This is a genomic window from Vagococcus entomophilus (genome assembly GCF_003987595.1).
Taxonomy (GTDB): domain Bacteria; phylum Bacillota; class Bacilli; order Lactobacillales; family Vagococcaceae; genus Vagococcus_E; species Vagococcus_E entomophilus.
This window is the reverse complement of the sequence record NZ_NGJZ01000003.1, coordinates 1-57,671: the sequence shown is the minus strand read 5'-3', so window position 1 is coordinate 57,671 and position 57,671 is coordinate 1. Positions and strand designations below refer to the sequence as shown.

The 57,671-nt window shown below is 36.5% G+C and carries 46 protein-coding genes (1 of these 46 running past the window's edge); 37 read left to right on the top strand and 9 right to left on the bottom strand.

Annotated features, from left to right (window positions below; all coding sequences use genetic code 11):
- Positions 1-3,480, top strand: partial view of a mucin-binding protein gene (locus CBF30_RS09290; protein WP_170169001.1) — the 3' portion only. 231 nt of this gene lie to the left of the window's left edge; 3,480 of the gene's 3,711 nt are visible here — the last part of the coding sequence; its start codon lies off the left edge, out of view; its stop codon occupies positions 3,478-3,480.
- 86 nt (positions 3,481-3,566) lie between these two features.
- On the opposite strand, the gene CBF30_RS09285 is transcribed toward CBF30_RS09290, so the two are convergent.
- The gene (locus tag CBF30_RS09285; RefSeq protein WP_126825714.1) at positions 3,567-4,943 is read right to left on the bottom strand and encodes a helix-turn-helix domain-containing protein; all 1,377 of its coding nucleotides are present in this window, start codon (positions 4,941-4,943) and stop codon (positions 3,567-3,569) included.
- A 187-nt stretch (positions 4,944-5,130) separates the two neighbouring features.
- Between CBF30_RS09285 and CBF30_RS12180 the strand changes: the two genes are divergently transcribed.
- Together CBF30_RS12180 and truA are read left to right on the top strand one after the other, a co-directional pair.
- Positions 5,131-5,331: a S26 family signal peptidase gene (locus CBF30_RS12180; protein WP_390221168.1), complete on the top strand. Its 201-nt coding sequence runs from the start codon at positions 5,131-5,133 to the stop codon at positions 5,329-5,331.
- A gap of 205 nt (positions 5,332-5,536) precedes the next feature.
- A complete protein-coding gene (gene truA / locus CBF30_RS09280) occupies positions 5,537-6,277 on the top strand; it encodes a tRNA pseudouridine(38-40) synthase TruA (RefSeq protein WP_126825711.1) in 741 nt (246 codons plus the stop codon).
- A gap of 89 nt (positions 6,278-6,366) precedes the next feature.
- On the opposite strand, the gene CBF30_RS09275 is transcribed toward truA, so the two are convergent.
- The gene (locus CBF30_RS09275; RefSeq protein WP_126825708.1) at positions 6,367-7,266 is read right to left on the bottom strand and encodes an SDR family oxidoreductase; all 900 of its coding nucleotides are present in this window, start codon (positions 7,264-7,266) and stop codon (positions 6,367-6,369) included.
- 226 nt (positions 7,267-7,492) lie between these two features.
- Between CBF30_RS09275 and CBF30_RS09270 the strand changes: the two genes are divergently transcribed.
- From CBF30_RS09270 to CBF30_RS09255, 4 genes are all read left to right on the top strand, one after another.
- A complete protein-coding gene (locus CBF30_RS09270) occupies positions 7,493-8,719 on the top strand; it encodes an agmatine deiminase family protein (protein WP_126825705.1) in 1,227 nt (408 codons plus the stop codon).
- Between the two features lie 35 nt (positions 8,720-8,754).
- On the top strand, positions 8,755-9,270 hold the full coding sequence (locus CBF30_RS09265; protein WP_126825702.1) for a GNAT family N-acetyltransferase: 516 nt from the start codon (positions 8,755-8,757) through the stop codon (positions 9,268-9,270).
- A gap of 211 nt (positions 9,271-9,481) precedes the next feature.
- Positions 9,482-10,642, top strand: a complete 1,161-nt coding sequence (locus tag CBF30_RS09260; RefSeq protein ID WP_126825699.1) for a serine hydrolase domain-containing protein — start codon at positions 9,482-9,484, stop codon at positions 10,640-10,642.
- Positions 10,643-10,757: 115 nt separating this feature from the next.
- Positions 10,758-11,207, top strand: coding sequence for a MarR family transcriptional regulator (locus CBF30_RS09255; RefSeq protein ID WP_126825695.1), 450 nt, complete (start codon positions 10,758-10,760; stop codon positions 11,205-11,207).
- 10 nt (positions 11,208-11,217) lie between these two features.
- On the opposite strand, the gene CBF30_RS09250 is transcribed toward CBF30_RS09255, so the two are convergent.
- Entirely contained in the window at positions 11,218-11,649 is a 432-nt protein-coding gene (locus CBF30_RS09250; protein WP_126825691.1) for a MarR family winged helix-turn-helix transcriptional regulator, read from the bottom strand.
- Positions 11,650-11,778: 129 nt separating this feature from the next.
- On the opposite strand from CBF30_RS09250, the gene CBF30_RS09245 reads away from it, so the two are divergent.
- Positions 11,779-12,078 (top strand): DUF2316 family protein, encoded by a 300-nt coding sequence (locus tag CBF30_RS09245; protein WP_126825688.1) that lies wholly within the window; start codon positions 11,779-11,781, stop codon positions 12,076-12,078.
- 28 nt (positions 12,079-12,106) lie between these two features.
- Positions 12,107-13,075 (top strand): aldo/keto reductase, encoded by a 969-nt coding sequence (locus CBF30_RS09240; protein WP_126825684.1) that lies wholly within the window; start codon positions 12,107-12,109, stop codon positions 13,073-13,075.
- Positions 13,076-13,104: 29 nt separating this feature from the next.
- Here CBF30_RS09240 and CBF30_RS09235 read toward each other — a convergent pair whose 3' ends face one another.
- On the bottom strand, positions 13,105-13,674 hold the full coding sequence (locus tag CBF30_RS09235; protein WP_126825681.1) for a TetR/AcrR family transcriptional regulator: 570 nt from the start codon (positions 13,672-13,674) through the stop codon (positions 13,105-13,107).
- Positions 13,675-13,875: 201 nt separating this feature from the next.
- Here CBF30_RS09235 and CBF30_RS09230 point away from each other — a divergent pair, with 201 nt between their 5' ends.
- From CBF30_RS09230 to CBF30_RS09195, 8 genes are all read left to right on the top strand, one after another.
- The gene (locus CBF30_RS09230; RefSeq protein ID WP_126825678.1) at positions 13,876-16,854 is read left to right on the top strand and encodes an MMPL family transporter; all 2,979 of its coding nucleotides are present in this window, start codon (positions 13,876-13,878) and stop codon (positions 16,852-16,854) included.
- Between the two features lie 417 nt (positions 16,855-17,271).
- A complete protein-coding gene (locus CBF30_RS09225; RefSeq protein ID WP_126825675.1) occupies positions 17,272-18,177 on the top strand; it encodes a cation transporter in 906 nt (301 codons plus the stop codon).
- A gap of 19 nt (positions 18,178-18,196) precedes the next feature.
- Entirely contained in the window at positions 18,197-19,150 is a 954-nt protein-coding gene (locus tag CBF30_RS09220; protein ID WP_126825672.1) for a dimethylarginine dimethylaminohydrolase family protein, read from the top strand.
- A gap of 78 nt (positions 19,151-19,228) precedes the next feature.
- Positions 19,229-21,673, top strand: coding sequence for a cation-translocating P-type ATPase (locus tag CBF30_RS09215; RefSeq protein WP_126825669.1), 2,445 nt, complete (start codon positions 19,229-19,231; stop codon positions 21,671-21,673).
- Between the two features lie 223 nt (positions 21,674-21,896).
- Positions 21,897-22,541, top strand: coding sequence for a TetR/AcrR family transcriptional regulator (locus CBF30_RS09210; protein WP_126825666.1), 645 nt, complete (start codon positions 21,897-21,899; stop codon positions 22,539-22,541).
- Between the two features lie 113 nt (positions 22,542-22,654).
- A complete protein-coding gene (locus CBF30_RS09205; RefSeq protein ID WP_126825663.1) occupies positions 22,655-24,403 on the top strand; it encodes an ABC transporter ATP-binding protein in 1,749 nt (582 codons plus the stop codon).
- On the top strand, positions 24,400-26,142 hold the full coding sequence (locus CBF30_RS09200; protein ID WP_126825660.1) for an ABC transporter ATP-binding protein: 1,743 nt from the start codon (positions 24,400-24,402) through the stop codon (positions 26,140-26,142). Before CBF30_RS09205 ends, CBF30_RS09200 begins: the two co-directional genes overlap by 4 nt.
- Positions 26,143-26,887: 745 nt before the next feature.
- Positions 26,888-27,787 (top strand): alpha/beta hydrolase, encoded by a 900-nt coding sequence (locus tag CBF30_RS09195; RefSeq protein ID WP_245975061.1) that lies wholly within the window; start codon positions 26,888-26,890, stop codon positions 27,785-27,787.
- Positions 27,788-27,907: 120 nt separating this feature from the next.
- Here the strand turns inward: CBF30_RS09195 and CBF30_RS09190 are convergent, their stop codons facing one another.
- Together CBF30_RS09190 and CBF30_RS09185 are read right to left on the bottom strand one after the other, a co-directional pair.
- Positions 27,908-29,206: a 2-hydroxycarboxylate transporter family protein gene (locus CBF30_RS09190; RefSeq protein WP_126825652.1), complete on the bottom strand. Its 1,299-nt coding sequence runs from the start codon at positions 29,204-29,206 to the stop codon at positions 27,908-27,910.
- A gap of 118 nt (positions 29,207-29,324) precedes the next feature.
- Complete coding sequence (locus CBF30_RS09185) at positions 29,325-30,959, bottom strand: malolactic enzyme (RefSeq protein WP_126825649.1); 1,635 nt, start codon at positions 30,957-30,959, stop codon at positions 29,325-29,327.
- A gap of 119 nt (positions 30,960-31,078) precedes the next feature.
- On the opposite strand from CBF30_RS09185, the gene CBF30_RS09180 reads away from it, so the two are divergent.
- The 5 genes from CBF30_RS09180 to CBF30_RS09160 all read left to right on the top strand — a co-directional run bounded on the left by CBF30_RS09180 (position 31,079) and on the right by CBF30_RS09160 (position 36,418).
- On the top strand, positions 31,079-31,960 hold the full coding sequence (locus CBF30_RS09180; RefSeq protein WP_126825647.1) for a LysR family transcriptional regulator: 882 nt from the start codon (positions 31,079-31,081) through the stop codon (positions 31,958-31,960).
- A 290-nt stretch (positions 31,961-32,250) separates the two neighbouring features.
- Positions 32,251-33,441, top strand: coding sequence for an MFS transporter (locus CBF30_RS09175; RefSeq protein ID WP_126825644.1), 1,191 nt, complete (start codon positions 32,251-32,253; stop codon positions 33,439-33,441).
- A 110-nt stretch (positions 33,442-33,551) separates the two neighbouring features.
- Positions 33,552-34,370: an alpha/beta fold hydrolase gene (locus tag CBF30_RS09170; RefSeq protein ID WP_170169000.1), complete on the top strand. Its 819-nt coding sequence runs from the start codon at positions 33,552-33,554 to the stop codon at positions 34,368-34,370.
- A 213-nt stretch (positions 34,371-34,583) separates the two neighbouring features.
- The gene (locus CBF30_RS09165; RefSeq protein WP_126825637.1) at positions 34,584-36,107 is read left to right on the top strand and encodes an ABC-F family ATP-binding cassette domain-containing protein; all 1,524 of its coding nucleotides are present in this window, start codon (positions 34,584-34,586) and stop codon (positions 36,105-36,107) included.
- A 14-nt stretch (positions 36,108-36,121) separates the two neighbouring features.
- Positions 36,122-36,418 carry a hypothetical protein gene (locus tag CBF30_RS09160; protein WP_126825634.1) on the top strand — a complete coding sequence of 99 codons (297 nt, stop codon included), beginning with the start codon at positions 36,122-36,124 and terminating at the stop codon, positions 36,416-36,418.
- A gap of 37 nt (positions 36,419-36,455) precedes the next feature.
- Here CBF30_RS09160 and CBF30_RS09155 read toward each other — a convergent pair whose 3' ends face one another.
- On the bottom strand, positions 36,456-37,229 hold the full coding sequence (locus tag CBF30_RS09155; RefSeq protein ID WP_170168999.1) for an alpha/beta fold hydrolase: 774 nt from the start codon (positions 37,227-37,229) through the stop codon (positions 36,456-36,458).
- Between the two features lie 87 nt (positions 37,230-37,316).
- On the opposite strand from CBF30_RS09155, the gene CBF30_RS09150 reads away from it, so the two are divergent.
- The 8 genes from CBF30_RS09150 (at position 37,317) to CBF30_RS09115 (ending at position 46,914) form a co-directional block, all read left to right on the top strand.
- Entirely contained in the window at positions 37,317-38,243 is a 927-nt protein-coding gene (locus tag CBF30_RS09150) for a helix-turn-helix transcriptional regulator (protein ID WP_126825628.1), read from the top strand.
- Positions 38,244-38,263: 20 nt separating this feature from the next.
- On the top strand, positions 38,264-39,088 hold the full coding sequence (locus CBF30_RS09145) for a helix-turn-helix domain-containing protein (RefSeq protein WP_126825625.1): 825 nt from the start codon (positions 38,264-38,266) through the stop codon (positions 39,086-39,088).
- 69 nt (positions 39,089-39,157) lie between these two features.
- The gene (locus CBF30_RS09140; protein WP_126825622.1) at positions 39,158-40,576 is read left to right on the top strand and encodes a sucrose-specific PTS transporter subunit IIBC; all 1,419 of its coding nucleotides are present in this window, start codon (positions 39,158-39,160) and stop codon (positions 40,574-40,576) included.
- Complete coding sequence (bglX, locus tag CBF30_RS09135) at positions 40,569-42,809, top strand: beta-glucosidase BglX (protein ID WP_126825619.1); 2,241 nt, start codon at positions 40,569-40,571, stop codon at positions 42,807-42,809. Before CBF30_RS09140 ends, bglX begins: the two co-directional genes overlap by 8 nt.
- 379 nt (positions 42,810-43,188) lie before the next feature.
- Positions 43,189-44,031 carry a PRD domain-containing protein gene (locus tag CBF30_RS09130; protein ID WP_126825616.1) on the top strand — a complete coding sequence of 281 codons (843 nt, stop codon included), beginning with the start codon at positions 43,189-43,191 and terminating at the stop codon, positions 44,029-44,031.
- Positions 44,032-44,046: 15 nt separating this feature from the next.
- Positions 44,047-45,471, top strand: coding sequence for a PTS transporter subunit EIIC (locus CBF30_RS09125; protein ID WP_126825613.1), 1,425 nt, complete (start codon positions 44,047-44,049; stop codon positions 45,469-45,471).
- A gap of 2 nt (positions 45,472-45,473) precedes the next feature.
- A complete protein-coding gene (locus CBF30_RS09120) occupies positions 45,474-45,929 on the top strand; it encodes a PTS sugar transporter subunit IIA (RefSeq protein WP_170168998.1) in 456 nt (151 codons plus the stop codon).
- A gap of 1 nt (position 45,930) precedes the next feature.
- Positions 45,931-46,914, top strand: a complete 984-nt coding sequence (locus CBF30_RS09115; RefSeq protein ID WP_126825607.1) for an ADP-ribosylglycohydrolase family protein — start codon at positions 45,931-45,933, stop codon at positions 46,912-46,914.
- A 46-nt stretch (positions 46,915-46,960) separates the two neighbouring features.
- Here the strand turns inward: CBF30_RS09115 and CBF30_RS09110 are convergent, their stop codons facing one another.
- The gene (locus CBF30_RS09110; protein WP_126825603.1) at positions 46,961-48,532 is read right to left on the bottom strand and encodes an Nramp family divalent metal transporter; all 1,572 of its coding nucleotides are present in this window, start codon (positions 48,530-48,532) and stop codon (positions 46,961-46,963) included.
- Positions 48,533-48,800: 268 nt separating this feature from the next.
- On the opposite strand from CBF30_RS09110, the gene CBF30_RS09105 reads away from it, so the two are divergent.
- The 5 genes from CBF30_RS09105 to CBF30_RS09085 are packed head-to-tail and all read left to right on the top strand — an operon-like array spanning position 48,801 to position 53,474.
- Entirely contained in the window at positions 48,801-49,919 is a 1,119-nt protein-coding gene (locus CBF30_RS09105) for an ABC transporter substrate-binding protein (RefSeq protein WP_126825600.1), read from the top strand.
- Positions 49,909-50,730 (top strand): alkaline phosphatase family protein, encoded by an 822-nt coding sequence (locus CBF30_RS09100; RefSeq protein WP_126825597.1) that lies wholly within the window; start codon positions 49,909-49,911, stop codon positions 50,728-50,730. Before CBF30_RS09105 ends, CBF30_RS09100 begins: the two co-directional genes overlap by 11 nt.
- An 11-nt stretch (positions 50,731-50,741) precedes the next feature.
- Positions 50,742-51,581, top strand: coding sequence for an ABC transporter permease (locus CBF30_RS09095; protein ID WP_390221167.1), 840 nt, complete (start codon positions 50,742-50,744; stop codon positions 51,579-51,581).
- Positions 51,578-52,444 (top strand): ABC transporter permease, encoded by an 867-nt coding sequence (locus CBF30_RS09090; protein ID WP_126825594.1) that lies wholly within the window; start codon positions 51,578-51,580, stop codon positions 52,442-52,444. Before CBF30_RS09095 ends, CBF30_RS09090 begins: the two co-directional genes overlap by 4 nt.
- Positions 52,445-52,460: 16 nt before the next feature.
- Positions 52,461-53,474 (top strand): ABC transporter ATP-binding protein, encoded by a 1,014-nt coding sequence (locus CBF30_RS09085; protein ID WP_126825591.1) that lies wholly within the window; start codon positions 52,461-52,463, stop codon positions 53,472-53,474.
- Between the two features lie 243 nt (positions 53,475-53,717).
- On the opposite strand, the gene CBF30_RS09080 is transcribed toward CBF30_RS09085, so the two are convergent.
- Positions 53,718-55,091 (bottom strand): MATE family efflux transporter, encoded by a 1,374-nt coding sequence (locus CBF30_RS09080; protein WP_126825588.1) that lies wholly within the window; start codon positions 55,089-55,091, stop codon positions 53,718-53,720.
- A 392-nt stretch (positions 55,092-55,483) separates the two neighbouring features.
- Between CBF30_RS09080 and CBF30_RS09075 the strand changes: the two genes are divergently transcribed.
- Both CBF30_RS09075 and CBF30_RS09070 read left to right on the top strand, forming a co-directional pair.
- The gene (locus CBF30_RS09075) at positions 55,484-56,113 is read left to right on the top strand and encodes a YfbR-like 5'-deoxynucleotidase (protein WP_126825585.1); all 630 of its coding nucleotides are present in this window, start codon (positions 55,484-55,486) and stop codon (positions 56,111-56,113) included.
- A gap of 276 nt (positions 56,114-56,389) precedes the next feature.
- Positions 56,390-57,671, top strand: a 1,282-nt coding sequence (locus CBF30_RS09070; RefSeq protein WP_484444098.1) for a C-type lectin-like domain-containing protein, incomplete at its 3' end; no start/stop codon positions are given.

Below are 57,671 nucleotides of genomic sequence, written 5' to 3'. Positions count from 1 at the left end.
AGCGCTTCGTCTGAACAAAATGTGAATAAACTCACAAACACTAATGCAGTAGAAAAAGCTGCGTCAGCAGTATCTGCCCAATCTGCTGATACGCAACCACTGAGCAATCTAACCGTTAATGTAACTGCAGATGATGGAACAACAGTCATGAAGAATGGGGACTCCTATAATATTAAGCAACAAAGTGCTCATTTAACGGCTATCAAAATAGGCTTTACGCTCACCCAAGATGGAACTTTAAAAGAAGGAAGTAAAATTAAGATTCCAGTTACGATAACGAATAATTCCTCTTCTTTAATCGCTTCAGCGTTAAGTTCAGGCACCAAGCTAAACATTGACCAGGTAGGAACGATTGAGTTTTCAACAGATGAAATGGCTTATATCATAACCTTAGATCAATCTTTTGCCAGTTTGGAAACTGGTAAAAAAATAGCTGCAACAGTCACCGAGCAGCCAAGTATTACCTCAGCACTTGTGACAAAAGACAGCGCTCAAAATATAGTACTAACAATTGGAAATTCAACATTTAATTTTGTACCCGTTCATCGTGCGTATCAAAAAGATAGTGGAGATTACAGGACAGCAGATTTTGCGTATAGTCCTAGTGCAAATCAGATTAATACAGGAACAAGTATAAAAGATCCAAACTACATTAATAATCTTTTAGCAAGCGGTGGACAAAATGCAGGAGATACGCATATTCCAACTGGAAATGTGATCACGATTGAGAAAATTCAAACAAGTGGCTCGAATGTCACGCAAATAAATTTAGGTAATTATTTGGGCAACTCAACTCTTCAAATAAGCGAAGATGGGACATATCTTGTGAAGGGAGATAATTCAACAGATCGTAATTTCCCAGCAGGAACTGGTGTGACTAATATTATTTCGTTACCAGCAAATACTAGCAATGAAGATATTGTAAAAGCGTTAAATACAGCCGGCAAACATTCTGGTGTAGTAATTAATAATGGAGATGGGAATTATACCATTGCTTATAATTTCGGGAAACTTCTTGGAGAAGGAGCATACACTTACAAAGATCTGTATCCTAATGATGATGCTGCTACTCAAGCAGATAAGGCACAAGAAATCAATCGTACAGATGAAATTAATAGTAAGGTTAGCCAAGTGCTCTCAAGTGCTAATGTGATTCAAAATTTAGGAATTCAAACGACTTTTAATTTTGCTGACCCATCTGTAAAAAATGAGCTTTCTGGTCAAGCTAATCAATATAATATATCTGATGATGGAGTGATTACCACTGTTTCTGGGAATGGCATCAGCTCCAATACTACTCCATCCAACGCTAGAGCAGAAGGTCAGAGTAAAATCACAGTTCGCTATGTAGACAAAACCGGAACGGATTTAGCGAGTCAGGCGTATCAATATGGGTATCCTGCAGGTTCTTCTATTGCCAGTCAATCGCCAAACTATCAAGTCACGCCTAAATCCATTACTGGCTATACATTGATAAGTTCCGAAAATCAAGTTTCTAGCGTTAAAGGGAAGCAAATGATGAGTGACAATAGCCTGGCATTCTTAAATGAGGATCAAGTTGTTTATTATGTATATCAAGTCAACAAAGAACAAGCGACAGTAACCTACATGGATGATACAACAGGAAAGCCTATCACAAGTAAAGAATTAAGTGGAGATTATGGGACAACGGATGGTTACCGAACAAGTGAGACAATCAAAGAGTTGACAGACAAAGGATATGAACTAGTAAAAGACGAATATCCTAAAGACGGAGTGACGTATGACCAAGACGGAAGTCCCAAAACATACGAAGTCCACTTGAAACACGGTACAACAAGCACCTCAGAAAATAAAACAATCACCGAAACCGTGCACTATCAGTATAGTGACAAGAGTCAAGCTCATGCAGATCAACAAGCAACACCAGTTGAGTTTAGTCGAACGGTCACAACGGACAAAGTAGATGGCACCAAAACATTTGGTGAGTGGAGTGCGAAAGACAATCGAACGAGCTTTGCCAAAATCGCATCGCCAACGATTCCTGGCTACACTCCAGATCAAACAGAAATATCAGAAGTAACGGGTCTTACGGCAGAAAGTAAAAATATTGAGCAGACCGTGACGTATACCGTCAACAAAGAACAAGCGACAGTAACCTACATGGATGATACAACAGGAAAGCCTATCACAAGTAAAGAATTAAGTGGAGATTATGGCACAACGGATGGTTACCGAACAAGTGATACAATCAAAGAGTTGACAGATAAAGGATATGAATTAGTAAAAGACGAATATCCTAAAGACGGAGTGACGTATGACAAAGATGGAAGTCCCAAAACATACGAAGTTCATTTGAAACATGGCACAACAAGCACCTCAGAAAATAAATCAATCACCGAAACCGTGCACTATCAGTATAGTGATAAGAGTCAAGCTCATGCAGATCAACAAGCAACACCAGTTGAGTTTAGTCGAACGGTCACAACAGACAAAGTAGATGGCACCAAAACATTTGGTGAGTGGAGCGCGAAAGACAATCAAACGAGCTTTGCCAAAATCGCATCGCCAACGATTCCTGGCTACACCCCAGATCAAGCAGAAATTCCAGAAGTAATGGGTCTTACGGCAGAAAGTAAAAATATCGAGCAGACCGTGACGTATACCGTCAATAAAGAACAAGCGACAGTAACCTACATGGATGATACAACAGGCAAGCCTATCACAAGTAAAGAATTGAGTGGAGATTATGGCACAACGGATGGCTACCGAACAAGTGATACAATCAAAGAGTTGACAGATAAAGGATATGAATTAGTAAAAGACGAATATCCTAAAGACGGAGTGACGTATGACCAAGACGGAAGTCCCAAAACATACGAAGTTCATTTGAAACATGGGACTGTGACCATTAATCCAGCATCTCCTGGGCAACCAGGAGCACCAATCAATCCAAAAGATCCTGCTGGTCCCAAATGGGCAGAAGATACAGATTGTGCTGCTCTAACGAAAAAAGTCACTGAAACGGTTCACTATGTATACAAAGACGGCACCAAAGCAGCCGACGATCAAATTGAAACCGTGACCTTTGAGCAAGAGCGAACGTATGATAAAGTAACAGGAAAAGAAATTAAAGAGGATGGTTGGAAAGCGGTCCAAAATCGGACTTCTTTTGGTGAAAAGATATCCCCTAAATTGGCAAATTATACGCCTAACCAAGAAAAAGTCGCAGCCATTAATGGGATTACCCTTACGAGTAAGAATGTTGAAAAGACGGTTGTTTATAGTAAAGAAGCAACAACACAAGCAACAGGTGCATCAAATAGTGGACAACAAGTTGCCAAAAAGGCTATGCAACCCTCGAATGCTAGTAAAAAAAGTTTGCCACAAACAGGTGAACAAACTCAAACAAATTTCTCTATTTTAGGGATGATTGTATGGGCTATTAGTGGAATGTTTGTCTACTTTATGAAGGGTAAAAAAGGAAAAAGTAAAGAGTAAATAAAAAAGTTGGAGAATTTTCTCCAACTTTTTTATTGTGGATAATTAATCAAAATAGCTGCTGAAAGAACTTAGGTGAAGTGTATCTAAAAATCCGCTAAAAAATGAATTAAATTTTGAGAATTATGTAGTGTTAGATTATAAGGAATCAGCATTACTGGAGTCTCCTCTAACGGAACTGTAGAAAGCAATACATCATAATGAGATTTCTCTGTTGAATGACTAGCGAAAGAATGCAAGTCCATTACTTGGATGGTATGTTGAATAGTTGAAAAATTGAGTAAATCCGAAAGTTTATTTGCAATGTAGTGACCGCTTTTTATACAAGTATCAACGATTAGTAAGATGTTTAACTTTTGGACGAGAGTTTCTATCCCAACTTCAGAAAAAAGCCAATAAAAAATAAATTCGAAAAAATTTGAAGTAGAGGCATCAAGTTCAGAATCAATCGTTTTTAATAAATTTCTAATGGTGCGTGCAAATTTTGGATTGTTAGAGCTAAGTTCTTGGTCAAAGATATGTAATTCTGGAATATCTTTTAGAATATTCAACTTGTATTTGTAAGAAAATTCTACGCTGAGTGCTAAGATAATGCTCATTTTTTTAATAGTGTTATCATGCATTTTTTCATCAGAAAATAAAAAAAAGTGTTTTATAATATGCTTGATTTTTTCTAATAAATCAGAAGATAAGTTGAAAGAGAATGTTCTTTTGTATAAAACAAGTGCGATGCAAAGTTCGGATTTTGTTAGTCTAGGGAAAAACTGTTTTAAAAAATAAATATCATCATCTGGAATAAAATAGTGGCTCGTATCACTTTTTAAGTTAGTAAAATAACCTTGAGAGCAACGGAGTAAGTAAACGTAAAAAGAAGTAGAGAAAAAATTTTTTTCCCAAAAATCTCCTACTGTGCGAAAACAGGTAGGACAATTGTATTTTTTTAGGAATAGAATCATTTTTTGAGTTTGTGAAGTTGCTTGTTCCATCGGCATACTAAAAACTAAGAAACAAGAAGTAATAAAAAAGATTACCTGAGCTTCATCTTGCCCTACGATACGATAACCTTTTCGAACTTTTATTTGTATGTGATAGTTTGACAAAAATAAATTTAGCTCTTTGATTCTTTTGGAAAATAAGGGTGAACTGATTGCGAGTTGTTCACAGTAAAAATCAGAAGATTTTCCAGGAAATAGGATAATTTTTTTTAATATTGAAATATTAACCGATTCTTGAATAATGGTCTGATATACTTTATTGTAATCAATTTTGGTGAAAAAAGTTTGATTGATTGAGTGAAACTCATCAAATCCAAAAAGCTGAATAAGATATTTTTTCATGGTCAAATTTGAAATGTTAAAAAATGTGGCAAGATCTTTTCGGTAGATATGGGTGGAGTGGTTGGAGTAGACATAGTTTAAAATTTCAATCTGAGTTTTTATATGGCTTTCAAACAGATTTAGCATCAAGTACCTCCTATAATTGTGAACAAGACTTATCTCTATGATAGCGAGAAACACCGAAACAATTTTATAAAAAAAAGTGTGAAATCTCGAAAAAAATTATTAAAAATAGCGTATTCCAAAAGATAAAATTAAAGACGGCGAGCGTGGATCCCTATACCGTACACATGAGAGTAAATGAGCAGATAGTGTGACAGTAAAAACTTCCAATAAAAATAGAATCAAACGAGTGATTGGAGTGGGGGATCGTCTTGTTATAAGAGGCAATGCAATTTTTATGAATGGTCAAAAATTCTTTGAAAACTATTTAATTCAGTACTCCAATAACTTAATGGTTAATACGACCAAAATATTACGTCAACTCTCCCTAAAGATAGTTATTTTGTTTTAGGTGACAATTGGTAAAAGTCTCTCGACAGTAGAATAATTGGCCCAATCTCTAAAAATAAAATCATTGGGAAGCAGCTTTTTTCGTTTTCTTTTTCAATTTGGTAGATGAGAGTGTATAAATAAATTGTGTAAGCTCCAAAACCTTGATACAATGTGTACGATCTATAAATGCGAAGCAAGACTGTGCTTAGGGAGAAAATAAAAATATGAGAAATATAAAATTAACCATTGAATATGATGGGAAGCGTTATTTAGGTTGGCAGAGATTAGGCGATACCGAAAAAACTATCCAAGGGAAGATCGAAACCATTTTGGCGCAGATGACAGGTGAAAAAATCGAGATTATAGGCTCAGGCAGAACAGATGCGGGGACACACGCAAGAGGACAAGTGGCAAACTTTAAAACAGCCTCCACCTTTGAAACGGAGAAAATGCTAGACTTTCTCAACCGTTATTTACCAAGAGATATTGTCATTAAACAAGTGGAAGAAGTAGCAGAAAGATTTCATGCGCGCTATCATGCGACGAGTAAGACCTATAGCTATTATATTTGGAACGACGTGATTCCAACTGCATTTCACCGAGCATATAGCTTTCATTATCCTAAAAGATTAGATAGTGAAAAAATGAATGAGGCATGTCAGCTTTTCATTGGAAAACATGATTTTCTTGGTTTTTCTTCCTTAAAGAAAACGAAAAAATCAACTGTTCGAACAATTGAAACGATTTCAATACAAAAAGAAGGAAGCCTGATTCGTTTCACATATGTTGGGGATGGCTTTCTCTACAATATGATTCGGATTATGATGGGAACGATTCTTGAAATTGGTTCTGGAGAGAGAGAGATTGCTACAATCAATCAAGTTTTTAAAGAAAAAATCAGAACGCAAGCAGGAGAAACCGTGCCAGCACATGGGTTGTTTCTTGATGAAGTAAGCTATAAGTAAACGGATTGTTGCACTAAAAAAGAAGGCATAACCGTGTATCAAGCGGTTTTGCCTTCTTCTCTTTTAGTCAAGAACAAACATGTAGGTTATCAATCTGCAGAAATTTCTTGGATGTAATCTATAAGCGCGTGCTCAAAACTTCTCATGGTCGGTAGAGAGCTCCTTGTACTCACAAGGACTGCTGTTTTGGGGCGTGTAGCAGGGCGATTGAAAGCAGTACTACAAATTGGCTGCAGAATAGTTTTTTCTTTAATGACATCAAAGTAGAGAGTTGCAGCATCAAACCAAGACAAAGCTGGTCCACTATTGATAAGGTGATAGATTCCATAAAAACTTTTTTCGTACAGGACGTGTGATAAAACAGTGGCGATATCTTTTGTATAGGTAAAACAGCATTTTTCATCTGCTACTACGTCAAGCATGTCACGTTTTTGAGCGCCGTCTTTGATGGAGTCAAAAAAACTTGGCTTGGAAGACTGGCCCGTGCCTAATGGTCCAAAAAGGTTAGCCACACGTAAAATACAAAAATCGAATGCAGTATTTTTGTAGGAAAGAATGGCTTTTTCTCCCTGTGCTTTTGTCAGTCCATAAAAATTGATAGGGTTTGTTTGTTCGGTTTCTGAATAAAATGTTTTGTTATCAGAAAAAACATAGTTTGACGAAAAATGCACCAGCTTTGCTTTGATTTTGTGACAAATCTGTGCCAGATAAGCCGGCAATTGACAGTTTAACGAAATCGCTAACTCCTGCTCTGATAGTTGATTTTCACAAGCATCTACAGCGTTGTAAGCTACGGTATTAATGACAACAGCAGGATATAGTTGTGTGATTTTTTGTTCAATTTCAAAAGCGTTGAACAGATTACAATCATATCTAGTCCATGCTACAATTGTTTGATTTTGTTCTCTGAGTATTTTGACAATCTGACTTCCAAGATTTCCTTGGGAACCTAATATAAGAATGGGACGAGGTTTTGTGTTCTTCTTCATAAAATACCTTCTTTTTTGTTCATTTTTCACTTTATTATATCATAGAGAGAGTTGGGTGAAGAAAAGAGTGAAACGCCAAATCCAAATAGTTAAGTAGCTGATAGTTCAGATAAAATAATCAAAAGCATTTTTTAGTTGTAAGGAAAGACCCAACAAAATTGTAAGCCATTTGTTCGTGACTTAGCGGAGTTCGTAATTATATAATCCTATTAAGGAAGGTGAAGCGATGAAATGCCCTAAACGAATACGAGCAGAATTTGAGGAACAAAAGAGGTTGTTTGTTACTTGGCCACTGGAAAAGGAACTTGTGTGTGGCTTTGACTGTGAGCAGGTAACTGTAAGAATTATCAAAGAAGCCCTCAGCGAAGTTGCGGTACATATTGATGTTTATGATAGTGAGATGTTAGACTATGTCAAAAATTATTTAAAGAATGAGCATGTTCATTTGGAAAAGCTGAGTTTTCGAGTATATCCTTATGCGATTATGTACCCACGAGATTTTGGACCAGAAATCGTATTTGAAGAAGGGAAACCAACTTGGATTGATTTTGATTTTAACGCATACGGTCTATTTCGAAAAAACTGTTTTTGGAATCAAGACTTAATTGAATATGCAGGGAAAACCGCGTCTTTGTTCGCTATTGAAAAGGGAGGATCCAGTCGGCTCATTACTGAAGGTGGAAATCATGAATTTAATGGTCAAGGTACGATGATTTCTATTTTGGAAACAGAAAAGGACAAACGAAATCCTCTTTGGACTACTGAGCAAATTGAAAGAGAATTTAAAAATCATTTCGGATTACAGCAGATTATCTGGTTGGAAAAAGGAACATTTGATGACGAAAATCCTTACATGGGAAAGCTCACCGAGATAGAGGGGCGTAACTGCTATCGTTGCGCTTCGGCAAATGGTCATATTGATGAGTTTTGTCGTTTTGTTTCGGCAGACACGGTGGTTCTTGCTCAAGTCTCAGAAGAACAAGCACAAAATAGTCAATTAGCAAGATTGAACAAAGAGCGCTGTGATGCAGCAAAGAAACGTCTAGAAAACATTCGATTGGCCAATGGAAAAAAGTTGCGCATTGTGGCACTGCCCATGCCAGAACCCTTTTTCATCAAAGTGAGGGAGCGTGATGCACTTTTTAGTTATTTTACTTTTGATGAAGCTCGAATTCAAAATCATCTTTTTTTAGATGGTTCAGATTTTCCCAAAGAGGATTTTTATGTATTGCCTGCGATGAGCTATTGTAATTTTTTAATGATCAATCAAAAGGTTTTAGTTCAAACTTACGCTGCAACGACAAAAATGAAGGTACACGAACGACAAGACAGGGAAGTGATCAATTGTTTGAAGCAGTTATTTCCAGATAAAGAGATTGTGGCAATCGAGTCATTATCTCTTAATCTAGGCGGTGGAGGAATTCATTGTCATACCAGAAATCTTCCTTGCTAAACGCAATAATTAAACTATAAGAAAGGAATTGAGAGATGGAACATCTATTTCCTAGGAGTAATCGTCTGATTTTTTCGGCTTGGTCAGAGCAAGATAATGAGCTTGCAGATAAAATATGGGGTAGTGAGAAGGTGACAAAACTAATTTGTGCTAAGGGATATTTTACAAAAAATGAGATTAGCGAGCGATTACAAAAAGAAATTAGCTATAATAAAGCATATGGAGTTCAATACTGGAAAGTTTGTGAAAAAGATACAGGAGCGTTTATAGGCTGTTGTGGCTTACATCCATATGAGAAAGAGCCGCTAATTTACGAACTTGGCTTTCATTTGCATGAAAATTTCTGGGGCAAGGGATATGGCTTGGAAATGGCAGAGGCAGTCATTCAATTTGGTACAAAATACTTGCAGTGTCACAAGTATTTTGCGGGTCATCATCCTGACAATGGCTATTCAAAAGCCTTGCTTGAAAAACTAGGGTTCACTTACTTTAGAAAGGAGTACTACGCCCCAACAGGTAGGCTCCATCCTTCATACTATTTAATAAAATAATAAAATCCAGCATGGAGAAACGAAAAATCGTTTGTTCTATGCTTTTTTAGTAAATCGGTTGAAGATTCGCGTGAAAATATAAATTATTTTTTAAAGAGCAGAAAATCCTGATATAAAAGCGTTTTCCTTATGCTAAACTTGGTTTGGAAATAAAACTGGACACAGGGTTAGTGGAATTGTTTGAGTAAGTTTGAAAAGGAAGTTAGGAAATATGAAAAAAAGAGGAATACAAGCGGTCCTTTTTATTGTAGTTGTGGTCCTATTTATTTGTGGATTAACAGGAATGAGCAGTTTCTTACGAGTTAAGGAAAAAATAAATAGCACTCCTAAACAGACAAAGAATACTTATCTACAAAAGAAAAGGAAAGAAGTCAAAAGCGCAAAAGCGTTGCAACCAAATACAGCAACAGGAATTAAAGCTACTGTTCAAAATGCAAGTATTGACACCTACTTGCAACAACAGGGGTTTCAGGGGACGGCTTTGATTGTTAGACGAGGAAAGGTTGTGTTAAGCCAAGCATACGGAGAAGCAGATCAGGTAACGAGTCGAAGGAATTCGGTCAATACGACTTATTATTTAGGCTCAGCACAAAAATCCATTATTGCAACTGCCATTTTACAATTACAAGGACAGGGGAAACTTAAAATTGATGACCCGATTGCCAAATATATTGCAGATTTTCCTAATGGACAACAAATCAAACTGCGAAATTTATTAAATCATACGAGTGGAATCAAAGGCAGAGAAGAAACAGGCGATTACATTGCGCCTAAAGAAGTTGTAGAGCAAATTAAACAACAAGGAATTAAGGCACAACCGGGTAGCTGGAACTATCAAGATAGCAATTACTCGACTTTAGCTTATGTGGTAGAGCTTATTGAAAAGTCTTCGATTCAAGACTATGTAAAAAAACGTATTTTTGAGCCAGCAAAAATGTTAAATAGCGGATTTTATCAAACATTTGAAAAGACGATAGAACCATCGAAGAGTTATAAAATCAAAGAGGAAAAATTTCACGAAGCCAAGCTGCCTAATCTATCCCAATTGTATGGTGCTGGAGACATTTATACCACAGCAACGGATCTATATTTATATGATAAAGCATTGATGACGGGTGTCTTACTAAAAGAAAAAGAAAAAAAAGAAATGTTTACCTCTGGTAGTAGATCAACTTATGGGATGGGCTTTTATGTTAATCCAGGTAGTTATTCGAGTCATGGTGTCTTAGGCGGATGGAATTGTATTAATTCTTTTACCCATACAGGATTAACGTATATTGTTTTGCTTGAAAATACGAATAAAGTCAAGTCTTTAGGTCAAGTCGCCAATCATATTTATGAATTACTGAATAAGAGTGAAGAACCCAACTAATGGATTTGAACCATAATCAAAAGAAAGGTGGGTGCTCATAAAATTGACATTCAGGTGTAAGTAGAGTAAATTAGTTAGCAAAGGTAACCAAAATGGGTTGTGGGAGAGGTTTGCAATGAAAACAATTAGTCAGCTTTTTTCTGAGCTATATGATAAAGTGTTGATTCACTACCAAAATAAATATGAAGAACAGGTAACGTTGCAGGAGCTAACTGCTAATGATGAGCATTACTTAGATATTTTGTATACCTTGGAAAATCCAACACTGACCACATTTGCAGAAAAAGCAACCATTTCAAAACCGGCTGCAACGCGAATTATTCATCGCTTTATGGAAAAGGGCTATCTGACAAGGGAAATGTCGAGTTCAGATCGACGTACTTATTATCTAAAGTTAAATGATGAAATAAAAGCGTATTGCAAAAGAAACTACGAGCTCTTTGATGAAGTCTTTGATGAATGTATTTCAGTTTTAACAAAAGAAGAGCAAAAAAATCTATACGAGATGATTAGGAAAGTGAACCAACAAATGGATTTAAATAGAAGCGACCCTCAAAAAAATTGAGGGTCGTTTTTTATTTTTCAAGAAAATTATGGGTTACTTTTTTTAAAATATGAGCAAAGCTGTCTTTTTCTTGTACCGAAATCAATTGCTCTATTTTTTCTTCTAAATCAATAAAAATAATTTGAATTTCTGCTACTGTATGCAACCCTTTTTCTGTTAAGAATAATTTTTTTTGACGCTCGTTATCATCGGGGATTTTTCGGATAATATAGTCATTTTTTTCTAAAGATTTAAGTAGATTTGTTATAGTAGCATTTTGCTTGTCTAAATATGAGGCTAACTCTTTTTGGATAGTTCCTTGATGTAAAAAAATATAATTCAGTGAACGTGCTTGGGGGACAGTCAGCTGAATCTTTTTTAATCTCTTTTTGATAAAGCTTTGTTGGAGCGTATAAAAATGATAAAAATCTTCTAGAAAACTATCTTTTGTCCCAAATTTCATAAAAACATCTCCTTTTCAATCTCCTATAAATAGTTTAATCTACAATTGTTTAATTGACAATTATTTAATTAAAGAGTAATATATGCACATGAAACAGTTGTAAATACAACTTTATGATAGGGGATAACTATGACATTGTCACGAAAACAAATTGAAACCACAAAAAAGGAATTTCAAGAAAATTTAGTTAGATCTCAGAAAACAGTAGATGTAGTTGCAAGTGAGCTAGGAACTTCTGTTGAGCAGATTTATCGTATTTTGGAACTTAATATAAGAGAAATAGAGCAACCCTGGATACTTAAAAATTATTTAGTAGAGACGATTGAGTCTCTTGGAGAAGAGGCAGTTCCTTTTACAGCATTAAAAGGAGAGTATCATGAGTACTGGTTTTTGGATAAAGATAAGATTGAGAACAAGCTGATAGAATAATTATTGATAGAAACGGAGGAAAAATAAAATGAACAATCAGCAATTCGGTTTAGGCTGTGGAAACTTATTCATGGGGACAAAAAAGGCACGTTGTGAAAGTCGAGCAATCATTAAAGAAGCGCTTGAAAATAATATTTCTTTTTTTAATACAGCTGATTTTTATCATTCAGGAGAAAGTGAGTTGGCACTAGGTTCAGTTATAACAAGTGAAAAAAGAGAGAATATTTTTATTTCTGATAAATTTGGAGCACTGGTAGAGCCTAATGGGAGAATGTATGGATTAGATGTACATCCAGATAGAGTAAAAAATTATTTAGCATATTCTTTGAAAAGAATGAACTTAGACTATATTGATTTGTATCAACCAGGTAGAATTGACCAAGCTATTCCAGTAGAAGAAACAGTGGGGGGGATAGCTGAGTTGGTACAAGCTGGCTATGTAAAGAAAATCGGACTCACTCAAGTGGATGCAACAACGCTAAGAAAAGCACATTCGGTACATCCTATTTCATATATAGAAGTAGAGTATTCATTGTTTAATCGAAGTATGGAAGAAGAAATTTTGCCTGTTGCTAAAGAGCTAGGGATCAAAGTGATTGGGTTTGGTTTATTAGCACATGGACTACTTGGAGGAAAATGGACGAAAAGAAGCTTAGAGCAAGGCGTGTCTCCACAAAATAACTATATTGAGCTGTTTCAAAAGGGAAATATTGAAAAAAATATAGAACTTGTAGAAAACGTTAAAAGAATTGCAGATGCTAAAAATATTACATTACCCCAACTTGTTCATGCCTGGGCAGTAAGTAAATCTGACATTATGTTTCCTGTGATTGGTGTAAGTAAAGTTTCTCAATTGCAAGATAGTATCCAAGCGAATAAGATTCATTTGACGCCAAAGGAATTAAAACAAATAGAAGCAGCAGTTCCAGTAGATAAAATAGCCGGAAATAGTTTTCCCAATATGCAATTTCGAAATGGAAAAGTGATAAAAAAATAAAAGCTGGGTGAATTCACCCCAGCTTTTTTTTAAATATCTTTTAAAAGATAATCTAAGTAAGCATGAATACTGTCTAGGTCTTCGGTTTTCTTTTGAATAAAAACCCACTCAAGCATCAGCAGAATCGTATTACTATAGTGATCTGAAATGATCTCAATGGGAATTTTATTGTCACAGGTTTCCAGTTGTTCTTTAAACAGGGCGTGCATTACTTTTCTCATATAACTGACAAAGCTGCCGATTAAAAAACTATCGTAATCATTGTATTTTAATACACCATTTAGTAAGTCTTGCTTTTCTTTAAATAAAAAATAGAGACGATCAAAAAACGTATTTAATAGCTGACGATCATCAATTAGTGGTACTTCTTCTAGGTGAATCTGGTCAGCTAAATCATGCCAGCAATAATTGATTAAGTCATATTTATCGTCAAAATAGTTGTAAAAGGTGGCTCTTGGGAAATTGCTGAGGCTACATAATTCATTGACGGTTATTTCTTCAAAGGCTTTTTTGGTTAAAAGAAGCAACATGGTTGAGGAAAAGGAAGATAACGTTCGAATGGCACCTCGAGTTGGTTTTTTAGTCAAGTCATATTTCATGCAAGTATCCTTTCTTTTTCATTTTTGCAAAAGTGTCTAATTATAAACATTTTTGTCTTTCTGTTGATTGTATTGCAGGCAAAATCATCCTATCATTAGTTTATGTTTTTTTCAACTGTCTAAAAATGGACAGTTGAATTTTAGTGAGGTCCAACTTGGGTCAATAACTTAGTAAACTTTTATAGAAAGGTGAAGTGATGGATGAAAAAAACAAAAGAGAAAAAGTATATAGGTACACTCATTATTTGGTTAGGGTTATTTTTACTCGCATTGATAACGATGCCAAATATCTCACAAATTGTTCGTGACAAAGGTCAAATTACTTTACCCAGTGACTTAGAAAGTAAAGTTGCTGATAAAATGAGTAAAAAATTTGATAAAAGTCAAAATGGCGCACAGCTGATTGTAGTCTTTAACAGCAAAAAAGAACTGAGTGAAGAGCAAAATACACAAATTAAAGAGTCCATACAAAAACTAAAAAATGAGAAACAAGCTTACTCTATCACGTCTATTACCAGTGCGACAGATAATGAAGAAACAAAAAAACAGGTGGTTTCAAAAGATAAAACCACCCAGATGGCACTGATTAATGTGAAGAAGCAGGATAATTTATCAAGTTTAGTCAAAAAAATTCAAGATAAACTCGAGATAAAATCCTTGAATGTTTCGATTACCGGCTCAGAAGTATTAAATAATGAGTTTAGCACTACAACCGAAAAAGGCATTGAAAAAACGGAATTAATTGCGGTACTATTCATTTTTGTTGTATTGGTTTTTGTGTTTAAATCACCAATTGTTCCGATCATTTCCTTGCTAACTGTAGCGGTTTCACTCATTATATCGCTTAATATTATCATGAATTTAACCAAGTTCTTTGATTTTCCAATTTCCAACTTTACACAAGTTTTCTTGATTGTTGTTTTATTTGGAATCGGAACTGATTATAATATTTTACTCTATGATCATTTTAAAGAGGAGTTGGCTAAAGAAACACGGGTTGCTAAAGCAGCAAAAGCAGCACATAAAAAGGCTGGTCGCGCTATTTTGTACAGCGGTATTTCAGTTCTGATTGGATTTGCTGTTTTGATTTTTGCCAAATTTTCATTTTATCAATCAGCAGTGGGGGTTGCAATTGGAGTAGCAGTCTTAATTCTTAATCTGCTATCGTTTAATCTATTTTTCATGAATATTCTTGGGAAAAAAATGTTTTGGCCAAGTAAAAAGTTTGATGGTACAAGCAGTAGTATTCTGTGGGACCACTTATCTAAGGCCGCACTTGCTAAACCAGTCATTGTGCTCGGGCTAATCGTGATTTTTGCGCTACCATTTATCTCGATTTATCAAAATCAAACGCTAAATTTTAACAATGCGGATGAAATACAAGATACTAATTCAGCTAAAAAAGGCTATTTGTTAATTCAAGAGCATTTTTCAAAAGGAATGACTGCTCCGACAACACTTTATATTGAGAGTAAAACCGAATTGACGAATCAGGAAGACTTGGCAACGTTGGATAAGTTAACGGAATATTTAAAAAAAGAGTCGGGTGTGAAGTCCGTTGCCTCTGTCACACAGCCAAGTGGGGACAGACTCGCTCAACTTTATCTGAATAAACAACTTAGTAGCGTGACCGCAGGCCTTACGGAGTCTACTAAAGGGATGGAGACGATTCGAAGTGGGCTACAATCAGCAAGTGCTCAGCTAAAAGGAGTAGATTTGCAGACCCAACTACAAAGTGTGCAGACTTTAGCAGATGGATCAAATGCAGTCGCCTCTGGCAGTACAGAATTTTCAAGTGGAGTGACACAATATACAGCGGGGGTAAATACTGTGTCATCCGGGTTGGGCCAATTACAAAGTGGGAATACAGCCTTAGCAAATGGTATTAGTCAAGTCTCAGCTGGAGGAACGGCTTTGTCAGAACAGGTGAAGCAGCTGCAAGCACAAGTGGATAACCTGAAAAATGTCCAAGTACAAGTCCAAACGTTGACCGAGCAAATGCCAGAGCTTGGGGCAGTACTTGCTTCATCAGGGATTCGTTCAGAGTCACTGGGTCAACTGAGTGACTACTACGCGCAACTGAATTCAGGTACAGCTCAATTGGCAACAGCACTTAACCAAATAAATGAACAAATGCCAAATTTAACCAGTGGAACTGCTTCCTTGGTGGATGGAAGTAAGCAGTTAAGCAGTTCAGGTACAGTATTGGTTCAGTCTTCTGGCCAATTAGCAGAAGGCTCTGCTCAAGTCAATACGGGTGTTCAGACTCTAAATTCTCAAATGCAAGGCCTATCTGGTCAAGTCACTACCCTAACAAATGGGCTTGATGCAGCAGTGACTGGACTCGCACAAGTAAAAACAGGATTAAACACCATGCAAAACTATTTGAAAGAAATGCAAGACTCTTACCTAGGAAAAGAAATTTATATTCCTAAACAAGTCCTGAAAGAGAACACACTTAAACCAAGTTATGATGTTTATTTGTCTAAAGACCGTAAAATGGCTAAGATTACTGTGGTCTTTAAAGAGGATCCAAGCATGCTGAAAACTGCAAAAAAATTACAAGCAATTGTGGCAGATACGAAAGCTCGTTTGAAAGGAACTTCTTTAGAAAAAGCTAAGATTGCTTTTGGGGGGCAAACCTCAGAAACAGCGGATTTGGAAAATTTAGCTACAAGTGATTTTAAACGGACTGCGATTATCATGTTAATTGGAATTGGGATTGCCTTGGTTTTTGTTACTCAGTCAATTCTGCAACCCGTGACAATTATTGCCACCTTATTAATTGCTTATATAGCATCGTTAAGTATCACCAATGTGTTTTCCAATTTAGTATTAGGTAAAGCGTTGCTTACATGGAATACCCCGTTCTTTTCCTTTATTATGCTCGTAGCATTAGGGGTTGATTACAGTATATTCCTGATGATTCGCTATCGTGATAACAAACAAATTGACAAGCTAAAAGCAGTCGCAAGTATTCAAGATGCATGCAAGATTATTGGTTCAGTAATTTTATCTGCGGCTGTGATTTTAGGGGGGACCTTTGCTGCGTTGATTCCTTCGGGGGTTACAACCTTAATTCAAGTTGCGTTAGCAGTAATGATTGGCTTACTTCTTCTGGTAATCATGCTTCCATTGGTGACGTCAGCCGTCGTAAAATTAACAGAGGAGAAAAAGTAAAAAAAGTCAGAAAAGTCAGTGCGAAATAATCTTTAAACACAGCAAGCAGGTGTAAAGGATTAGTTTGCACTGCTTTTCTAATCACTACACAAAGAATGGAAAGATAAAAACAATTGACATAAAAATTGAACTAGGGTAAAGTTAGTTAACAAAAGTAATTAACATTGTTAACTAAAAAGGGGTGTCTTATGGAAAAATTCGACCTGTTTTTTTCAAATTTTCACCATCTAAAAGAGTCAAACAAGCAAATTTACGTCAGTTTAGAAACAATAGCCACAAGCAAAATTACCCATTTTTCTGTCTGGAATAGTCATTTATTTTTTAATTGACCTGTTTTTATGGAAACTTTGCGAAATGTTGTAAAGGAACAATCCTAAAATTCACTAACAAAATTAAAAATATAAGTGAGGATGCACTATGACACAAAAGAAAATTGAACAACGAGGCTTTGTTATTGGAATAGCTATGAATTTATTGATGGGTAGTTTGGGGCTTTTTGTCTACCATATCACGCAAATACAAGCTTTGTTCGTTGATGCCTATTTTACGATTATTACACTCGTTTCAGGTATTTCAGCGATTATTATTTCTAAATGGAGTGCCAAGACGAGTGAACGTTTTCCTAAAGGTTATTTTATGTTAGAGCCGCTGTATGCTGCTATAAAATCTTGTACGACCCTTTTTCTCTTGACGCTATCTGCAATTCAAGTCAGTCAGAAAGCCTATCAATATTTTGCTTATCAAAAAGGAGAAGTTTTAAATCTTGCACCGATTATTCCCTATGAAATGGCAATGGTAGTCTTGTGTTTATCCATCTCTTTATTTTATAGTCGTCAAAATAAGCGAATAGGTGGCGCCAGTACCATGCTTCTAGCGGAGTCCAAAAGCACCAAAATAGATGCAATCATGTGTGGTGGAATCGGGTTTGCTGCTTTTTTCGTCTTACTAATAAAAGAAAATTCTAGTCTAAGTTTTTTACTGTATACAGGCGATTTTTTTGTCACCATTTTATTGGTGTTATTTTCAATTGCAACGCCCTTTAAAGTTTTAAAAAATGCGTTTATAGAAATTTGCGGGGGGCGTTTAGTCAATGAAGAAATTCAAAAGGAATTTGAAACATGCGTATGTAATCATTTGGGGCACAAGTATCAGCTTGATGACTGCAAAATTTACAAAACGGGCATGTCTTTTAGACTAGATATTGAAATAAGTGGGGCAGAAGAAGTCATTAACGTTACCCAACTAAAAGAAAAGAAACAACAAATTCTTACCGAACTAAATCAGTATTATGAGTTTGTTCACTTGAACTTTATCTATGCTTAAAAAGGAGCGGAATTTTACAATGAAAATTAATGTCTATAATGAATATGATCCACTAAAAGCCGTTATAATTGGAAATGCAGAAAAGCTTTATTTTCCAGATACTCATGAGATTGAACAAGAAGATCATACCGCAAAATGGAAACAATTTTTAACCAAACATATTTATACTTTGTTAAGAGGAAAAAAAGTACCCCATTTCTTAACAAAAAAATTTCAAAGAGAGTTAGCGGAATTTAAGCGTATTTTAGAGGCGAATGGTGTCCAAGTCTATACAGTTGACTCTGTAACACCCACATTTAATGATCCATATGGTATGGGACAAATGTATGCCCGAGATAGTACGATGTGTGTCGGGGAACATCTAATTGAAGGAAATGTTCAAATTGAAATGAGAAAGATAGAACGCCGTGGTTATCAAACGATAATCAAAAAGATAGCTGAAAACAATCAAGTACATACTCTAGATCAAAAAGAAGAGATTTACCTAGAAGGTGGGGATGTTATCGTCAATTATCCCTATGTATTTGTTGGAATTGGTAAATACGCTAGTAACGAAGCTGGCGCTAGGTGGCTGCAACAAGTACTGGATGAAGATACAGAAAAACACGTAGTAGAAAAGCCTTGGAAAGTTATTCCAATTTATTTAAAGGATGATGCGATTCTTCATTTAGATTGCTGTATGACAATCATTGGACCAAAAACAGCGCTGATTCATAAGCCGGTTTTAAAGGAGCTCCCGGAAGAAATGGCTGATTATCATTTCATTGAAATAGATGCAAAGACAAGACATGAAATGGGAGGCAATGTACTTGTAATTGGACCTAAAAAAGTTATCGTGCAAAAGAGACATACAGCGCTGCAACAAGCCTTAGAGGAAAATGGTTATACAGTCATTTCAATCGGCTTTACGTGGCATGCTCTTTTAGATGGAGCTTTGCGCTGTGCATCTTGTCCTTTAGTAAGAGAAAAGTAGGAGTAAAAAGTAGCAGGCGATTGTCGAAAAAACAATCTATTGTTGAGCGGAATAAATTTGAAAGATAAGAGGGATAAAATGTTTGAAAAGTTGCGACACTTTTTCCGTAAAGAAGCACAACCAGAGTACCGGGAGGCTACGACACGTTATGAACCAGATTTCTCATTTGGTTTGACGAAAGCCCAACTAAAAGCAAGATATGACTCAGGTGAGACGAATGTGACGGTGGATACTTCTTTTAAATCAAATCGGCAAATTATTGTTGAAAATGTATTTACCTACTTCAACTTATTGTTTATTGTATTTGGCGTTTTGCTATGTATTGTCGAGTCGTATAAAAATTTGACCTTTTTACCCGTAGTTGTAGTGAATACAGTGATTGCAATCGTTCAAGAAATTCGCTCTAAAAAAGTGTTGGATCATTTAAAAGTGCTCAATACAACGAAAACAGTTGCGATACGGAACGGGAAACAGGTAGAGGTTAAGATTGAAGATTTGGTTTTAGATGATGTGGTTGTATTTAAAACAGGCGATCAAATTGTAGCAGATGCCGTTGTGCTTGAAGGGGAACTACAGGTGAATGAGTCTTTGCTTACAGGTGAATCGGACGAAATCACCAAAAAAGTTGGCGATTCTTTGATGTCAGGTAGTTTTATTGTCTCAGGCAAATGTTACGGTAGATTAGACAAAGTTGGGGAAGATTCTTATATTTCTAAGCTGACGATGGAAGCAAAATCGATGAAAAGTAGCGAACAATCAGAGATGATGCTTTCTTTAAATCGTTTAATCAAGTGGATTGGAATCATTATCATTCCGTTTGGATTGGTTCTTTTTTATCAAAGTTATTTTATGAGTGGAAATAGCTTTAAAGAGAGCATCATTTCGATGGAGGCAGCGCTCATTGGGATGATTCCTGAAGGGCTGTATTTGCTGACAACAATTGCGCTAGCGCTCAGTGCCACAAGGTTGGCTAAGCGTCAGGTATTGTTGCATAATATGAAAAGTATTGAAACCCTTGCGCGTGTGGATGTTCTTTGTGTAGATAAAACTGGAACGATTACTGAAAATGAAATGGCTGTAGAATCCTTTATTGCCTCTTCCGTATTTCCAAAGCGAAAAGGCCCATCTGCTTCTTTAGAAGAAATGATTGGGGATTTTTGTAAAAGTATGTCTGATGATAATGCCACAATGCTAGCACTAAAAAAGTATTTTAAACAATCGACTAATGCGGTTGCTACTGCTGCGACGCCATTTTCTTCGGTGAGTAAGTATAGTACTGTTAGTTTTGGAGAGCGTCATTATATTTTGGGTGCGCCAGAGATGGTGTTAAAAGAAAACTATCCAATGTATTCAAGTGAGTTTTTGATTTATGCAAAAGAGGGATACCGGGTTCTTGTTTTTGGAGGATATCAAGGGGAAAAGGTGGAAAATGTTCAACCATTGGGCTATATTTTGTTATCCAATCCGATTCGTAAGGAAGCAAGAGCTACCTTTGAATATTTTAAGGAACAAAATGTAGCAATCAAAGTGATTTCTGGTGATAATCCGGTCACTGTTTCGAATGTTGCGCTAAAAGCTGGTGTTGAAAATGCTCAAAACTATGTAGATGCTTCTTCATTGTCAGAAGAAGACTATGCACAAGCTCTGCAAGAAAAAACGGTTTTTGGCCGAGTAACGCCTGAGCAAAAGAAAAAATTTGTGACGATTTTAAAAGCACAACGTCATACGGTTGCGATGACGGGGGATGGGATTAATGATATTTTAGCGATGAAGGAAGCGGACTGTAGTATCGCCATGGCTTCAGGCAATGATGCGACCATTCAAGCAGCACAAGTCGTTTTATTAGAGTCCGACTTTTCGAAGATGCCCTCAGTTGTTTTAGAAGGGCGGAGAGTGGTCAACAATATCGAGCGCTCTGCCAGCTTATTTTTAGCCAAGAATATCTTTTCTTTCTTACTTTCCCTATTTGCGGTCATTTTCTCTTTAACCTACCCGTTAGAGCCGTCTCAAATTACGCTCATTAGCTTGTTTACGATTGGGCTGCCTTCATTCCTACTAGCACTTGAGGATAATAAGAAAAGAATTGAAGGCAATTTTATGTTAAATGTGATGGAAAAATCTATTCCAGGTGGGATTACGGATATGCTTGTCGTGGGAGCATTGATTATTTGTGGGGGAATATTAAATCTGCATAAGTCAGATATTTCCACTGCGGCAACGATGCTATTGATTGTCGTTGGTTTTATGATTTTATATCGTATCTGCGCACCGATGAATTCATTTAGAAAAAAAATAATGGGAATCAGTATTATGGGGATCTTGGTTTCGATTGTATTGTTTAGCCAATTATTTTCTCTATCCGCAATCTCTGCAACGGCTTTACTTTTACTAGGAATTTTGTTTTTTGCTGCAGAGTCGATATTCAGATATATGTGTCAAATTGTTGAAAAATTGGGGGATCAAATAGCTGAAAAGGAACCGACAAATTCCTTTTTAAAATCAATGCTAAAGTTTTTTTCTTAGGATGATCAAGAAATAAACGGCTTTTTTCAAAAATGACAAGTAACCGTTCTCTTTAAATCAATTTAGGTTGTGACACAAAAGTAAGCATTTCTTTTGGCACAACCTTTTTTTGATGTTACTAATCGTGATGTTACTTTATCTGTGCTATTTTTATCAAAGAAAGTATTGTGTTAGAATAAAGAAAACGAAAAGCGTTTAAAAAGTAGAAGTGGGGTACTAAAAAATGGGTGAGATTAGGGATTATCAAAAAACGCATGCTGATTTGCTACGAGTTGGTCGAGAAAATTTTTTGGAATACGGGTATGAACAAACAAAACTACGTAAGATTTGTCGCGATGCAGCGGTCACAACTGGTGCTTTTTACAAGCATTTTTCTGATAAACAAGCTCTTTTTGATGAACTAGTTAAACCATCAATTGAAGAACTAAAAGCAATTTATCTAAAGAAAAGAACAGATTTTTTTCAAGATGTTAAAGAGCAAGAGCTGACACAGCTATGGATTACGAGTGATGACGAATTGGACGACATGATTGATTTTATTTATAAGAATGAGCAGACGTTTCAATTAGTTTTTTTTAAAAGTCAAGGAAGCCATTTTGAAGATTTTACCGAGATGGTGACAAATTTTTCGGCAGTCAATGTTAGACAATGGATTGAATATCTTCAATCAAAGCAATTTGTTTCAAACGAAATTCAATTACCGGACAAAGAATTACATTTTTTGATGTATTCTTATTACGCAACAGTCATTGATATTTTAAAACACCGCTATCCTCAAGAAGAAACGAAGCGTTTAGCGAAAAAATTATATCAATTTGTGATGCCGGGTTGGATGGCTATTTTAGAAATGAATGAAAAAATTTATTGAAATATAGCTAGAGTTCCAGTATAATTTATAATGAGAATGATTCTCATTATTTTTTACCCATAAGATAACGTTGTTATCTTATATAAGAGAATTAAAATGAATGGAGGAGTAAAATGAAAAATTTAAAATCTTTGTTTCGCTATATTGGGAATTATAAAGGCTATTTTTACTTGTCATTAGTGTTATCGGCGACGAGTTCAATCCTGTTACTTACTCCCTACTATAGTATGTATCATTTGTTTTTATCCATCTCATCAGGTAGTAATTTTCAATCAAAATATTATGGTTGGATTGCAATAGTTGGTGTTTTGGTAGGGGTTCTTTGTTACTTTTTATCGCTTTGGTTTAGCCACATGGTGGGATTTCGAGTAGAACGAAACATGCGTTTATTTGGTGGAAATCAGCTGTTGGAAGTATCACTTTCCTTTTTTGATACACATGAGTCAGGTAAAATCAGGAAAATTATTGACGACAATGCGGCTTTAACGCATTCTTTTGTTGCTCATAATATACCTGATTTAGTGAGCACCTGTATCGTGCCAATTTTTGTAGTAGGTGTTTTACTAAAACTAAATTGGGTGCTAGGAGTAATTTGCTTGTGTACGGCTTTACTTTCTCTTTATTTAGTCAAAAAGATGATGGGAGATCCCGAAAGCTTACAATATTATATGATTGCACTGAATAACATTACCTCTGAAGCAACAGAATTTATTCGAGGAATGCAAATTGTGAAAATTTTTAATGCCTCATTAGATAACTTTCGAACCTTTAAAAAATCGATTGATGATTACTCAGATTGGGCATTAAAATATTCGTTTTCAGCTCGACTATCTTACGTTTTAAATCGACTAGTTTTAGAAGTTCTCCCTCTTATTTTAATAGCAGTAGCGTACCCCGTGATGAGCAAGCACCCTTCAATTAGTCTCTTTTTAGTAAATATTATGTTTTGTATGGTGTTTGGCTCGCAACTACTTTTATCGCTAACCAAAATTCTAAACACTGGGACTAACTATGCACTAGCATTTCAGTCTATTCATCAATTAGAAAACTTATTTGATGGGTATCTAGAACATAAACCAACGGAACATCAAAAAATAACATCGTGCAGCATTACTTGTAATGCGGTGACATTCTCTTATACACCAGAAAAGCAGGCATTAAAAGATGTTACCTTTAGCATTCCAGAGAAAAGTACAACTGCGGTGATTGGTGCAAGTGGTAGTGGCAAGTCAACGATTGCGAAGCTAATTGCCAATATGTATCATGAGTACGAGGGTGAAATAAAAATCGGCTCCTACGATTTAAACGCTTATCCAGAAGAGACTTTGATGGATACTATTACGTATGTTAGTCAAAATGCGCAACTATTCCATAAAAGTATTTTAGAAAACCTAAAGATGGCACGTCCTACGGCAACTACAGAGGAAATTCAACAAGCACTGATTGCAACGGAATGTAGCGAGTTGATTCAAAAATTGCCAGACGGAGTTGAAACAATTATCGGTACAGGTGGGGTTCATCTTTCAGGAGGAGAGCGTCAACGATTAGTTTTGTGTCAGGCATTTTTAAAGAATAACCCCATTATTATTTTGGATGAGGTAACCGCTTCAGTCGATCCAGAAAATGAGTTCAAACTGATGCGTGCAATCGAAAGTTTGAGCCGAGACAAAACGGTGATTATGATTGCGCATAAACTTTCATTAGTTGAAAAAGCAGACCAAATTTTAGTCTTTAAAACAGGAGAACTTGTTGAAAAAGGTACCCCGCAACAATTAAAAGAGAAACAAGGGATTTATTACAACATGTTGCAACGGTACCATGCAACGAAACGTTGGACATTGAAAGGAGAGGTGACACAATGATTGATAAAATTGCTGAAAAATATGCCTTGTCCACTCAAGGAGCTCGTACATTTATTCGCTCTTCCATTTTAGAATTTATCAATAACTTGGTGAGTATGTTACCAATGGCGCTTTTTCTCTACCTTTTATATGATATTTCAACTGCTGTTTCAAATGGAACGCTACTCAAAAACGGTTTTTTTTATTTGCTACTGGGAGTCGTTGTTCTGATACTTTTATTTGTTAGTAATTATGCTACCTATACAGAATTGTATGTGGGAACCTATAAAGAAAGTGCCCAAATTCGATTAAGTTTGGCGGAAAAAATGAAACAGTTACCGATGTCATTTTATTCTAAAAAAGCACCTTCCGAAATTGCGAGTGTTATGTTAAATGATGTTGCAGATTTGGAAAATTTCTTTAGCCACGGTATGCCTAAAATTACTGGGCTGATTCCTTTTGTTGGCTTGACCCTGATTGCTCTTTTAGCGATAAACTGGAAATTAACATTGGTGAGTGCTGTGGTCATTCCTTTATCGTGGCTTATTTTTCAGGGCTCCTCGTATATGGAAAAAAAGGCACATCAAGAGTACTTTTCAACAATCACAAAGCAAAGTGACTATTTCCAAGAAATGATCGAAAAAATGCAAGAAACACGTTTACTTAATCGAAAAAAAGAAGCTAAAAAAGAAATGGCTGAACTACTAGCGCAACAAGAAAAAACGCATCGCAAGACAGAACTTCCCACTGCTATTTCTCAAGGAATGATTGCGGCAGTACTGCAGTCAGGAATTGGACTTGTCATTATTTTTGGGAGTTATTGGTATACGCAACACGAACTAACACTCATTGAACTGCTAATTTTCCTAATTGCCACCAATAAAATGTACAATATGATGATTAGTATTTATGAAAAACTCTCCATGAGTCGAAATACGAAAATTCGAATTGAACGATTAAAAAGCTTATATCATGAAAAAAATCAAGTGGGGAATACGACACCAGCATTTTCAAATTATAACTTTGAATTAAAAAACTTGGGATTTGAATACAAAGTAGGACAGCCTGTGTTAAAAAATGTGAATTTTACCGCTAATGAAGGGGAAATTACTGCACTTGTGGGACCTTCTGGATCTGGAAAATCAACAATGTTAAGGATTCTTTCGAGACTGTATGATTATGATAAAGGCAATGTTTTACTTGGGGGCCATGAGTTGCAGAATATTGCCACCGACTATTTATTTGAGCACATTTCAGTTGTGTTTCAAGAAGTGGTTTTATTCAATACTTCTATTTTGGAAAATATTCGTATGGGGAAAAAAGATGCGTCAGATCAAGAAGTGTTGGCAGCAGCAAAAAAAGCACAGTGTGATGAATTTGCGCTTCATTTAGAACAGGGCTATGATTCGATTATCGGAGAAAATGGTTCACTTTTATCAGGTGGAGAACGACAACGAATTTCAATTGCTCGAGCATTTCTCAAAGATTCACCGATACTATTTTTGGATGAAACGAGTTCAGCACTCGACTCAGAAAATGAATATGCAGTTCAACAGGCACTGAGCAAACTCGTTAAAGGCAAGACAGTATTAGTAGTTGCCCATCGGTTAAAAACCATTGAAAATGCAGATAAGATCATTGTCCTAGGAGCAGGTTCAGTACTTGAACAGGGAAATAAAGAACAATTACTGGCACGTGATGGAATGTTTAAACGGCAATATCAGTACGAGATGGGGACACTGAGCAATAATCAGATGTAAAGGAAGTGAAAGCTCATGAGTACACCTAGTTTAGTTAATTTAGATAAAAAAAATAAGTTACTGCAATCAAACTTAAAATCAGATTTTCTGTACTTGAAAATGGGTTTGAGCTGTGGAAGCACGCGCTTATATCATTATTTTGAGGGATTAGTTTAATAAAAAAATATACTCAAATGAACGTTGTTACAGCAAGCTTTTGACAAACGTTGGGTAATAATGATGAAGTGCTTAAGCAGTAGCGCAAGTGAGCATTTGGATTAGAGCGTACGAACTTACGTCTGTTTGTTTTGCGGCAGGTTCTTATGAAGGTTTGGTTTGGCAAAAGTCGTGTGAAATAAAATGGAGAAAATCCTTTATTTTACACGGTTTTTTTTAGTAGAGAAAACTCCAAAAACGAAATGCAAGTGAACACTTGCTTAAAAGGGCTGTTCATGCTAAAGTAAACAAATAGAAAATAAAGGAGATGGAAAATTTGTGGAAAGGATATCTTAAGAATAGCTTTGTTTATACCTCAATAGTTTTGTTATTTATAGTAATATTATTATTAGCAAAATTAGTAGAAGTTCAGTTTATTGTCTATCTTTTTATACTGGTTTTTTTTGGTGCTGGTCTGACTGTTCTACTTAGATATAAGAGTAGGAAAGGGTGGAAAAAATTTGTTTTATTTCTATTGATTGGCTTGTTTTCCCTATTAACTATTGTATGCTTTAGAACAAACAGTGAGGTCTCTTTTTATGGGAATCTAATGAATAATACGATAAAGACTGTCAATCATGTCTATGAAAGAAAACACGGAGAATCATTTGTTGTTGCGAAAATGAAAAAAGATACAGAAAGCTACCAATTTGGATCTTGGTCTGCACCGAAAGGATACCAAAATAAGAAAATAGAACTGAAGCAAGCAAAAGGATATTTATTGTCAAAACTAGGCAGTAAGCATCAAAAGGTTGTTTATCAAATTCATGGAGGAGGATATATTGGAGGATTCAGTAATACGTATAATGAAACGGCTGTAAACTATTCAAAAAGCAGTGGAGATTCAGATGTATTTTCACTTGACTATCGAACAGCACCAAAGTCGCTTTATCCTGCCGCACTTGAAGATGCGCTTGAAGGTTATCAGTGGTTGCTTGAACATGGATATCAGGCAAAAAACATTAGAATTGCAGGGGATTCAGCAGGGGCAGGTCTGACGCTTGCACTAACACTTTATCTGAGGGATCATCAAATAGTGTTACCAAAATCTTTGATTCTCGTTTCTCCTTGGGCAGATTTAACTGCATCAGGAACGTCCTATAAGACTAAGATTTTAAGCGATCCATTATTTGGTTCGTATTCGGTACAAACAGCTCCCAAATATCCAGTTCCGATTACTTATGCAGGGCACCATGATTTAAAAGATCCTTATCTTTCACCTGTTTTTGGTGAATATACGAATTTTCCACCAATGCTGATTCAAACAGGGGCCAATGAATTATTACTTAGTGATAGCCAAACAGTTGTAAAAAAAGTCCAAAAAGTAGGGGGAGTTGTCAAATTTATTGAATATCCAGGAATGTACCATATCTTTTATATCACCTCTCCAAAGCTTCAAGAAAGCCAAAATGCCTGGGAAATGATTCAAACATTTATCAAACAATACTAACGCAATGGATAAAGAAGAGACACATGCCTTTAGTGATTGAAGCACAAAAAAGCGAAGAGTAAGTATTCACTTACTCTTCGCTTTTTTGTTTTTTTGATTGATTGATTTGGATAGATAAATTTAGTGGAACAGTTGGACTAAGAATCCAGAAATAATTAGAACAATTGCACCGCCTAATCGATTGCCCATTTGAGCGAAGGCAATTAATTCCATTCGATCAGCAGCGGAAAGTACGGCAACGTTACCAGTTCCCCCCATACTATTATTACACAAACCAGCCGTAATAATTGATTCCACTGGATAGAGTCCAAAAAGTTTTCCGAGGATACCAGATGCAATTGAAATGGCAAAGATACTTGTTAAGCAAAGTAATACGAATTGCCAGTTTAACGATTGTGCTAATACATTTAAGTTGAGCAATGCCATCCCGATACCAGCTAGAACAGCTGCTGTTAAGTTTTTAACAATTAATTGATTGAACATAATGGCACAATCTTCATAATATTCAGGAATGATATTTGTGACTTTACAGATGACCACGATAATAATCATAAATGCATAAGAATGGATTTTTGGAACAAAGTAATTTCCAACACAACCTAACATGAAGAAGCTAAGTGACACAAGAAGACCAACGCCCATTTGTACAACGTCTAATTTCACCGTTTTAGGTTTGATATCTCCAATTTTATCATGCATCAAGACGCCATGTCCATTGGCTTTAGGGAAAGATTCTCCCGTTCTTGCAACTAAGGCAGCTCCAATAATCGCTAACACATTTGCCATAGCTGATGCAGGAATCAAACGTGAAATAATGTGTGCAGCAGGTTGGGCTAAAGTGTGAGAGTAGATGCTAGATAATGGAACAACACCTGCACCAATTCCTCCAGCCATAGCAGGTAGTGACACGTATAAGACCGAATTGCCAAAACCATTTCCAATAAGAGCGCCAACAAGACCTACCATAAGTAAAGAAAAGGCCATTGAAAGAAACGCTACTGGAATGAAACGAATAGAGGCTTTCATCAATAATTTACGGTTCATTCCAAGAATACTACCTGTAATCAAAGCCGCAATATAAAAATCAAGAAACCCCATGTTGTTGACAAAATCTTTTGTAGTGTCTACAACACTACTTGGCAGTATTCCGAATGTTGCGATAAATGCCGAAGCAAAGATACAAAAAACAGAACCTCCACCTAAGTAAGTTTTCACTATTGGAATTTTTGTTCCGAGAAAATGAAACAAGTTTCCAAGCATTACCAAAACAGCTATTGCACCTAACATGTTGTGTGGTAATTTTCCTAAAGAAATAGTGACAATTAAAATTAGAATCATGATGCAATAAAAAGGGAGAGTAATCCCGCTAATCTTTATATCCCAAAAACTCTTTTTTTCAGTATTTGTTTGAGCATCCATTAGAAAATTATCCTTTCTTCATTTTGTTTTAGTAAAAATCAGAAATGAGTACCGACTCAAATGATGAAAAATCAAACGAGTCAGTACCAACGAATTAAACTAAAATAGTAAGTTATTTTTAATCAAGATTTTGATACTCAGGTACCCATTTAGCGTCTGTTACAGCTTTTTTGATATCAGTGATTGGTTCACGGTTTAATTTTTGATCTACAACGCTTTGTGCGACAACCTCAGCAATTTTTTGAGAAAATTCAGTAATTCTAGAAACAGGAGGTAAAACAGAAGCGCCTGGTTTTGTGACATCGACAATGCCACCAAGTGCTTTACTTGCTTGAGATAAGATTTCACTATTCACACGAGTTGCCGTTGAAGCAATCAAACCAAGACCAAGACCTGGATACATCAATGCGTTGTTTCCTTGTCCAATTTTGTAGGTAACGCCTTTATATTCAACGTCAGCAGCAGGGATTCCGGTACCAATTAAGGCTTTACCATCGGTCCATTTGATCAAGTCTTCTGCTTTTGCTTCTGCAAGTTTTGTTGGATTAGATAACGGGAAGATGACAGGACGTGCTGTATGTTGGGCCATTTCTTTAACGATTGCTTCGGTAAAGGTCCCAGGTTGAGTTGAAGTCCCAATCATAATTGTTGGATGGATTTCTTTCACAACGGCTTCCAGAGTTGTCAGTGCAGCTGCATCTTTAAACTCGCTACGTTTTCTAACAAAAGGTTTTTGACCAGGTGTCAAGCCTTCTGTATCTTCGAATAACAAGCCTTGTTTGTCGACCATGTAGAAGTGTTTGCGTGCTTCTTCTTCGGACAACCCTTGACGAACCATTTCTTCATGCAAGATGTTGGCAATCCCTACTCCAGCGGTTCCAGCACCAAAAGTTAGCACGATTTGATCGGTTAATTTTTCTTTTGAGATATTTAATGCGCCAAAAACTCCAGCTAAAACAACGATTCCTGTACCTTGAATGTCATCATTGAAAGTTGTCATTTTATCTTGATATTTTTCTAAAATAGTTGCGGCATTTCCACGACCAAAGTCTTCCCAGTGAAGTAATAATTCAGGGAATAATTCATCCGCAGCATTGACAAACTTGTCGACAAATTCATAATAACGGTCGCCACTTACACGTTCATGACGGTTTCCAAGATATAATGGATCTTCAAGAAGTGTTTGATTATTGGTCCCAGCATCAATTGATACTGGTAGGACTTGAGCAGGGTTGATACCAGCTGCTGCAGTATAAACCATCAGTTTCCCAATAGCAATATCAACACCATTTACGCCCCAGTCACCCATTCCTAGGATTCCCTCAGCATCTGTTACCACAATCAGACGAATATCACGTCCAGCTGCAGCATTTTTTAGGCTGTCTTTGATGTGTTCAGGATCATCAATGGATAAAAAGGCTGCATCTTGTGGTTTTACGAAAATTTCGTTGTATTGTTCAATTGAGTCTGCTACAACTGGATCATAAACGATTGGCATAAATTCAACCAAATGTTGACCCATTAATTTAAAGAATAACGTTCTATTAGTATTGAAGAGATTCATTAGAAAAATTCTTTTTTCCAAATCTGATGGTTTGCTTTGGAATTGAGCATAAGCTTGGGTAGCTTGTTCTTCTAAAGTTTGAACATTAGTAGGAAGCATTCCTACTAGTCCGTATTTTTCTCTTTCTTCTTTAGTGAATGCGGTCCCTTTGTTGACAAATGGATTGTTTAAAATATTAAATCCTTGCATGAAAAATTCCTCCTTTGTATTTACAAATGTAAGGATAGTACATGCGATTTGCTATAGTCAAAATCAAGCGTTATAATAAGTTTTATTTATATGAGTAGGAAGTAGGTAAGGAGAGACAAATGAATTTAAAAGATTTGGAGTATTTTGAACAGGTAGTGAAAGACCAAAATTTTACTGAGGCTGCCAGAGCTTTTCATGTGAGTCAACCTACTGTGACGTATGCGATTAAACGATTGGAAGAAGAACTTGGAACAAAATTAATTATCCGCAATCAGGCACATCATTCGTTAATTATTACGGAGGCAGGAAAAATTCTTTCGTTTCATGTCAAAAAAATCGTCCGAGAGCTTTCAGTAGCAAAAATAGAGATTTCAAGATTGAAAGATGAAAAGGTCAAGTGTGGTGTCCCTCCAATCATAGGCAATTGCTATTTTCCGAAAATGTCTATTTCTTTACTCGAAAACGGGCTCATGCAGAATATGGAAGTCTTAAGTGAAGGGTCAAAAGATTTGTATCGTTTATTAAAAATCGGGGCAATCGAGATGGCAATTCTCGGTTCTTTAAAGTCAATTCGAGATGAAGAATTAGAAAGTGAATTGTTAGTGGAAAAAAATTTTAGAATTGTTGTAAGTCCAGAACATCCCCTTTCAAAGCGGGAAAGTGTCGCCTTTTCAGAATTAAAAGATGAACCATTTGTTCTATTCAATGAACACTTTGTACATCCAGCTGGACTAAGTGAACTAGCCAATCAAGCAGGATTTCGTCCCAACGTGATTTATAAAAGTAGCGACTTAAATATTTTGAAGGGGATGATCAAAGAAAATGTTGGAATTGGCTTTCTAACAGAGATTGCGATTCAACCGAGTGATAGTCTAGTTAGTATCCCGATTGAAGACGAAGATCAGCCCAAATTTCTAATCTCGATTGTGACGAGAAAGCATGGGGGGAAATCCATCTTACGTGAACAAATTATTCAGTTTATTAGTACATGTTCCTATTAGAGTTGACTTAGCTGAAAATAGTTTGAAAGATCTTTAAAGAACACTAGTTTTAATGTAGACCATTAGTGTATACTAAAACAGAATGATGACTTGAAACATTTTACATACACCCAAACGACAAGTATTTCAATTAGAGTGCAAACATGTAGCGCGAATATAGCAATAACTATTTTTAATAAAGAACCAAAGACAGATTTAATCAGAAAACTTGAGTGAACAGAGAGGAACTTGCGGGATGTAAACCATTGATATTTTTTAGAAATTCAAAAAATGTCGAGAGGGTTGTTAAAATGAATCAGTCATTTCACCGATTATGGGTCAGTCAAATGTGTGCCAACTTCGGAGATGTACTCTATATAGTAGGATTAATTGCAATTTTGTATCAAGAAAAGAATTCTCCTTTTCTAGTATCTTTGTTACCCGTTTTAAATATGGCAGGCTATGTTGTCAGTAGTACCCTTGCACCACTTCTGTTTAATCGCTACAAATTAAAAGCAATCTTAAGCTTTTCTCAGCTATTTAAAACGTTAATATTAGGAATCTTTTGCATAGGGCTGCTCCAAAAAGTAGTTTTATGGGAAATACTACTGGTTATTTTTTTGCTTACTTTTTTAGATGGTTTTGCGCAACCAGCCTCTAGCGCAATGGTTCCAAGGCTTGTCGGTAAGCAACAGGTTGTACGAGCAAACGGTATTCTATCAATGATTTATCAGTCTTCTCAGTTGGGAGGCTGGGCTTTAGGTGGAGTTTTTGTTGCTGTATTAGGCAATCAACTGGTAATGGCTCTAACCTTCTTTTTATATGCAATTGCGAGTATTGCTTTGTTTTGTCTAGAAGATACACCGCTAGTGAGTGAACAGCAGTCTCATTCAAAGCGAGGAGAACTGACGGAAGGATTTTGTTTGATTTACCATCATCCTACCCTTCGTTCCATTCAGATTTTGTCGATTCTAGAATCTGTCGCTGGAGTGGTTTGGATTTCTGCTATATTGTATCTTTTTGTCTCAAACAATTTACAAACGTCCCAAAGTTGGTGGGGGTATATCAATGCCTTTTTTTTTGCTGGCTTAATTATAGGTGGTCTGCTTTGTACAAAAAATACAGTGTTTATCGAGAAAAATTTTGTAATGGTTTTGCTTGTTTCTTCCTTAATGATGGCTGTAAGCACTTTTTTATTTGGGCTTAATCAGATTCCGTGGCTTGCGCTAATATTCAGTGGTTTGGTAGGAGTATTTAGTAACCTCAATCAAATCCTATTAGAATCTTATTTACAAAAAAATACCGCAAAAGCACAATTACCCAAAATTTACAGTGCGAAAGTGGCAATTCAGGCTTTAGTTTTCGGTGGTTCAACGTTAATCATCGGATATTTGGCTGATTTTATTGCCGTTTATTGGTTGTTTGTCGGTTCGAGTATTGTTTTAGTAGGCTCTTTTATCTATCTTTATGTAGTCAGAAAGCGATTTGTAACCCAAAAATAAAAGTAGTAAAAAAGGAGTGTCTTTTTAGAAGGACGCTTCTTTTTTCTTAATAGAAACAAAAAAATTGGGTATACTTACTATTAAAAAACGAAGAAAGTTGGGGCCAAATGGTGTGTGAGATTAAAAGCATTTATGAAGGCTGTGTGCAAGGATACGAGTTTCTTCCAGGGAAAGAGTGCGTAAAAGGAACGATTTTGACCTTTGGTGGCTCAGAAGGTGGATGTCTGTTTGATATTGCCCAAAATCTTGCGGAAAACGGACAACATGTATATGCGCTTTATTACTTTGGGAAAACCTGTCTTCCTGCTACTCTTAGTCAGATAGAGCTGAACTTTTTCGAAAAAGTAGTAACTTACTTGCGCGATACTCAAGTAAGCCTGCAGCCACTCACGATTGTAGGAGCTTCAAGAGGGGCAGAGCTTGCTTTATTACTGGCAAGCTATTATCCTACAATGGTTTCTCACCTGGTACTATTTTCGCCATCCGCTTATGCTTTTCAGGGAATTCAAGGTAAGGGGACATGGCTCTATCAGGGAAAAGAGCTTCCTTACATTCGTTTCTCACGAAAGAGTACGTTCAATCAGTTGGTGAGCCGAATCAAAAAGCAACCTTTTATATGGGCCAACGAGTTTCGCAAAGAAACAGCACACAACAAGAATGCCTTAGTTGCGCAAATCGACCCTGCGTTATATCTGGGTGATATGCTCCTTTTTGTTGGGAAAATGGATCAAGTCTGGCATAGTTTGGATATGGCAGAACTTCTTTTACAAAAAGTAGGCGGAAAGAGATGTGAAGTACATATCTATGAAGAGGCAGGACACTGCTTTTATCCTGGATACAGTTTGGGTGGTACGTTTGATGGGAACGCTTTTGCACAACAAGACAGTCTAAGAAGAATGAATGAAAAAATTGTTGAATGGCATCAGTAAGACTTTTAAGATAGCCGTTTTTACTTGAAGTTTGACAATAGTTGAAGCAAATGTTAGACTTGCCCAGACGAGAGTTGTTTCAGGTGAGATGAGCAATAGGTTTTTAGAATGAGTGAAAAACTAATGTTTGTTTCTTTAAAATAAGTAAGCTGAGGGCAATGGAAATTGTCTTCAGCTTTTTTGGATAAAATGGTGGAAGGATGAAAGAAAAAGATGTTGAATTTAGTTGATATCACACAGCAATTCGGAGATAAGTTATTATACGAAGAGTTAAACTTACAGATAAATAAAGGCGAGCATGTGGGGTTAATCGGTCAAAATGGTGCTGGAAAAAGTACGCTAATCAAAATTATTACGGGAGAAATCTTGCCTGACGATGGCAAAGTAGAACGTCCCAAAAGCTTACAATTGGGGTATTTGGATCAATATGTGCAAGTGAATGAAGAACAAAGTATTCAAGAGTTTCTACAAACTGCTTTTCAACAAGAGTTGGATAAAGAGGCTATGATTACCCAGCTATACGCAGAATATGCCGAAAGTCTGGATGACAAAGTACTAGAAAAAGCGGGACGTTTACAAACAGAATTGGATCAAGGTAATTTCTATCAAATGGACACGATTATTCAAGAAATGGCCACGGGTCTTGGGCTTGAAGTGTTAGGTCTTAATACAATGCTCCGAAATTTAAGTGGTGGTCAGCGCTCTAAAGTTATACTTGCCAAATTACTTTTAGAAAAGCCAGATATTTTAGTACTGGATGAACCGACAAACCATTTGGATGATACTCATATCCAATGGTTAACTCAATTTTTACAAGAGTTTGATGGCACATATCTAGTAGTTTCACATGATCGGACTTTCTTAAATGAAATCACTACTCACATTGCAGATATAGAATTCGGAAAATTAACAAAATATACTGGGAACTTGACACGTGCCTTAAAGCAAAAAGAATTAAATCGCGAATCTTACTTGAGACAATACGAAGCACAGAAAAAACAGATTGAAAAAACAGAGGCGTATATCCGCAAGTATAAGGCGGGTTCGCGCTCAACGATGGCAAAAAGTAGAGAAAAACAACTGTCCAAAATTGATCGTTTGACACCACCAAGTGATGCTGCAAAACCTAATATAGAATTTCCTTACAAACCGATTGTCACTGCACTTGCACTTGAAACGGATCAACTTTGTATAGGGTATGAAGTTCCGTTACTCAATCCACTGAGCCTAACGATTCGTTATGGAGAAAAAGTTGCAATTAGAGGGTTTAATGGGATTGGAAAGTCGACGTTACTCAAAACCTTGATTACAGAAATTCCCCCGATCTCAGGAGAGTTTCATTTTCCTGAAAATACTTGTGTGAATTATTTTTCACAGGACTTGGTTTGGGAGAACCCATTAGAAAGTCCACTGCAATACTTAAGTAATCAGTTTCCTAAAGCCACAACAAAAGAGTTGAGACGACAATTATCCAAGACAGGACTGACAAATCAATTGGCTCAAGAGCCATTAAAAATGCTAAGTGGAGGCGAACAAACGAAAGTCAAAATTGCTCAGATGACCATGAAGCCAAGCAATTTTTTAATTTTAGATGAGCCGACCAATCATATTGATCAAGAAACAAAAGAAAACCTACGCAAAAGTTTGGTCAAATTTGAAGGAACAGTAATTGTAGTCTCGCATGAGCAAGACTTTTATGAACCATTTGTAGAACGTGTGATTGAAATTGAAGCCTAACAAAGGAGAAAAAAATGTATCAAACCTTTGAAGAATTAAACTTAACCGTTACAGAGTTACCGATTGAATTTGAAGAGGAACACCCTGTTTATCGAGGATTTATCAGAGAATTCCCTTTTATAACGGGGCAAGGAAGTTCCAGAAAAGAGCTTTACCGCAATCTAGCTGAGGTGTACGATTCATACATAGAACGTCAAACAGAACCTCCAGAAGAGATGACCTCTTCTTTGCTATCTGTAGATCAGCTAATGAAATACTATGACGGAGAAGTCTTTGATGGCTTCGACCTAGCCAATGAGAAAAACAGCTAAGCCACTTCTAGATGTGGTTTAGCTGTTTTTTATAGAATTATTTTAAAAATGCTAAAATATGTTGGAGATAAAGATTGGGTGCATCTAAGTTGATTGTGTGAGTAGCTTCTTCAAGTACGATTGTTTTTGTATGAGGACGTTTTTTCTCTATTTCTAAGGCATGTTCATTTGAGATGACCCATGATTTTTTTCCATGAAGAAGCAAAATGGGACAACTACTTTTGAGCAAAGTTTCCCAGTGATTGCCGTTGAGGTTGTGCTGAATTTTTTGAGCATGTTTGGCATCAAACTGAAAACACCACCCCTCTTCTTTTTGAGTGGTACGCTCTAAAAAGTAAACGGAATCTTTAAGATGAAATTGTGCCAATTTGTCATTGAGCTGTTGGAGTGTTAGAAAAGAGCGGTCCAACTCTGCAGCAAAACTACAATCGTCTTTTTCAATTGCGCCAATGTCTTCTAAGATAATTTTTTTGATATCAGGGCAAACAGCAGCTGCGTGGTAAGCTACGATACCACCTAAAGAGTGCCCAACAACAACAAATTCTTGTGTTTTTACTACTTGCTTATAAAATGCATAAAAGTCCTGAACAAAATGCTGAATGGTATACGCTTGACTAGAAGCGTGATCGCTAAAGCCATGACCTCGTTGGTCTAAGCTAAATACATGGAACTCTTTAAGATTTAAAAGAGTTGAAAAATAAGTAGCGCTACCAAACAATCCATGTAAACAAACGATGATTGGCTTTCCTACTTGTTCGTTATCCAGATAAGAGAGAGTGAGCGTTTCTGATTGAAAATAATGTCGTTTCATAAAAGTGCCTCCTATAATTTTATTTCCTTTTATGCTATGATTGTAGCACTTAAAGGTGTCATATAAAGAAACCATTGGAGGGGTTCGATGAAAAAAAGTGAGCGATTAAATGATATGTTGCGCTTTTTAAATGAAAAAAAACAGTTCAACCTATCGGATATCATGTCTAAATATGAAATTTCTAAAAGTACGGCGCTTCGTGATCTGACTTCTTTGGAGAAAATTGGACTAGCCTTTTATAGTGATGCTGGGCGCTATGGAAAATATGTGTTACTGAATAATCAAGTGCTGCCAACCATCCGCTTCACTGAAAATGAATTATTTGCTCTTTATATGTCTTTGTTGATGATAAAAGAGTATAGAAGTTTACCTTTCACTGCTGAATTTCAACAAATTCGGCAAAAATTTTTAGAAAACGTTTCACCCAGAATGCGGCAGCAACTGCATTTATTTGAAAATAAGATTCAATTTGAAAACCAAAAGCATCCTTATGCAAGTCTGTATTTAAAAGAGGTTCTATATTATAGTATTAATGAGGCAAAAGTTGTCATGTTTTACAATAAGAAGGAGTATACAGTTCAATTTTATCAAATCATTTCACGTTTTAATCAATGGTATGTTCAAGCTTACGATTATGGCAATCGAACGATAAAGACTTTTCGCTGCGATAAGATTGAGGGATTAAACAAATTAGAAGCAGACAAAGGACTAGCACCAGAGCGAATCAGTAAAATTGCTGGTTGTAACAAATTAGAGCGAAGTTGCTTGTTTAAAGTAGAAATTTCATCTTCTTTAGTAGATGAGTATTATAAAGAAAATTATCCTACGATAAAGCTAAAGGAAGAGTGCGGACATTACTTTTTGTGCGGGCAATACCATCCAATGGAATTGGACTTTGTGCTGAGTTATTTAGCCAAATTTGTTAGTGGGATGATCCAAATTGAACCGGTAGCGTTAAAAGCGAAGTTACTTGATTACTTTCACAAGCAAGTGAGCCACTTACAGAAACTCTAACAAAAGATGGAGGAAAGACAATGGATCAAGAATATGAAACCATTTATTTAGATGCAAAAACCAACAGTTATCTATTTAAATTTTTTTCACAAGATACGAAGCGAATTATCCCAATGCATGTCCATAAAGAAATCGAATTGTTATATTGTGTTTCTGGTTGCTTGAAAATTTGGATTGGTGGAGAGATTGTGGTACTAAAGCAAAATGAGTTCTATGTGATTAATAGTTTAGTCCCGCATGCTACACAAAGCTTGACAGAAAATGAAGTGATTGTTTTGTATTTATCTGAATCATTTTTAAAAGATGAAAATGTTCAAGTGGATATTTCATCAAAAAAGAAGGAAACGGCTGAGTACCAAGTAACAGTTGATACAATCAAAGAAGTCGAAGTACAGCACGAACAGGTGACGGAGTATTTACCTTATCTGCAAAAAAGTCTGATTCATAAATTGCAATACTTGCTTCTTCGTTTTTTTAGTCAAGCGGTAGATGAAACAAGTGAAAGAAAAAGAATTCAAAATGAGAAAGTCAGCCGTGTAATCAAAATCATCCAAGACAATTATACGAAAGAGTTGACCCTTGCGAAACTTTCAAGACTGAGTGGTTACTCGATGAATTATTTATCCAGAATGTTCCACCAATATACGGGTCAAACTTTTATCGAGTATAAAAGAAGCTTATGCTTAGAAGCGGCAATAAAAATGATGGATGCAACGGATTTAAGCTTAGAAGAGATTTCCATACGTTCGGGTTTCCCAAATGAAAAATCAATGCGGATGTATTTTAAAACGATGATTGGTGTTACACCGAGAAAATATAAAATGTTAAAAAATGACCGAAAATAGATAAAAATCACACTGTTTGTCAGAAGCAAAACATTGTATAGTTAACCCATAAATAGGAGGGTGATTATTTTGAGTAATGAAAACGAATACAAAGTCATTGCGAAAGAACTTATAGAAGCCGTAGGTGGTAGCGAAAATATTATATCTATGGCACATTGTGCAACAAGATTGCGCTTGATTGTCAAGGATAGAGATAGTATAGATGATGAAAAAGTAGAGGAAATTAATAAAGTAAAAGGTTATTTTTTTACCTCTGGTCAGTATCAGATTATTTTTGGAACTGGAACTGTCAATCGTGTATATGAGGCAGTGGAGTCGCTTGGAGTATCTGCCACGTCTAAGTCAGAATTAAAAGAGATTGCCTCTGATGAAGAAGACAATTGGTTTAAGCGTATGTTGAGAGTATTTGGAGACGTGTTTGTGCCAATTATCCCCGCTCTAGTTGCAACAGGTCTTTTTATGGGACTGAGGAATGTTGTGACACAAGAGCAAATTTTGCATTGGTTTGGATTAGTGCCTGCTGATATCTCAAGCAATTTTTTAGTGATTACGCAGGTACTAACTGATACAGCATTTAGTTTTTTACCCGTTTTGGTCTGCTGGTCCGCATTTAGAGTATTTGGAGGCTCCCCACTTTTGGGTATCTTGTTAGGGCTCATGCTAGTCAGCCCGTTATTGCCAACTTCTTGGGATGTAGCACAAGGAAATGCTAACCCATTAATGTTTTTTGGTTTTATTAAAGTGGCTGGTTACCAAGGATCCGTTTTACCTGCATTTATTATGGGTTTTGTCGGTTCTAATATTGAAAAGAAAATAAGAAAGCATGTTCCAGAGGTTTTGGATTTGATTGTGACGCCATTTTTAAGTTTGTTATTAATGCTTCTTATTGCCTTGTTTGTAGTAGGACCACTTTTCCATCAAGTGGAAGTCTGGATGTTAGACATTGTGAAGTTACTACTCAATTTACCATTTGGACTCGGCGGATTAGTATACGGTGCCATCAACCAAATCATTGTGGTAACTGGGTTACATCACGCGTTAAATTTAATCGAAATCCAAATGTTAGCCGACAATCACTGGAATTTGGTCAATCCAATTAGCTCAGCTTCAATGGCTGCGCAAGCAGGCGCAGCATTTGCTGTAGGCATGAAAACAAAGAGTGCAAAAATAAAATCTGTAGCATTTCCATCTTCATTTTCTGCACTTTTAGGAATTTCCGAACCGGCACTTTTTGGTGTGAACATTCGTTACGTTAAACCGTTTTTCATGGGATGTATTGGTGGTGGCGTAGGCGGATTTCTTGCAAGTCTCTTTTCTCTAAAAGCAACAGGAATGTCCATCACGGTTATTCCAGGTATGCTATTGTACTTAAACAGTCAATTACCATTATACATTCTTGTTTGTGTGGTAGGATTTGCTGTAGCATTTACTTTAACTTGGTTGTTTGGTTATAAAGATGAAGTTGGAAAGGAATTCAAACATGCGTAAAGAAGAACTGGTACAGCTAATTGGCAGTTTAACAACAGAAGAAAAAGTCGGACAGCTCATTCAGTTGACGGGTAACTTTTTTGATGCAGAGGACACCGTAATGGAAACGGGACCATTAAAAAAAATTGGTTTTAATGAGGAGACTTTTGATTTATATTCAACAGGTTCCTTGTTAAATGTGGTTGAGCCTAAAAATATTTATGATATTCAAAAAAAAAATTTGGCAAAAACGAAGCACAATATTCCATTACTTTTTATGGCAGATGTTATTTATGGGTACAAAACAATTTTTCCGATTCCAATCGCTCAAACGTGTAGCTGGAACTTTGATTTAATTGAGAAGGCAGCCAAAGTGATGGCAAAAGAATGTTACGATTCCGGGATTCATGTAACATTTGCACCGATGGTTGATATTGTTCGAGATATCAGATGGGGAAGGGTCTTAGAGTCCCCAGGAGAAGATCCAATACTTGCAAGAGAGTATGCCAAAAGCATGACAAAAGGAATTCAAGGAGACGAATCGATTCTTCCACAGGATCATCTTGCTGCCTGTGTGAAGCATTTTGCAGCGTATGGGGCCCCAATTGCTGGAAAAGAGTACAATGGCGTTGAGCTATCCGAAGAAGCACTACACAATGTTTATTTACCAAGTTATCAAGCCGCTATTGCTGCAGGGAGTAAACTGGTAATGACTGCTTTCAACACGCTAAATGGTGTCCCTTGTACAGGAAATAAATGGCTGAACCAAGAAATTCTTAGAGAAGAGTTTCAGTTTCCAGGTGTCCTCATCTCAGATTATGCGGCGATTGAAGAACTAAAAGTGCATGGGTACACAGCAAATGACTTAGAATCAGCCAAAATGGCTATTGAAAATACAGTTGATATTGATATGAAGACATCTGTATACGCCAATCACTTGCCAGCATTGGCCAATGAAAATCCAGAAATCATGAAGTTGTTGGATGATTCGGTTTTACGAGTGCTAGAACTGAAGAATGATTTGGGCTTGTTTGAAGATCCATATCGTGGGCTCGATCCACTTGATTTTTCGAAAGGGAAGCGATTGACTACTCAACACAGGCAGACGTCTTTGCAATTAGCTGAAGAGTCCGTGGTTCTTTTGAAAAATGAACAGGTGCTGCCTTTGAAAAAAGCAGAAAAAGTCGCTGTGATTGGGCCTTATGGAGAGGAAAAAGCAACTATTGGTTTTTGGGCTATTACGGGTGATACCAAAGATACGGTGTCGCTTTTAGAGGGACTTAAGCAATTGGCAGATGAGGGTATTGTGCTGCCAGCTTTTGCCAAAGGCTGCAATATTTTGCCAGCTTCTGAGGTTGATCAATATGATAAATATAGTCAGGCCATTGATATCGATATTCACTCGGAAGAAACCATGCTTGAAGAGGCAATCAAAGTTGCTTCAAATGTGGATACAATCGTTTTGGCTTTAGGCGAATCTACGTATCAAAGTGGTGAAGGTGGCTCTCGCACAACGCCTTGTTTGCCTAAAAATCAAGTAAAGTTATTAAAAGCGTTAAAAAAATTAGGGAAAAAAATCATCTTGATTGTTTATGCGGGACGTCCCTTACTCCTAGATGAAATTGTTGAGGATGTTGCAGCGATTCTCTATGCGTGGTTTCCAGGAACGATGTCAGGGCAGGCCTTAGCCAATATTCTTTATGGGAAAGCCAATCCTTGTGCTAAATTATCAATGACATTCCCACGATCAGTTGGGCAATTGCCAATCTACTATAATAGTGGATCGACTGGGCGACCTGTACAAGCGAGTAATCCCAATCATCGTTTTGCTTCGAGGTACTTGGATGAAGACAATAGTCCACTTTACTGCTTTGGATATGGTCAGTCCTATACAGAGTTCGCTTATGGGAAAGTGGAATTAGACAAAGAAAGTATGGACGAAAACGGTACTATCACGGCATCGGTAACAGTTAAAAATACTGGTAATTGTGCAGGAAAAGAAATTGTCCAGTTATACCTTCAAGATATTGCAGCTTCGGTTGTACGACCGGTGAAGGAGCTAAAAGACTTCCGAAAAGTTATTTTAGATAGTGGAGAAGAAAAAACGCTTCAGTTTAAAATAACTGAACAACAGTTAAGATTTTATTCACCCAAAGAAGGTTGGATAAGCGAAAGCGGTGCGTTTAATCTATTTATTGGGAAAGATTCAGAGGATAATCAGCAGCAAGGAAGATTTTATTTGATTAAAAACTAGGAGGAGTATCTTAGAACCTATTGTTCAAAAGTTTCTAAACACTGCATTTAGTCAGTGGTTAGAAACTTTTTTTTTTGCCATCCTTGTAGTAAAAGAAACAGAAAAAAAAGCTATGTAAGAAAACGCTTCAAAAGCGAACGTTATTCAACTTTATTGAGATATTGTTATGGGAAAATATTGACTAAGCGTGTAATAAATGCTATCTTTTATATGATAAATAAAATATGTATTCGATGTGAATACCTCTTTTGCCTGGCTTAGCCAATGTGATTGAGTTTAAGGGTAGTCATTACATTTAGTTGTAAGCTAGACCTATCTCTCCTATTTAGGGAGAGGTGGGTCTTTTTTGAGCTAAAACAGAATCTTTCGGAGGTTGAAGATGATTATAGATAAAATATTAAATAACAATTTTTTGATTGTGAAAGATGAAGGTAAAGAAAGAATAGTGATGGGGCGTGGGATTGCTTTTGGGAAAAAAATCGGGCAAAAAGTTGACCAAAATCGAATTCAAAAAAGTTTTTTCCTATCCAACTCAGAATTTCAAGAGAAGTTATTTAGTCTAGTTGATGCGGTTCCTTTAGAAATTTTTCAAGTGATTGAAGAACTTGTTGAGCTTTATCAAAGGAAAACAAAAAAAGAAGTGAATGAGTCTATTTATATTACGTTATCCGACCATTTGAACTTTGCTTTATCTCGAAAAAAAGCAGAATATTTATATAAAAGTGTACTCATATGGGATATTGAATATTTTTATCCAGAAGAGTATGAAATAGGTGTTTGGGGTGTCAATCGAATTAACACATTACTTGACGTTCAATTACCAGATGAAGAAGCTAGCTTTATTACGCTACATTTATTGGGAATGGATACTGGAATCTCAGAATCTGGTGATATAAAAAAAGTGATAGAAACAGTGCAAGATATTAGTGATATTATCCGCTATCATTTTGGGATTGATTTTGATTATCATGGGACGAGCTATCAGCGTTTAATTACACATTTGCGTTTTTTCTCACAGCGAGTGCTAAAAGGGGAGTTAAAAGAGGCGACATCTGACCAAGAAGAAATTGTGCTATTATTGCAAAAAAAGTATTCAGAGTCTTACAAATGTGTACGTTTGATTGAAAAGTATATGGAAGAAAAACATGACTGTCACTTAACAAGCGATGAAAAAATGTATCTAGTCTTGCATATTCAACGCATTGTTTTTGAAGAAAAATAAAAGGAGGACAAGAAGATGGCGCAATACGAACATCTGGTAGAAACGATCATTGAAAGTGTTGGAGGAAAGGATAATATCGAAAATGTTACACACTGTATGACTCGTCTTCGCTTTAACCTAGTGGATGATGAGTTGGTCAATGAAGGAACGCTACAAAAGAATCCACAAATTATCATGGTACAGTTTTCTGGTGGTCAGCTACAAGTAGTAATCGGGACCCATGTTGGGGATGTTTATAGTGAGTTGGTAGACCAAGTAGTACTCAATCAAACTAAAACCACTAGTAAAGAAGAACCAAAAGGATTAGTTAATAAATTTATTGAAACGATTACGAAAATCATTACCCCAACATTAGGGATATTGATTGCAACCTCGCTTGTTTTAGGGATTCAATCGCTGCTACTTTTGTTTCATCTGACAAACACGACTAGTGGTGAATATCTAATATTAAAAGCCCTTGGAAATGCGCTGTTTACGTTTTTCCCAATTGTTTTGGGGTATACGAGTGCAAAAGCTTTTCACTCAGATGGCTTTATTGGAATGATAGTGGGAGCGACGTTAGTATTCCCGTCAATTTTAACAGAGCTAACTCAAGGGAAGGCGATGTATACTCTTTTTTCAAATACGATTTTTGCAACGCCTATCTACAAAACTTTCTTTGGCATTCCGATTATGTTTCCAAGTAATGGCTATACTTCAACGGTCATCCCGATAATTTTAGCCATGTTTTTTATTTCAAAGTTAGAAAAAAAATTGACTACATTGATTCCAAAAGTAATGAGCTTTACCTTACTTCCGTTGATTACTTTAATTATTGGTGTACCAATCACAATTCTAGTATTTGGTCCGATTGCTAACTTTGCCAGCGCACTGATTACAGCAACGATTGGCTTTTTATATCATGCCTCCCCTATCTTAACAGCGATTGTGATCGGCTTGTTTTATCAGCCACTAGTTCTTCTTGGTTTGCACTGGCCGGTTGTTGCGATTGGAATCAATAACTTAGCTACTCAAGGGTTTGATACTCTTTTACCGATGATATATACAGTTCCATTTGCACAAATGGCAGTGGTCTTTGCGGTTTATCTTCGAACTAAAAGTCAAAAAGAAAAATCGTTATGTGTGCCTGCGATGATTTCAACTATATTTTGTATTATTGAACCGGCCATGTATGGGATTACTTTACCAGTCAAAAAACGTTTTGCGATTAGCTGTATTGCCAGTGCTGTCGGAGCGGTAATTATTGCTATTTTTAATGTTCACAATTATGCAAGTACAATCGGTTTGTTTGGAATGGTTGGCTTTATAGATCCTAAGTCTGGGCAGTATGGCGGATTTTTGGTAGCTGTTTGTGCGACTCTAGCGACGCTGCTAGTTGGTTTTTTACTCGCCTATATTAGTTTTGGAAAAGGAGAAAACGGGCAAGAAAAAAAGTTATAGCTTTGTACGCACCTATCCATGGGAAAATTTTAGCTTTGGAAGGGCTACGGCCACATCCATTGGCAAAGAAATTAGTAGGAGATGGATTTGCTGTTTTACCTTTTCAAGGAAAGGTGGTTGCACCTTTTGAAGGAAAAATTGAGGCGATACTCGCTAACAATCATACTATTGTACTAATAGAAAAAAATGGGTTGAAAGTTTTGATTCACATAGGGGTAAATACCAAACAGGCACCAATGGAGTATTTTACGCTCCAAAGGAATGTTGGCGATACAGTCTTTCCTGGTGAAGAACTCGTGCACTTTGATTTGGTCAAACTTAAGGAAAATGGATATGATAGCCGGACAATGGTCATTTTTCCAGAGGTTTTTATGGAACAGCAGCTATCAATTTACGCTAGAAATGAAGTGAGAGAATTAGAATTTTTAGGAGAAATTTTTGAAGGAGTGACAGAATAAAATGACAAGCAAAGAAGAGCGCGTACGTGGGGTGTTGATTGGTGGCGCGCTAGGAGATGCAATGGGAATGCCCACTGAGCTCTGGACGCAAGCGATGATCCAGGAGGAATTTCCCCGTGGTGTCCAAAAATTGGTTTCATCGATTAACAAAGGGGCAATCATGCGTGATATGAAAGCAGGGCAGATTACCGATGATACGATAAATGTTTTGTTTATTTTAGAAATGATTTGTGAAGCAAAAGGACAGTTATCAGTTGAAACATATTTGGAAAAATTGATGGATTGGACTCAAAATTCTCCTATTGCTGATCTAGTATCTGGTCCAAGTACTAGACGAGCGTTGGAACAAATGAAACAAGGAATCTCAATTTACGAAACAGGACGTTTTGGTACGACTAACGGTGCGAGTATGAAAATTGCACCGATTGGCTTAATTCGTGATTATAAAAGAATGGATGAATTAGTTGAAACCGTTCATCAAATTTGCATTCCCACGCATAATACTGGGATTGCCATTGCTGGAGCAAGTGCAGTCGCTGCTTCAATCAGCTATGCTATTTCTGGTGGGCAAAGTCTAGAAGACTTATGGAGTTTGGCCGAGAAAAGTATTCGTATGGGTCTGAAAAAAGGGTATGACGTTCCGACTGCTTCATTAGTGAAACGATTAGTACGTGCAAAAGAAATTGCTCAAGAGCCTGACACGGCCATTAAAAGACTATATGAAGAGTTAGGGACAGGAACAGAAACCATTGAAACCATTCCAGCCGTCTTTGCTGTTATCACACTTGCTGAGGGAAATCCCAATAAAGCAGTCAAACTTGCCGCTTCCCTTGGAGGCGATACTGATACAATCGGTGCGATTGCAGGCGGAATTTGTGGAGCGCTGCATCCAGATTTCTCACAGGAAGATGTTGTGTTATTAGAGACAGTCAATCAGCTTGATTTTCATCAATTGACTAAAAAAATTATGCCGTATGTGATATAAAAAAAGCACGACCACTTGCTATCTAGCAAATGGTCGTGCTTTTTTTTTAAGAATTTCCGAGTTGTAATTGTGCTTCGTAGCGTTTGTTTCCTTTATATAATTCAACTATTGTCCAAATGAGTACGACTACGATGAGGATAATCAAGGCATACGCAATGTTATCTGCAAAAGCTAACTGACTAGCAGTCGCTTTATCACCGAAAAATCCTTCGATTTGATCAGGTAAACCTTTCATATTCAAGAAAATTAAACCAGCTACAGAAATCCATCCTAACCCTTTAATAATCCAAGAATTTTTAAAGCGAGCGCCCATTTCTACTCGGCTATTTGTAAACATCAAGAGAGGGAGCATGGAGAAGGGTAAAGCAAATGCTAAGAAAACTTGGGAATTATTCATGAGATTATTTATGGCGATATGTTCTTGAACCTCACTTTTTCCACTTGACATGATGACGCAAATAAGAACTGGAACAACAGAAAGTAAACGGGTAATTAATCTTCTTACCCACAAAGGCACTTTCATATGAACAAATCCTTCCATAATCACTTGTCCTGTTAGTGTCCCAGTAATAGTCGAATTTTGTCCAGAAGCAAGTAAGGCAACTGCAAATAATACAGAAAGAACACCAGAGCTTGCTACTTGGGCTAACACATGATTACTCATTGTAGCTGGGTTAGATAATGCATCGAATAGTCCAAAAAAGGAAGGATCAGCAACAGCACCAGATTTGAAAACGGCAACTCCTGTGATTAAGAGTAATGAATTAACAAAGAACGCCATAGTCAACTGAATATTTGAATCCCAGGTTGAAAAGCGTAAAGTGCGTGCAATATCTTCTGGATCGTCATGATCAATTTTACGACTTTGAACAACAGAAGAATGAAGATACAGATTATGTGGCATCACAGTTGCTCCGATGATTCCTAATGTCCCAGTTAATGGTACTTGGCCGTTGACAGCATGTGAGCTAGAAAAAGCTTCAGCACTAGGGACTAAACCTTTGATCACTTGTGCCCAATCAGGATGTGAAAGAGCTACTTGGTAAGCAAAAATAATGAAAATAACAAAAATTAATGCAACGACAATGGCTTCAATTTTTCTAAAGCCAATCTTTGTTAATAATAATAATAGCAGTACATCGAAAACAGTAATAAATACAGCAATAACTAATGGAATTTTAAATAGTAGATAAAGTGCAATTGCACCACCAATTACTTCTGCAATATCTGTTGCCATAATAGCCAGCTCGGTTAAAATCCATAAGACAATCCCCAGTGGTTTACTTGTTCTAGCTCGAATTGCTTGAGATAAATCCATTTGCGAAACAATTCCTAATTTTGCAGCCATATATTGTAACAACATGGCGATTAAGCTAGAAATGAGAATGATTGACATAAGTAAATATTGGAAATTTTGACCACCCGTAATTGAAGTTGACCAGTTTCCTGGATCCATATAGCCTACAGCAACAAGCGCACCTGGCCCAGAATAGGCAAACAAGGTTTTCCAAAAACTCATGCCTTTAGGAACTTCGATCGTTCCGTTGATTTCTTCTAAGGAAGGTCCATTAGCATATTCAACTAAATGCTTCTTCCTTGTTTTATTTTGATTGTTCATTGATAAAACTCCTTTGAAAATAAATTTGAACCAATTCATAGTTATATCATACACCAAAAATTAAGGTATGCCTAATATTTTTTTATGAAAATAATTATTTTTATTTTGGTAAACCGTTTTTTTCTTTGATAAAAGTCAAACATAAACAAAATTTTTACCTGTATTTAACAAAATTTTATCCTTTATTTGAAAGGGAAATTTACAAAAAGCCGTTATACTTGAGGCGGAAGAGGGAGTTCTTCTAAAGTTAAAATTCAGGAGGAAGAAAATGCAATTGACAAAAACGATGGTAAAAAAAGTGGGCATTAGCATGGCAGGTGTGTTAGTAGTTCTGGGACTTGGGGGTTGTTCTTCAAATAAAAAAACAGAGTCAACCGCTGAAGCTAACAAAGAAAACAGCACACAAACACTTGAGCAAATTACCAAAAAGGCAAAAGCAGAAGGTCAAGTAGCTAGTGTAGGTATGCCAGATTCATGGGCGAATTGGGTAGGTACTTGGGGCGACATCAAGACCAAATATGGCATTAACCACACAGATACTGATATGTCTAGTGCAGAAGAATTGGCAAAATTTCAATCTGAGGGGACAAACGGAACTGCAGATATAGGAGATGTAGGAATTAGTTTTGGACCATTAGCGGTTCAAAAAAATCTAGTTCAAGCCTATAAAACTTCTTACTGGAAAGATATTCCAAGTTGGGCTAAGGATGATAAAGGATACTGGATGCTTAGTTATACTGGAACGATTTCTTTCATGGTAGATACCAAAAATGTCAAAAATATTCCTAAGACTTGGAAAGAACTCGCAAATAGTAAATATAAAGTTGCGATTGGAGACGTAACCAAAGGGAATCAATCACAATTTGCAGTACTTGCTGCAGCAATTGCGAATGGTGGAGATGAAACCAATATTGCTCCGGGATTAAAGTATTTTGCTAAAATCGCTAAAGAAGGTCGCTTGTCTTCTGTTGATTCGACCATGGCGAATTTAGAAAAAGGGGAAATTGATGTAGCAGTAATGTGGGATTTCAATGCACTTAATTACCGAGATCAAGTAGATAAAACGAGATTTAAAGTTGAAATTCCAACAGATGGATCTGTTATGAGTGGTTACACTACTTTGATTAATAAAAATGCGCCACATCCAAATGCTGCAAAATTAGCTAGAGAGTACATCCTTTCAGATGAAGGTCAAATTAATTTAGCGAAAGGATACGCACGTCCGATACGCTCCACTGTTAAATTACCACAAGAGGTCAAAGATAAGCTATTGCCAGATAGTGAATATAAATCTGTGCAACCACTAAAAGATAGTACAGCTTGGGACAAAACAGCCCTTAGCTTACCAGAAAAATGGCAACAGGAGGTATTGATCTATGCAAAATAAATTAATCTTTATTGTACTTGATGGGTGTCGTTATGAAGCGGCGATGGAACAGTTAGGATATATGAATCATTTGGTGGAACATGGCAAGGCAAGTTCTTACAAAGTTCAAGCAGAAATGCCGAGTAATTCAAGACCACTGTATGAAGTGTTGATGACAGGGGTTCCTACTTATCAAAATGGTATCACCACAAATGCTTCTGTGCGAAATTCAAAAGAACAGTCTATTTTCTCACTCTGCAAAGAACAGAACAAAAAAACAGCAGCTGCAGCCTATCACTGGGTTAGTGAATTGTATAATGAAGCACCCTTTTCTATTTTCAATCATCGTTTCCAAGAAAATCCCGAAAAAAATATTCAACAAGGATTATTTTACTTTGAAGACACTTACCCAGATAGCCATTTGTTTGCTGATGCGCATGCTCTTATCGAAAGAAGTCAGCCAGATTTTGTTTTGGTTCATTCGATGAACATTGACGATGCAGGGCATAAGTATGGGGGCTTTTCGAAAGAATATTTCGGTATGGTTAATCGTGTGGACAATGTCTTAGGTCTTTTCTTACCAAAATGGGTTGAACAAGGGTATCAAGTAATTGTTACAAGTGACCATGGGATGGACGAACATGGGATACATGGGGGCTCACTTTCTGCTCATAGAGAAGTTCCTCTATTTGTAATTTCTGACAAGATAGAAGCAGAAAAAAGGACAGAATTAATTCCTCAATTACAGCTGGCACCATTTGCTTGTCAGTTATTGAAAATTCCAGTTGCTGAAAAGATGGTGACCGTAACATTTCCTAAGTGGATTCAGTAAAGGAGAATTCGATGTTAGCAAATATGAAAAAAAAACTTCCTTTTATAGCAGTGGTGTTTCCCTTGGTATGTATGCTGGCATTATTTTTATGTATGCCAGTAATTGGCATGGTTCTTTCTAGTTTTCAAACAGATACAAATGGAGCCTGGACCTTATCTAATTATCATGAGATATTTACCAATTCCTTTTTTTATCAAGCTTTTTATAATAGCGCGCTAATCGGCTTGTTTTCAAGTGTTTTAGGCCTGATTTTAGCTATTGTTTTGTGTAATTGCTTATTAAAACTGTCAGAAAAATGGCAAGAAAAAATAACGGTAGTGACCAATTTGGTGGCGAATTTTGCAGGGGTCCCGTTAGCCTTTGCGTTTATTATCTTGTTGGGGAATTCTGGGATTTTAAAACTTGCTTTTCCCCATTTGATGACGTTTAACCTGTATTCCTGGCGAGGATTAGTTCTAACTTATTTGTATTTTCAAATTCCCCTTGGGGTGATTTTTATCTATCCTGCTATGCGTAAGATGAAGAAAGAATGGATTGAAGTATCCGACTTATTTGGTGCTAGTCGTTCTTTTTACTGGCGCAAGGTGGGCATTCCGCTACTGATGCCAACGCTCGGGAGTACCTTTATCATTTTGTTTGCCAACGGCCTAGGAACTTATGAGACGGCGTATGCGTTAGTAGGGAGTAACATTAACTTACTAACTACTAGAATTTCAGCATTGATTGCAGGGGATGTTTATGCTAGACCGAATGTAGGAAGTGCTTTAGCAGTGGTGTTTTTTGGCATGATGGTTCTGGCAATGATTTTATCTCAGCTGTTGGTTAGAAGAGTAAGGAGGACGTCACTATGAAAAAGAAACTGCCACTTTCGACGAAACTAATTTTACTGATTTTTGCAATTTTTTATGCGACGCCTTTTGTGTCAACGACAATTTACGCTTTTGCGACAAAATGGGGGAAGACAATCCTGCCACAGGGGGTGACTTTAGAATGGATCAAGCAGCTCTTTGGAGATACAAATTTTTATGTTGCGATTGGGCATTCATTTTTATTAGCGATTGTGTCACTAATAGTTTTGCTCGTAGTAATGTTACCTGCAGTGTATGTCGTCTACCATATGTTTCCCAAAGTTGATTACACCATGCAATACTTTTCACTGGTGTCTTACGCATTACCAGGGGTAATTTTAGCGACTGGATTATTAAAGATTTACTCTGGCAGTCAAATTCCCATGTTCTTAGTGTTAGTGGGTGCTTTGTTTATTACCTCACTTCCGCTAATCTATCAAGGAATTCGCAACAGTATGGTGGCTATCGATAGCAAGTCTCTGATTGAGGCTTCCAAGATGTTGGGTGCCAGTAGCATGACTACATTTTTGAAAGTAATCCTCCCAAATATTCGCTTTGGTGTTTTACTTAGTTCTTTGATGATTTTTTCGGGATTTTTAGGTGAGTTTGTCCTAACAAACCTTTTAATTGGAGGACGTTTTCAAACGATCCGAATCTATATGTTGCGTCGAATGAACGAAAATGGGCATATTGCAAGTTCTGTCATGGTGGTTTACTTTATTATTTTATTTTTAGTTGGATTCGGGATGAATCAATTGAGTAAAAAAATGAAAGAAAGCGCAAATAATACTCGAAAAAAAAGGCGATTTGGTAGAGAGAGTCAGAAGATAGTCGAAAAAAATACTTCTACAGCAAAAATAAGTTAGAATGGGAGACAATATAATGAGTTTTTTACAGGTGGAAAAATTAGAGATGTGGTTTGGCAAGCAACAGGTATTAAAAAATGTGGATCTGTCTGTAGAACAAGGAAAATTGGTGACGCTCCTTGGACCTAGTGGGTGTGGGAAGTCGACTCTTTTGCGTTTGATTTCTGGTTTAGAAACAGCTAATGGTGGAAACTTATATTTAGATGGAAAAGATATTTCTAAACAAAGCGCTCAAAACCGAGACATTAGTATGGTCTTTCAGTCTTACGCGTTGTTCCCTAATATGACGGTCTACGATAATATTTCTTATGGACTGCGTGTGCAAAAATTAGATAAAAAAACAATTCATCAAAAAGTGATGACGATGCTAAGTTTAATTCATTTGGAGGAAAAAAGTGCAGCATTTCCTAGTGATTTATCTGGGGGACAACAGCAAAGAGTCTCATTGGCTCGGGCATTGATTGTGGAACCAAAAGTTTTATTGTTAGATGAGCCTCTTAGTGCGTTAGATGCACAGATTAGGAAGGAATTACAACTTGAGCTTCGGACGTTGCAACAAGAGTTGGGCATGACCATGATTTTTGTGACACATGATCAAGAAGAAGCCATGCTCATTAGTGACACCATTCATGTGATGCATGATGGGGAAATTGTTCAATCAGGGACGCCGGAAGAGTTATATTCTTATCCGAAAAACGACTTTGTAGCAAGCTTTATTGGCCATTATAATTGTTTTGAAAAAGAAAAAATTGCTCCCATTCTATCTGATTCAAGATATTTACACACAGATGTGAAAAAGGTGGCCATTCGGCCGGAAGTGATTAAACTGGAGCCACAGAATGAGACCGATTGTATCATTCGAAGCTGTCAGTATCTTCGTCGTGATGTTTTGGGCAATATTGTTAGGTGTCATTATCAAATTAATGGGGTAGATATAGCTGTGGATCTACTAAATAATGTAGAAACGATACCAAAGAAAAATGAATTCGTGGATTTGTATGTCAATCCCAAAGATTTTATTTTGTTATAAACGAGTTTAGGGACGCTTCATGTCATTGAGCAGTAACCCTAAGCCGATTAGTATTGAAATACTGTAGATTATTCCCATAATTAAGCCCTCCTATGATTGGTTGATAGCTCAAGTATAGAAGAGGTTTATTGAAGACTTTTTACGAAAATGTTGCGAAGATATTAAAGCTAAAACAACGAACAATCAGTCCCAAAAGTTTTTACTTTGAGACTGATTGTTCGTTGTCATTAATCGCTGCATCAATCAAATGATTTTTTTAGTCCGCCATTTTCCACGTTTCATTCGAAGGGTAAAAATAATGCCGCGAATTCCCCATTCCACACACATAGCGAGCCAGACCCCAATTAACCCATAATGAAAGGTAATTCCTAGTAAGTAACCAAGAATAATCCGAATACTCCACATCGTAATCAATGAGACAATCGAAGTAAAAGAGGCATCTCCAGCTGCTCTAAGTGCAGAGGGGGTGATAAAACTAATGGGCCAGACAAGAATTCTGGCAACTGATACAAGTAGAAGTAGTAGGAAAACTTGTTGCTCAACGGCTTTAGGAGCATTAAATAAGCGAATAATAATAGGGTAGGCAAGAATAAGCAGACCACTCGTTAAAAGGGTCGAAATCGATGCGAGTCCAAGAAAAGAACGCCAAAACTTTTGAACACTTTTTTGATCGTTTGCCCCAATTGACTGTCCAACAATTGGAACAAGAGCCAAAGCTAGTGATCCTGGAATGATTTCAAGAAGCATGGTTAAAGAACCGCCAATCGCATTGGCACTTAAGGCGAGCGTTCCTAGCTGTACAATAAAAATTTGGGTTAAAATTTTGCCACCATTAAAAAATAATTGTTCTGCAGCAAAAGGAAAGCCAACTTTCAACACCTTTTTAACGAGTGGAAAATCAATAGGAACTAAACGTTTAAAAGAAGAATGTAAGGAATCGTTTTGATAAGTAAGATACCACAAAGACAGGATGGCTCCTAGAAGCCGAGCAATGTTAATTGCGACAGACATTCCAACTATGCCCCAGTGGAATACTTGAATGAACAGTAAGTTTAAGAGCACATAGCCAATATTAGTAAAAGCTGATAAAAATAAAGAGGCACGAGTATCGGCAACCCCCCGCAAAATGCCACAAGCAGCTTCAACAATTGCTAATGCAGGGTAACTCAGCATTGAACCAATCAGGTAGATTTTAGCGTTAGCCATAACAGCGGGACTGGAGCCACCAAAAAGTCCGGTTAAAAGTGGTCGATGGAAGAGTAAGATGAATGTGGCAAGGAGTAAAGCTAAACCAAAAACGACAGTCAAGGTACCAGTGCCTGAACGTTCCACCAGTTGTTCCTCGTGTTTTCCTCTTGCTTGTGCGACCATTACTGTTCCACCTGTAGCGAGTGCAATAAATACGCTAATGAAAAAAATGTTTAGCGATTCGACTAGGTTGACGGCACTTACAGCTGCAATCCCTGCAGAACTAATCATTGCAGTATTTAACAGCGACATTCCAATCACAAAACTCTGATCAACTATAATTGGAAGAGTTAGTTGAAAAACATCTTTGGGCGCAAACAATGGACTAGAAAAATGTTTTTGGTAGTAAATTTTCCAACGAGTATACAATAAGACTCCCCCTTTCAGAGTTCAAATTAAATTAGTTTTTATTATAGCACTTGTTGCTTATATTTATTTAAATCTTGCTTAAATTATTTGAAATAAAACATTTTGCAGAAATATAAGAGATAATTGAAATCTTTCTACTGTAAAAATCATGGAAGAGCTTATAGTAATAACCTCAATAAACAGGTCATAGGAGGGGCAAACGAAAAAAAAGCTATGCGCCCAAACAGGCAGTTAAAGCGGAAAATACGTGTTATAGCCAAGTAAACCGCGGCTGGTTGAGTTTTTGTTTCACCTAGCATAAAAGTCGTAGTGGAATAAACAGATAAAATCGTAAAATAGAGTTGCTTATTTGGAAAATGATGGTATGATAATAAAAAAATGGAGGGGTACAAATGGGATTGAATGAATTTATTTTAGGCTTAAATAACTTAGAAAAAATAACAAGAGCGCCAGGATTTTTTAAATTTACTGAGCATACTGTAGCGGCGCATTCTTACCGAGTGGCCTCTATTGCTCAAGTGTTAGGTGATATTGAAGAAAATCAAGGAGTTTCTATTGATTGGAAAACTTTATATGAAAAATCATTAAATCATGATTATACGGAGCGTTTTATTGGAGATATTAAAACACCAGTGAAATATGCGAGTAAAGAATTGCGGGGAATGCTTCAAACTGTAGAGGAAAAAATGACAGATGAATTCATCAATCAAGAAATTCCCGAAGCGTTCCAAGAGATTTATCGAAGAAGGCTTTTTGAGGGAAAAGATGAATCGGTCGAAGGGGAGATTCTGGCGGTGGCAGATAAAGTTGATTTACTCTATGAATCGTTTGAAGAAATTATAAAAAATAATCCCGAATCTGTTTATAAAGAAATGTTTGTTGAATCAATTCACACCATCAAAGAGTATGGTCATCGTCCGTCTGTCCAATACTTTTTCCAAGAAATTTTTCCAGAGCTACTAAATCGAGACTTTTATGGCAGAGAAGTATTTTTAGAATCTGTGTATAAAATTATTGATTAATTTTACACTCAAAATAAAATTATTTATAAAAAAATCAAAGGAATTTTCTTTTGTTTTTTTTATTTTTTTTAAAAACCCTATTTTTGTCATTTATTACGCATAAAAGTTATCATTTAAAGGAAAAAAATGATTGAGTAGAGAGTATTAAAAATAAACAAAAAAAAAACAATTCGTTAAAAGGGGGATACATAGTTTTTTTTTGTTGATTTAAACCGTTTATCCCGATAGAATGATGATAGACATGGAACAGATAAATTAAATAAAGGAGCTTAAAAAGTGAAAAAAAGGCTAAAAAACAAAGCGTATCAGATCATTCGTGCTAGTGCAACCACAGGACTCGTCATGACAACTTTAGTTGGAAATTTTCCTTTGTCCCAAGTACTAGCAAATAGTCCATCAAACAATGGGACATATGCACTTGCTGCGGAGAATGAAAAAGCATTATCTTATGAGGTTGTTAAAAACGGAGAGAGCTATACATTAAATAATATTAGTGTACCTGTTGGAGATAACTACTCAGTTATTTCAATCACAACAAAACAAGCTTCGGACCTAACGATTAATGGATATAACGCAAGTACATCTGATGTAAATATTACCAAAGTAGTCACAAGTGAGGGCGTAAACTATAGTTTAGTTTTTGCGACTGCTCAAAATCAAGACAAGGTAACAGATGTTTTAAAAAATATAGTGGTTACAGGAGTCGATACTAGTAATAATCAAGCAAGTATTACGGTTGATATCTCTAAACAAAAAATAACAAAATATGTCGACGAAATGGGCATTTCTCATTATTATGAATATGTACCGGAAGCTAAAACATGGTTAGAGGCTTACAATGCAGCTAAACAGAGAACTTATAAAGGGCTACATGGATACTTAGCTACCATTACTTCACAAGATGAACAAGATTTTATTTACGGAAGTATTGCAAATAAGGGTGGTTGGCTTGGTGGTACACGTGCTGTGCTAAACTCTGGTGCGAAAATCAATGACGAATCAACTCTAAGCACAGACGCGAGCAATTATGCAATTAATGTCGCCTCCAACAATACAAAATGGTATTGGGCAGATGGTCCAGAAGCAGGGAACACTTTCTATAATACCGCTTATGCTGGTGGAACCATTGATGGAGTGTACAGTAACTTTAACAGTGGCGAACCAAATGCTAACAATTCTAATGAAGCCTTTTTACAATTTGCTTTTAGTGGTTTTGGAGCAAATCCTAGAAAATGGAATGATTTACGAAACAATGCCAATCAAGTTGATAATTCTTGGGCTGGACTTGAAGGATACTATGTTGAATACAGTACATATGGCAACGAAAAAGAAGATTTAACCAATAATACTGATGAATCAATCAGCTACACTCAAACATTTAAAAGCAACGACAAACCGGTTATCGAAGCGCAAGATCAAACGTATAAAGTTGGGGATAAGATTGACCCACTGAAAGACGTCAAAGGCACCGATAAAGAAGACGGAACGACGGAAGTCAAAGTGGCGAAGATCGTTGATAAAACAGGGAAAGAAGTAACAGAAATCCCAAGTGATCAGC

Coding starts and splice junctions, on each gene's coding strand:
- CBF30_RS09285 (WP_126825714.1), bottom strand. CDS start 4,943: ATGCTAAATCTGTTTGAAAGCCATATAAAAACTCAGATTGAAATTTTA.
- truA (WP_126825711.1), top strand. CDS start 5,537: ATGAGAAATATAAAATTAACCATTGAATATGATGGGAAGCGTTATTTA.
- CBF30_RS09275 (WP_126825708.1), bottom strand. CDS start 7,266: ATGAAGAAGAACACAAAACCTCGTCCCATTCTTATATTAGGTTCCCAA.
- CBF30_RS09270 (WP_126825705.1), top strand. CDS start 7,493: ATGAAATGCCCTAAACGAATACGAGCAGAATTTGAGGAACAAAAGAGG.
- CBF30_RS09265 (WP_126825702.1), top strand. CDS start 8,755: ATGGAACATCTATTTCCTAGGAGTAATCGTCTGATTTTTTCGGCTTGG.
- CBF30_RS09260 (WP_126825699.1), top strand. CDS start 9,482: ATGAAAAAAAGAGGAATACAAGCGGTCCTTTTTATTGTAGTTGTGGTC.
- CBF30_RS09255 (WP_126825695.1), top strand. CDS start 10,758: ATGAAAACAATTAGTCAGCTTTTTTCTGAGCTATATGATAAAGTGTTG.
- CBF30_RS09250 (WP_126825691.1), bottom strand. CDS start 11,649: ATGAAATTTGGGACAAAAGATAGTTTTCTAGAAGATTTTTATCATTTT.
- CBF30_RS09245 (WP_126825688.1), top strand. CDS start 11,779: ATGACATTGTCACGAAAACAAATTGAAACCACAAAAAAGGAATTTCAA.
- CBF30_RS09240 (WP_126825684.1), top strand. CDS start 12,107: ATGAACAATCAGCAATTCGGTTTAGGCTGTGGAAACTTATTCATGGGG.
- CBF30_RS09235 (WP_126825681.1), bottom strand. CDS start 13,674: ATGAAATATGACTTGACTAAAAAACCAACTCGAGGTGCCATTCGAACG.
- CBF30_RS09230 (WP_126825678.1), top strand. CDS start 13,876: ATGAAAAAAACAAAAGAGAAAAAGTATATAGGTACACTCATTATTTGG.
- CBF30_RS09225 (WP_126825675.1), top strand. CDS start 17,272: ATGACACAAAAGAAAATTGAACAACGAGGCTTTGTTATTGGAATAGCT.
- CBF30_RS09220 (WP_126825672.1), top strand. CDS start 18,197: ATGAAAATTAATGTCTATAATGAATATGATCCACTAAAAGCCGTTATA.
- CBF30_RS09215 (WP_126825669.1), top strand. CDS start 19,229: ATGTTTGAAAAGTTGCGACACTTTTTCCGTAAAGAAGCACAACCAGAG.
- CBF30_RS09210 (WP_126825666.1), top strand. CDS start 21,897: ATGGGTGAGATTAGGGATTATCAAAAAACGCATGCTGATTTGCTACGA.
- CBF30_RS09205 (WP_126825663.1), top strand. CDS start 22,655: ATGAAAAATTTAAAATCTTTGTTTCGCTATATTGGGAATTATAAAGGC.
- CBF30_RS09200 (WP_126825660.1), top strand. CDS start 24,400: ATGATTGATAAAATTGCTGAAAAATATGCCTTGTCCACTCAAGGAGCT.
- CBF30_RS09195 (WP_245975061.1), top strand. CDS start 26,888: ATGAATAATACGATAAAGACTGTCAATCATGTCTATGAAAGAAAACAC.
- CBF30_RS09190 (WP_126825652.1), bottom strand. CDS start 29,206: ATGGATGCTCAAACAAATACTGAAAAAAAGAGTTTTTGGGATATAAAG.
- CBF30_RS09185 (WP_126825649.1), bottom strand. CDS start 30,959: ATGCAAGGATTTAATATTTTAAACAATCCATTTGTCAACAAAGGGACC.
- CBF30_RS09180 (WP_126825647.1), top strand. CDS start 31,079: ATGAATTTAAAAGATTTGGAGTATTTTGAACAGGTAGTGAAAGACCAA.
- CBF30_RS09175 (WP_126825644.1), top strand. CDS start 32,251: ATGAATCAGTCATTTCACCGATTATGGGTCAGTCAAATGTGTGCCAAC.
- CBF30_RS09165 (WP_126825637.1), top strand. CDS start 34,584: ATGTTGAATTTAGTTGATATCACACAGCAATTCGGAGATAAGTTATTA.
- CBF30_RS09160 (WP_126825634.1), top strand. CDS start 36,122: ATGTATCAAACCTTTGAAGAATTAAACTTAACCGTTACAGAGTTACCG.
- CBF30_RS09155 (WP_170168999.1), bottom strand. CDS start 37,229: ATGAAACGACATTATTTTCAATCAGAAACGCTCACTCTCTCTTATCTG.
- CBF30_RS09150 (WP_126825628.1), top strand. CDS start 37,317: ATGAAAAAAAGTGAGCGATTAAATGATATGTTGCGCTTTTTAAATGAA.
- CBF30_RS09145 (WP_126825625.1), top strand. CDS start 38,264: ATGGATCAAGAATATGAAACCATTTATTTAGATGCAAAAACCAACAGT.
- bglX (WP_126825619.1), top strand. CDS start 40,569: ATGCGTAAAGAAGAACTGGTACAGCTAATTGGCAGTTTAACAACAGAA.
- CBF30_RS09130 (WP_126825616.1), top strand. CDS start 43,189: ATGATTATAGATAAAATATTAAATAACAATTTTTTGATTGTGAAAGAT.
- CBF30_RS09125 (WP_126825613.1), top strand. CDS start 44,047: ATGGCGCAATACGAACATCTGGTAGAAACGATCATTGAAAGTGTTGGA.
- CBF30_RS09115 (WP_126825607.1), top strand. CDS start 45,931: ATGACAAGCAAAGAAGAGCGCGTACGTGGGGTGTTGATTGGTGGCGCG.
- CBF30_RS09110 (WP_126825603.1), bottom strand. CDS start 48,532: ATGAACAATCAAAATAAAACAAGGAAGAAGCATTTAGTTGAATATGCT.
- CBF30_RS09105 (WP_126825600.1), top strand. CDS start 48,801: ATGCAATTGACAAAAACGATGGTAAAAAAAGTGGGCATTAGCATGGCA.
- CBF30_RS09100 (WP_126825597.1), top strand. CDS start 49,909: ATGCAAAATAAATTAATCTTTATTGTACTTGATGGGTGTCGTTATGAA.
- CBF30_RS09095 (WP_390221167.1), top strand. CDS start 50,742: ATGTTAGCAAATATGAAAAAAAAACTTCCTTTTATAGCAGTGGTGTTT.
- CBF30_RS09090 (WP_126825594.1), top strand. CDS start 51,578: ATGAAAAAGAAACTGCCACTTTCGACGAAACTAATTTTACTGATTTTT.
- CBF30_RS09085 (WP_126825591.1), top strand. CDS start 52,461: ATGAGTTTTTTACAGGTGGAAAAATTAGAGATGTGGTTTGGCAAGCAA.
- CBF30_RS09075 (WP_126825585.1), top strand. CDS start 55,484: ATGGGATTGAATGAATTTATTTTAGGCTTAAATAACTTAGAAAAAATA.